At 45.4% G+C, this 57671-nt stretch carries 45 protein-coding genes and 1 tRNA gene (1 of these 46 only partly in view); 16 read left to right on the top strand and 30 right to left on the bottom strand.

All coding sequences use genetic code 11. The features are described 5' to 3' along the window. Positions 1-102 precede the first annotated feature (102 nt). On the top strand, positions 103-1011 hold the full coding sequence (locus ACOV1R_RS06425) for a proline-specific peptidase family protein (RefSeq protein WP_003644004.1): 909 nt from the start codon (positions 103-105) through the stop codon (positions 1009-1011). Positions 1012-1132: 121 nt separating this feature from the next. Here the strand turns inward: ACOV1R_RS06425 and ACOV1R_RS06420 are convergent, their stop codons facing one another. From ACOV1R_RS06420 to ACOV1R_RS06405, 4 genes are all read right to left on the bottom strand, one after another. Continuing rightward, positions 1133-2893, bottom strand: a complete 1761-nt coding sequence (locus ACOV1R_RS06420) for a thiamine pyrophosphate-binding protein (RefSeq protein ID WP_003645796.1) — start codon at positions 2891-2893, stop codon at positions 1133-1135. Positions 2894-3224: 331 nt separating this feature from the next. Further along, a complete protein-coding gene (locus ACOV1R_RS06415; protein WP_021357244.1) occupies positions 3225-4073 on the bottom strand; it encodes an FAD synthetase family protein in 849 nt (282 codons plus the stop codon). A 140-nt stretch (positions 4074-4213) separates the two neighbouring features. Beyond that, positions 4214-5953 carry a pyruvate oxidase gene (spxB, locus tag ACOV1R_RS06410; protein WP_003641101.1) on the bottom strand — a complete coding sequence of 580 codons (1740 nt, stop codon included), beginning with the start codon at positions 5951-5953 and terminating at the stop codon, positions 4214-4216. A 616-nt stretch (positions 5954-6569) separates the two neighbouring features. After that, positions 6570-7877 carry an NCS2 family permease gene (locus ACOV1R_RS06405; protein ID WP_003644001.1) on the bottom strand — a complete coding sequence of 436 codons (1308 nt, stop codon included), beginning with the start codon at positions 7875-7877 and terminating at the stop codon, positions 6570-6572. A 279-nt stretch (positions 7878-8156) separates the two neighbouring features. Between ACOV1R_RS06405 and ACOV1R_RS06400 the strand changes: the two genes are divergently transcribed. Further along, the gene (locus ACOV1R_RS06400) at positions 8157-8318 is read left to right on the top strand and encodes a hypothetical protein (RefSeq protein WP_003641099.1); all 162 of its coding nucleotides are present in this window, start codon (positions 8157-8159) and stop codon (positions 8316-8318) included. A gap of 214 nt (positions 8319-8532) precedes the next feature. On the opposite strand, the gene ACOV1R_RS06395 is transcribed toward ACOV1R_RS06400, so the two are convergent. Continuing rightward, positions 8533-9018, bottom strand: coding sequence for a MarR family winged helix-turn-helix transcriptional regulator (locus tag ACOV1R_RS06395; protein ID WP_003641098.1), 486 nt, complete (start codon positions 9016-9018; stop codon positions 8533-8535). A gap of 156 nt (positions 9019-9174) precedes the next feature. Here ACOV1R_RS06395 and ACOV1R_RS06390 point away from each other — a divergent pair, with 156 nt between their 5' ends. From ACOV1R_RS06390 to ACOV1R_RS06365, 6 genes are all read left to right on the top strand, one after another. Then, on the top strand, positions 9175-9984 hold the full coding sequence (locus ACOV1R_RS06390) for a LicD family protein (protein WP_003641097.1): 810 nt from the start codon (positions 9175-9177) through the stop codon (positions 9982-9984). A 324-nt stretch (positions 9985-10308) separates the two neighbouring features. After that, the gene (locus ACOV1R_RS06385; RefSeq protein WP_003641096.1) at positions 10309-11838 is read left to right on the top strand and encodes an HD domain-containing protein; all 1530 of its coding nucleotides are present in this window, start codon (positions 10309-10311) and stop codon (positions 11836-11838) included. After that, the gene (locus ACOV1R_RS06380) at positions 11839-13995 is read left to right on the top strand and encodes an RNA degradosome polyphosphate kinase (RefSeq protein ID WP_003641095.1); all 2157 of its coding nucleotides are present in this window, start codon (positions 11839-11841) and stop codon (positions 13993-13995) included. 2 nt (positions 13996-13997) lie between these two features. Beyond that, positions 13998-14951, top strand: coding sequence for an exopolyphosphatase (ppx, locus tag ACOV1R_RS06375; protein WP_003641094.1), 954 nt, complete (start codon positions 13998-14000; stop codon positions 14949-14951). Positions 14952-15120: 169 nt separating this feature from the next. Next, the gene (locus ACOV1R_RS06370) at positions 15121-16554 is read left to right on the top strand and encodes an MFS transporter (RefSeq protein ID WP_128485075.1); all 1434 of its coding nucleotides are present in this window, start codon (positions 15121-15123) and stop codon (positions 16552-16554) included. A 115-nt stretch (positions 16555-16669) separates the two neighbouring features. Next, the gene (locus ACOV1R_RS06365) at positions 16670-17182 is read left to right on the top strand and encodes a VanZ family protein (protein ID WP_003641092.1); all 513 of its coding nucleotides are present in this window, start codon (positions 16670-16672) and stop codon (positions 17180-17182) included. A gap of 167 nt (positions 17183-17349) precedes the next feature. Here the strand turns inward: ACOV1R_RS06365 and ACOV1R_RS06360 are convergent, their stop codons facing one another. From ACOV1R_RS06360 to ACOV1R_RS06345, 4 genes are all read right to left on the bottom strand, one after another. Further along, positions 17350-17580, bottom strand: coding sequence for a hypothetical protein (locus ACOV1R_RS06360; RefSeq protein WP_003643998.1), 231 nt, complete (start codon positions 17578-17580; stop codon positions 17350-17352). Positions 17581-17847: 267 nt separating this feature from the next. Further along, the gene (locus tag ACOV1R_RS06355; protein ID WP_003641090.1) at positions 17848-18270 is read right to left on the bottom strand and encodes a Spx/MgsR family RNA polymerase-binding regulatory protein; all 423 of its coding nucleotides are present in this window, start codon (positions 18268-18270) and stop codon (positions 17848-17850) included. Between the two features lie 224 nt (positions 18271-18494). Continuing rightward, a tRNA-Asn gene (locus ACOV1R_RS06350) sits at positions 18495-18566 on the bottom strand. Between the two features lie 97 nt (positions 18567-18663). Next, a complete protein-coding gene (locus ACOV1R_RS06345; RefSeq protein WP_003645801.1) occupies positions 18664-19446 on the bottom strand; it encodes a hypothetical protein in 783 nt (260 codons plus the stop codon). A gap of 304 nt (positions 19447-19750) precedes the next feature. On the opposite strand from ACOV1R_RS06345, the gene glpK reads away from it, so the two are divergent. After that, a complete protein-coding gene (glpK, locus tag ACOV1R_RS06340; protein ID WP_128485076.1) occupies positions 19751-21277 on the top strand; it encodes a glycerol kinase GlpK in 1527 nt (508 codons plus the stop codon). Positions 21278-21758: 481 nt separating this feature from the next. On the opposite strand, the gene ACOV1R_RS06335 is transcribed toward glpK, so the two are convergent. The 4 genes from ACOV1R_RS06335 to ACOV1R_RS06320 form a co-directional block, all read right to left on the bottom strand. Continuing rightward, a complete protein-coding gene (locus ACOV1R_RS06335; RefSeq protein ID WP_128485077.1) occupies positions 21759-22958 on the bottom strand; it encodes an MFS transporter in 1200 nt (399 codons plus the stop codon). A 293-nt stretch (positions 22959-23251) separates the two neighbouring features. Next, complete coding sequence (locus ACOV1R_RS06330) at positions 23252-24004, bottom strand: nitroreductase family protein (RefSeq protein WP_003645805.1); 753 nt, start codon at positions 24002-24004, stop codon at positions 23252-23254. Continuing rightward, positions 24005-24430 (bottom strand): hypothetical protein, encoded by a 426-nt coding sequence (locus ACOV1R_RS06325; RefSeq protein WP_003641081.1) that lies wholly within the window; start codon positions 24428-24430, stop codon positions 24005-24007. Between the two features lie 245 nt (positions 24431-24675). Continuing rightward, positions 24676-24984 (bottom strand): hypothetical protein, encoded by a 309-nt coding sequence (locus ACOV1R_RS06320; protein WP_011101169.1) that lies wholly within the window; start codon positions 24982-24984, stop codon positions 24676-24678. A gap of 706 nt (positions 24985-25690) precedes the next feature. Between ACOV1R_RS06320 and ACOV1R_RS06315 the strand changes: the two genes are divergently transcribed. Next, positions 25691-26740 (top strand): aldose epimerase family protein, encoded by a 1050-nt coding sequence (locus ACOV1R_RS06315; RefSeq protein ID WP_054518991.1) that lies wholly within the window; start codon positions 25691-25693, stop codon positions 26738-26740. Positions 26741-27074: 334 nt separating this feature from the next. Next, entirely contained in the window at positions 27075-27662 is a 588-nt protein-coding gene (locus tag ACOV1R_RS06310; RefSeq protein ID WP_003645807.1) for a TetR/AcrR family transcriptional regulator, read from the top strand. Between the two features lie 77 nt (positions 27663-27739). On the opposite strand, the gene ACOV1R_RS06305 is transcribed toward ACOV1R_RS06310, so the two are convergent. The 6 genes from ACOV1R_RS06305 to cdaA all read right to left on the bottom strand — a co-directional run bounded on the left by ACOV1R_RS06305 (position 27740) and on the right by cdaA (position 35090). Next, on the bottom strand, positions 27740-28555 hold the full coding sequence (locus ACOV1R_RS06305; RefSeq protein ID WP_021356942.1) for a Cof-type HAD-IIB family hydrolase: 816 nt from the start codon (positions 28553-28555) through the stop codon (positions 27740-27742). Between the two features lie 130 nt (positions 28556-28685). After that, complete coding sequence (locus ACOV1R_RS06300) at positions 28686-29351, bottom strand: EAL domain-containing protein (RefSeq protein WP_225914131.1); 666 nt, start codon at positions 29349-29351, stop codon at positions 28686-28688. A 199-nt stretch (positions 29352-29550) separates the two neighbouring features. Continuing rightward, complete coding sequence (gene glmS, locus ACOV1R_RS06295; RefSeq protein WP_003641075.1) at positions 29551-31368, bottom strand: glutamine--fructose-6-phosphate transaminase (isomerizing); 1818 nt, start codon at positions 31366-31368, stop codon at positions 29551-29553. A 518-nt stretch (positions 31369-31886) separates the two neighbouring features. Further along, positions 31887-33242, bottom strand: coding sequence for a phosphoglucosamine mutase (glmM, locus tag ACOV1R_RS06290; RefSeq protein WP_003643988.1), 1356 nt, complete (start codon positions 33240-33242; stop codon positions 31887-31889). A gap of 31 nt (positions 33243-33273) precedes the next feature. Then, positions 33274-34251, bottom strand: coding sequence for a CdaR family protein (locus ACOV1R_RS06285; RefSeq protein WP_003641072.1), 978 nt, complete (start codon positions 34249-34251; stop codon positions 33274-33276). Further along, positions 34248-35090: a diadenylate cyclase CdaA gene (cdaA, locus tag ACOV1R_RS06280; protein WP_021356940.1), complete on the bottom strand. Its 843-nt coding sequence runs from the start codon at positions 35088-35090 to the stop codon at positions 34248-34250. The genes ACOV1R_RS06285 and cdaA overlap by 4 nt, the downstream gene beginning before the upstream one ends. A 184-nt stretch (positions 35091-35274) precedes the next feature. Between cdaA and ACOV1R_RS06275 the strand changes: the two genes are divergently transcribed. Next, on the top strand, positions 35275-35940 hold the full coding sequence (locus ACOV1R_RS06275; RefSeq protein ID WP_015825221.1) for a DUF1361 domain-containing protein: 666 nt from the start codon (positions 35275-35277) through the stop codon (positions 35938-35940). A 75-nt stretch (positions 35941-36015) separates the two neighbouring features. Here ACOV1R_RS06275 and ACOV1R_RS06270 read toward each other — a convergent pair whose 3' ends face one another. The 4 genes from ACOV1R_RS06270 to ACOV1R_RS06255 form a co-directional block, all read right to left on the bottom strand. Next, positions 36016-36528 (bottom strand): MarR family transcriptional regulator, encoded by a 513-nt coding sequence (locus tag ACOV1R_RS06270; RefSeq protein WP_003641069.1) that lies wholly within the window; start codon positions 36526-36528, stop codon positions 36016-36018. Between the two features lie 138 nt (positions 36529-36666). Continuing rightward, entirely contained in the window at positions 36667-38796 is a 2130-nt protein-coding gene (locus ACOV1R_RS06265) for a cation:proton antiporter (RefSeq protein ID WP_003643985.1), read from the bottom strand. 33 nt (positions 38797-38829) lie between these two features. After that, positions 38830-39738 carry a UDP-N-acetylmuramate dehydrogenase gene (gene murB, locus ACOV1R_RS06260; RefSeq protein ID WP_053267134.1) on the bottom strand — a complete coding sequence of 303 codons (909 nt, stop codon included), beginning with the start codon at positions 39736-39738 and terminating at the stop codon, positions 38830-38832. Between the two features lie 171 nt (positions 39739-39909). Beyond that, positions 39910-40812 (bottom strand): Gfo/Idh/MocA family protein, encoded by a 903-nt coding sequence (locus ACOV1R_RS06255; RefSeq protein WP_128485079.1) that lies wholly within the window; start codon positions 40810-40812, stop codon positions 39910-39912. Between the two features lie 321 nt (positions 40813-41133). On the opposite strand from ACOV1R_RS06255, the gene ACOV1R_RS06250 reads away from it, so the two are divergent. After that, on the top strand, positions 41134-41898 hold the full coding sequence (locus ACOV1R_RS06250; RefSeq protein ID WP_021356695.1) for an exodeoxyribonuclease III: 765 nt from the start codon (positions 41134-41136) through the stop codon (positions 41896-41898). Between the two features lie 62 nt (positions 41899-41960). Continuing rightward, positions 41961-42497: a 3'-5' exonuclease gene (locus ACOV1R_RS06245; protein ID WP_003645814.1), complete on the top strand. Its 537-nt coding sequence runs from the start codon at positions 41961-41963 to the stop codon at positions 42495-42497. A gap of 223 nt (positions 42498-42720) precedes the next feature. On the opposite strand, the gene ACOV1R_RS06240 is transcribed toward ACOV1R_RS06245, so the two are convergent. From ACOV1R_RS06240 to ACOV1R_RS06225, 4 genes are all read right to left on the bottom strand, one after another. Continuing rightward, positions 42721-43236, bottom strand: a complete 516-nt coding sequence (locus ACOV1R_RS06240) for a GNAT family N-acetyltransferase (RefSeq protein WP_003641062.1) — start codon at positions 43234-43236, stop codon at positions 42721-42723. Positions 43237-43241: 5 nt separating this feature from the next. Further along, positions 43242-43703, bottom strand: a complete 462-nt coding sequence (gene tsaE, locus ACOV1R_RS06235) for a tRNA (adenosine(37)-N6)-threonylcarbamoyltransferase complex ATPase subunit type 1 TsaE (RefSeq protein WP_003643982.1) — start codon at positions 43701-43703, stop codon at positions 43242-43244. Between the two features lie 109 nt (positions 43704-43812). After that, positions 43813-44790 carry a phosphate acetyltransferase gene (gene pta / locus ACOV1R_RS06230; RefSeq protein ID WP_021357040.1) on the bottom strand — a complete coding sequence of 326 codons (978 nt, stop codon included), beginning with the start codon at positions 44788-44790 and terminating at the stop codon, positions 43813-43815. Positions 44791-44813: 23 nt separating this feature from the next. Further along, on the bottom strand, positions 44814-45506 hold the full coding sequence (locus ACOV1R_RS06225; RefSeq protein WP_015825217.1) for a uracil-DNA glycosylase: 693 nt from the start codon (positions 45504-45506) through the stop codon (positions 44814-44816). 115 nt (positions 45507-45621) lie between these two features. On the opposite strand from ACOV1R_RS06225, the gene ACOV1R_RS06220 reads away from it, so the two are divergent. Together ACOV1R_RS06220 and ACOV1R_RS06215 are read left to right on the top strand one after the other, a co-directional pair. Continuing rightward, positions 45622-46491: a Cof-type HAD-IIB family hydrolase gene (locus tag ACOV1R_RS06220; protein ID WP_003641058.1), complete on the top strand. Its 870-nt coding sequence runs from the start codon at positions 45622-45624 to the stop codon at positions 46489-46491. A gap of 23 nt (positions 46492-46514) precedes the next feature. Then, complete coding sequence (locus tag ACOV1R_RS06215; protein ID WP_003641057.1) at positions 46515-47078, top strand: LURP-one-related/scramblase family protein; 564 nt, start codon at positions 46515-46517, stop codon at positions 47076-47078. 273 nt (positions 47079-47351) lie between these two features. On the opposite strand, the gene ACOV1R_RS06210 is transcribed toward ACOV1R_RS06215, so the two are convergent. The 3 genes from ACOV1R_RS06210 to ACOV1R_RS06200 all read right to left on the bottom strand — a co-directional run. Continuing rightward, complete coding sequence (locus ACOV1R_RS06210) at positions 47352-48086, bottom strand: amino acid ABC transporter ATP-binding protein (RefSeq protein WP_003641056.1); 735 nt, start codon at positions 48084-48086, stop codon at positions 47352-47354. A 2-nt stretch (positions 48087-48088) separates the two neighbouring features. Further along, complete coding sequence (locus tag ACOV1R_RS06205) at positions 48089-49525, bottom strand: amino acid ABC transporter substrate-binding protein/permease (RefSeq protein WP_003643977.1); 1437 nt, start codon at positions 49523-49525, stop codon at positions 48089-48091. A gap of 392 nt (positions 49526-49917) precedes the next feature. Beyond that, positions 49918-57671, bottom strand: partial view of a bacterial Ig-like domain-containing protein gene (locus ACOV1R_RS06200; RefSeq protein WP_097558036.1) — the 3' portion only. The gene runs 226 nt beyond the window's last position; 7754 of the gene's 7980 nt are visible here — the last part of the coding sequence; its start codon lies off the right edge, out of view; its stop codon occupies positions 49918-49920.

The following is a 57671-nucleotide window of genomic DNA, read 5'->3' as shown; positions in this document are numbered from 1 at the left end:
TATCTACTTAATGCAATTCTTTATGATTGCCTAGTCTCTTTGACCCTGCTTAGTTAACAGTGGTAAGATAACAATTAAAATATGAAGAAATTAGGTGATCATTTGAAACAAGGAACGACAATCATTACGCTGGATAATGGCTACCATTTATGGACGAATACTCAGGGCAAAGGCGACATTCAATTATTATGTCTACACGGTGGCCCTGGTGGCAATCACGAATACTGGGAAAACTTTGGTGAGGAACTGGCAGATTTAGGCGTCCAAGTTTCAATGTACGACCAATTAGGATCCTGGTATTCGGATCAACCCGACTACTCAGATCCTGAAATTGCTAAGAAATATCTCACCTACGACTACTTCTTAGATGAAGTTGAAGAAGTCCGACAAAAACTAGGACTCGATAACTTCTACTTGATTGGTCAGTCTTGGGGCGGTGCCCTCACAATGATGTACGCGCTCAAGTATGGTCAACACTTAAAAGGCGCCATTATTTCAAGTATGGTCGATAACATCGAGGAATACGTTGTCAACGTTAACAAGTGTCGTGAAGAAGCCCTACCGGCTGACGCTGTTGCTTACATGAAGCAAAAGGAAGCGGAAGGCAACTGGAATGATCCCCAATATCAGAAGTACGTGGACGTTCTGAACGCTGGCTATGTTGACCGCAAACAACCCACTTCAATTCGCCATTTGATCAACACCACTGCCACTCCTGTATACAACGCCTTTCAAGGTGATAATGAATTCGTTATCACTGGGAAGTTAAAGGAATGGGATATTCGCGATCAGATTCACAACATTAAAGTGCCGACCCTGTTAACTTTCGGTGAACACGAAACAATGCCATTAGCTTCGGCCCGCCGCATGGCTCGTGATATTCCTAACTCACGCTTAGTAACGACGCCAAATGGTGGTCATCACCACATGATCGACAACGCCCCCGTCTACTTTGACCATTTGAAACAATTCATTCGTGACGTGGAAGATGGCAGCTTTAATCAAAAATAAATCCTAACTGAACAACTAAGAAGCCGCCAGTATCAGGTCATACCCGATACTGGCGGCTTTTTAATAATATTAGGTTAACTGAAGCTTTGCCCAGTGGTCTAACTAGCCCTTCAGGCTTTAACTATAGCTGATCACCCTGTGCTCGTAGTAAGGCGCCTAATGATGGCTGTTCCTTAATATCAATGTGGTTGGCTTTGGCATAAGCGTCAACTTCTGCTTGACCATATAATTCAGGATCTAGTGGCATGTAAGCTGTGCCAATTGGATCATCATTCTTGATGACCGCGTTCACAACGATTGGCCGCTTGTTGCCCTTCGCTTGGAGCGCCTTGATTTGGTCAAAGACGGTTTCGACCTCTTGATTATTTTGAACAGTAAAACCAATCCCACCAAGGCCATCTGCAACTTTGGCCCAGTCGGCATCCGTTAGATCAACACCATACAAGTGTTGCTTCGTATCAACTTGCTCACGATAGATGAAACCAAACCGTTGATTACTGAAAATCACGTTAATAACGGGCAAGCCGTAACGTGCTTCCGTGATAATATCTGGCGCTACCATCGCAAAGCCACCATCGCCTGAGAAACTCCACGCTTGGCTGTCTGGAACACTTAAGGCACCAGCCATCCCAGCAGGTAGTCCAAATCCCATGGTTGCGAAGAGGCCAGATAAGGCAAAGCGTTGCTCCTGATCCATTGGGAGCCCCCGGACAGCCCACTCGGAGACGTTACCGGTGTCGACCCCGTAGGTATCACGAGGGCCGACCATACTAGCAACTTTGTGCATGACCGCTTCCGGCGCTAGTCCATCATGGTCGTCAGCAGCCAATTGTTGGAGCCACTTATCCCAATTACGTTTATTTTGCCGGTTAGTCGTTAACCACGCTGTTTCAGGTAACGTTTCGCCAGTTGCAATCATCGCTTGCAAATAAGCTTGGGCGTCACTGATGACGGCGTAATCGATTGGGACCATCTTGCCGATATCAAAACTGTTATTGTTGACCTGAATAATCTTAATCCCCTTAGGCCAAAAACTAGCAAATGGAAATTCAGATCCCAGGAACAAAATCAAATCAGCGTGTTGGAGTGCTTCGAACCCCGATTTGGAACCCAACCGGCCAAACGTGCCAATTGCATTCGGGTGGTTCGTTGGAATAACCCCCGTCGCTGGGACGGTGTTCATGACTGGGATATTAAATTGTTCACTAAACTTGACCAGGTCTGCCTTAGCACCAAGAAGACCCCGACCAGCGTAAACTAATGGATGCTTAGCTGCTTTTAGCATCTTTAACGTTGCCGTAATAGCCTGAGGATCGACCCGTTGTTCAAACGTATCTGAAACGGTGTTAGGCGTCGATACCGGCTGATAATCGATTTCTTCCGCTGAGAGATTTTCAGGAATGATAACGACTGCCGGTCCCTTTTGCCGGTATGCTTCACGAATCGCTTGGTTAATGACATATGGTAATTGTCCGGCCGTCGTGACAGTGCGGTTATACACCGCCACGTCACTAAACATTGGAGTCTCATCCATTTCTTGGAAGTAATTCGTGTTCATCGTCGCTTGTGGCACCTGTCCGACAAGTGCTAATACAGGAACGTGATCCATCTTGGCATCATACAAACCGTTGAATAAGTGCGTTGCACCAGGACCCGCAGAACCAAATGAAACGCCGATTTTGCCTGTAAACTTGGCATCTGCCGAGGCTGCTAAGGCCCCCACTTCTTCATGCCGTACTTGAATATAATCAATATCGGCCTTTTCAAGGTACAAACCTTCAACGGTATGATTGATTGAACCGCCGGGAATCCCGTAGATGTGGTCCACACCCCACGCCTCTAAAACCTTAACTAAAGCTTGTCCTGCAATCATCTTTGTCATCACTATTCATCCCTTCGACTTAGAACCAATTTGTCTGCTTGGTTCAATTCATTTAACAAACGTATTATAAATCGCTTTCAATTATAAATGCAATTAATATGCTTACTTTTCGTAAGTGAAATTACAAGTACACAAAATGAGGCACCATTCAGCGCCAATTTTGTGTTTATCCGATTATTTCATGTGAAACTATCTATGGACTAGAAAAATAGGATCAAGCACACACCCGATACTCAGTTTTATCAAATATCGCTAACGATCTAGCACGAACAACTTACCGACGTGACGACAATCAAAAACCACCCCATCAAACAGATCAGGGTGGTCTACATTAAGCTTTACTATATTGTGATTGTTGATGCTGGGCTGAGACAGAACTGACCACTTGCAAAGCACGCTGCTGCCACTGAACGTCCACATCTAATACCGTGATTTCCGGTGGCAACTGGTATGGCGAAATAATTTTTAATGTCGTGGTGACTCGCAGAATGACTGCCTGTCGATAATTAGCGCTAACTAACCAACAATGATAATCACCGGCCGCTGGTAACTGCTGTTGCCGATTTGCAAGTTGGATCGTTCTAGTCAACGGATCGAATGTCGCCTGTGTCGCGTAAGTGTACCCCAATAAATCATTAGCTTGTTCAATCTGCCCCCGAGCAATCAGCCCCCGGATCCGAGTAGAACTGACTTTAAGCTGCTGATTAGCCAAGCGATCCACCGTGACCGTTTCAAAGTACGGGGCGCCCAATTCCGCGAGTTCGCGCATCCCATTTGCGCCACCCTGCCCGAACGTATAGTCAAACCCCGCCACAACGACTTGCGCATTCAACCCGACAAGGTAATCCTTAATAAACGCAGTCGGTGTCAAGCCAGCAAATTGGTGGTTAAAATCCGTAATATATAGTCGGTCCACCTGTAGCGCCGCCATATGTTGGCTTTTTTGCGCGACGGTATTCAGATACCGAAAAGTGGTCTGGGACTTAAACAGTTGTGACGCGTGTCGATTGAACGTCATCACAGCGAGTGGTAAATCACGCTGCTTCGCAATTCGTTTCGCTGTTTGAATCACGCGTTGGTGGCCCTGATGCACACCATCAAAGAAACCTAAAGCTAATACCAGTGGCGGTTGTGGTGCCAGCATCTTTAATCGATGGGCATCTAAATTGATTACTTGCATCTGTGCGACCTCCCGAACGTTCACGTAGTGTTCTCTACAGCTTGGTATGTTGTCACCGCCACAATGGCAAGCGACACTTAATACTATGTACCAAAAGAGCCGCGATAATCGCGTCCTCTTTCGTTAATTATCTATCCAAATTAGTTTGTTTGAGCTTGTTTTAAGAAGTAGCTGAACGGCTTCAACGCTTGAGCATCATACTTCTTGACAAATTCAGCAATCTTGTCTTTATCTTGCCATGCGTCATCGAGATACATATGTTCCGTTGTAAATGGCATTGCATGCGTTAACTTCACATCAATGACAACTGGCTTATCCGTCTTCTTAGCGTCTTCAAGGGCTTGCTTGAATTCAGCCTTGGTCCGAACGGTATAACCAACGGCACCATAGCCTTCGCCAACCTTGGCCCAATCAGTATCTGGCAAATCGACACCAGAGAGTGGTTGATGGCTATCATCAGTCTGTTCAGCTTCAATAAAGCCTAAGGTCTCATTACTGAAGACAATGTTGATAATGTGCAAGTTATACTTAACTTGTGCCAAGATTTCTTCTGACAGCATTGCGAAAGCGCCGTCACCGCTCAAACTGTAGACGTCCCGATCTGGGTAGTTGACTTTAGCAGCCAGTGCAGCAGGAACCCCAAAGCCCATTGTTGCATAAATCCCAGAAGTTGCCCATTTCTGGTCATCGTGCATTCGGATCAAGCGTTCAAAGTTAATATTAACATTGCCGACATCGATAGCCCAAACAGCTTTGTCACTAGCTTCTTGGTTCAAGACATCAAAGATTGGTTCGGGGCGAACTGGTGATTCAGTGCTATCGTTGAAGCTGGCTTGCCATTTGTCCCAGTTCTTTTTATCAGCAACCGCAGCGTCATAAAAGGCTGAATCATCGCGCGCTTCACCAGCTGCATTGATCGCCGCTAAAGCTTTTTTCGCATCCGCCTGAATAGCAACGTTCGTATGGTGGCGCTTACCAAATTTTTCACTATCAATATCGATTTGAATGACCTTAGCCTTCTTATTAAATAAGAAGATACTGAATGGAACATTGTTACCAACCCAGAGAATTAGATCCGTACTAAAGCCAATCTCGGCACCCGGCTTAGGTGCGACCCGTCCCGTGGAACCTAAGTAAGCGGGATAGTCGTCTTCAATGATCCCCTTCGCTAATACTGAAGAGACAAGTGGCATCTTAAACTTTTCAGAAGCAGCTTTTAATTCTTCAGCCGCGTCCTTAGCGCCAACGCCAAAGTAAATCATTGGTGACTTAGCAGCTTTGATTAATTTAACCGCATCAGCAACTGATTCAGCGGTTGGTGCAGGATAGTTAACAGTGTGCACGCTAGCGTTCGTTTCAAAGTTGTCTTCAATTTCAGCCCAACCAAAGTCCTTAGGGATCGTTAAGACAGCTACACCATTGTGAGCATACGCTTGACGAATGGCTTCATCAGTCATCATCGGTAAACTCTCAGCAGTCATCGCAGTCCGATTCCAAACAGCGACATCGTCAAAAATCGGTTCTTCATTCATTGCTTGGAAGAAGTCCATGTTCATCCGCTTAGTAGGAACTTGTGCAACGATTGCTAACATTGGAATACCATCTTCCTTAGCATCGTACAATCCGTTCAGTAAGTGGACAGCACCAGGGCCAGCGGAACCAAAGCAGACGCCGATCTTTCCAGTTAGCTTATAATCAGCGGAAGCGGCAATCGCACCAGCTTCTTCGTGACGTACTTGGATGTACTTCAACGTTTCCCGTTGATTATAGATGGCGTTCATCGTTGAATCGAACGACCCACCGGGCAAACCATAAATATGTTTTACGCCCCACTTCTGAATTACTTTTAATACGGCATCTGAACCACTAATTTTAGCCATTAGTAATGTCCTCCTCTGATATATTTTAATTATCAACTTTACGACTTTATTGTAATCACGAATTTTTAAAATGTAAACGCTTTTATCGATAGATTTTATCTATCATTGAAAATTTCGCGAAACTTTCTATGGTTTACAAGCGTTAACGACGGGCTTTGGAGCGTTTTTAATTTTTACAAAAAAACGTATTTTTTTGTATTTTTATATTTTGTATTATTTTCGACACCGGTATACCACCTTAACCACCGTACTAATTGTGTATTTGTCTTATTAAATCGAATTGGTACGGGTACATCCCCACTCGTTACGCTTGCCCCGCTTAGCAAATCTCGGCCGATTGACTGCTCATGAGCTAGTTTCAAGATAGTTTTTGATGACGACGCTTACATTTCAATGTTTATCCTAACTTTCTGATTATTTCACCTTCCCCTTCTATCACTTGAATAACTCTAGTATAGTCACCTCCAGAGCAAACCAACTTGATGCTCATCAAGTTTTAGCCCATTTCACGTCAAAAAAGACTACCAACGTCATGTGCGTCAGTAGTCCGTTTAGAATTAAGTCATTTAAATTATCTGTAACTGGCCAATAACGTCGAGCTGACCATCTTTAACTGTCAGACATTTAATATCCACAAGAAGATAATGAAGATGAAGAACAGCACGTACATTAATGGATGAACTTCCTTGGCATGCTTAGTTGCGACCATCGTAATGACGTATGCAATGAAGCCTAAGGCAATCCCATCAGAAATACTATAAGTCAACGGCATCCCGATAACAGTTAGAAATGCGGGTACGGCAATTTCAAACCGTTCCCAACTGATCTGTTTTAAAGATTCTGCCATCAACACACCCACAATAATCAATGCAGGTGCAGTAACTTGATCCGTCACGACGTTTAATAACGGTGAGAAAAATAATCCAAGAATGAATAGCGCACCAGTAACAACTGCACTCATCCCAGAGCGACCACCGACCGCAATTCCGGCCGAAGATTCAACATAAGCTGAGGTTGGTGAGGTTCCCAACACTGACCCAACTAACATCGAAGTTGAATCGGCCATCAGCGCTTTACCAACCCGCGGCATTTTATTATTTTTCATGAATCCAGCCTGTTCTGCCAATCCAACTAGCGTTCCGGCCGTATCGAAGAATGTCACTAATAAGAACGTCAAAACAACAATAATCAATTGTAACGAATTAATATCACCAATATGACCAAGCGCCACACCAAACGTTGGTTTCAACGAAGGTGCTGCCGAAACAATTGTGGATGGCATCTTAATCAAGCCAGTTGCTAGCCCTAAAATGGAGGTTAAAACCATCCCGATAAAAATCCCACCGGGAACTTTGCGACTCATCAAAATCAACGTGACGATCAATCCAAAAATAGTTAACCAGGTCGTTCCAACTGTCAATGATCCCAGACCAACAACCGTTGATTTGTTGGCAACAATTAAGCCACCACCATGAAGACCAATAAAAGCAATGAAGAACCCGATCCCCGCCGAAATTGCTAACTTCATATCCCGCGGAATCGCATCAATAATCATTTCCCGGAGCTTAAAAATCGTAATCAAGATAAAAATCACGGCTGCAACGAACACCCCAGCCAGAGCAGTTTGCCATTTAATGCCCATTCCGATAACTACGGAATAAGTAAAGAACGCGTTAACGCCTAATCCTGGTGCAATTGCTATCGGGTACTTAGCAACTAACCCCATCAATAAACAGCCTAACGCTGACGCTAAGGCCGTCGCGGTGAAGACGGCGCCCTTATCCATCCCCGAAGCCCCGAGGACGCTCGGATTAACAAATAGGATGTATGCCATCGAAACAAACGTGGTCAAGCCAGCCAGCACTTCGGTTCGCATTGACGTTTTCAATTCTGAAAAATTAAAATATGCCGCAATTTTATTCATGATTCCCTCCAAATATTCGTCTAAATTATAATTGCACAATTGTAAACGTTCGTGTTTTAGCGTTCTTTTAACGTATTTAATCGTATCATTTTGTTTATTTAAAAGCAATAACCGAACGCTAAATAATTTTGAATCTGTTTAATTGCGATTTTCAATTTTAATGAGCCTGCGGTAGAATGAAATTGATAAAGCGTGTTCATTGCCTTAAAACCGCTCTTGGTCCTCACGACCCTCAGGCAAACAACGCGTCACGATTCTCCATACAAAGGTGTGATTTAAATGGCTGGTTCCAAAATTACGGCAATCTTCTTTTTAATCCTCTACGCTGTCCTACTCTACTTGGTCTTCACAATGCAGAACATGTTAGCCATGTACTTAATGGCTATTGGGATGTTTCTTGAAGCTTGCGAAGGGGTTTACCATAACTTTTTCAAGCATTGAGCGCTACACGTATCACAGTGAAGCAAGTACGCCCATTTGAGTGCTTACTTTCTATGAAACGACCCTACTTTAGTACAAGTGTTTTTATTCAATGGGTATTCGTAACAAAACAGACTTCTTAAGAATTGTGACAATTCCTAAGAAGTCTGTTTTTGACTAGCGACCAAAATAGTTGCTCATCAATACTAATTTAGTGGTTAGTCCCATGTACATCCTAGTGTAGAACGGGGTGTGACTGTGGCTCACCGAGGTCCGTGACCTGCTGGCTAAAGGTCCCCATCATCTTGAGCACTTGATCAATCTGTGGTGCGCCCAACTGGTTGACCCAGTGATCAAAGTGCTGGGTAATGGCTTGGTCGACAATCCGTTCGACTTGTTGTCCCCGTTCTGTTAAATGTAAGTAGAGCCGCCGCCGATCACGCGGATCTGGCACCTGAAAAACATAGTGTTGCATTAACAATGATTTGACTTGCCGTGAAATCGCGCTTCGCGTTACTTGTCGCTGAATTGCAATATCATTGAGTGTCACTTCATCAGTCGTGGCAATGCGCCGCAATATTAAAAATTGTTCAAATGACAGTTTATTTTGACTTAAAGGCCAAGCTACTAAGTCCATCATAATTTTGGTTGTATTTTGATATGCTTCAAAATAATCATTGAGAAGTTTGCTTAATTCGTCACTGTTCATCGCGATCACCATCACTTCATTAACTTTTGACCAAATATAACACGCCTTTAACTGTTTTGCATGAAATTACCCGTAAATTCCAACGTTAAGCATCCTCCCTAACAATTTTGTGCAACAAAGTGTATGATGAAAGTAGTTGAAACGCTTACGTAAAAAGGAGACGAGACCATGCCCCTGACACCCTTACACCAAGTTGAATTGCGCTTGATGCGTACCGTCATCGCAATCTGTGAGGCTGAAAATATCGATTACTTTTTGATCGGTGGTTCTTTACTCGGTGCTATTCGTCATCACGGATTTATTCCGTGGGACGATGACATCGACATTGGAATGCGCCGTCATGACTACCAGCGCTTTATCGCCGTCGCCAACCACCATCTTGATCCAAACAAGTTTTTCCTACAAACCGGTGCCTCAGATCCGGACTATGCACTCAGTTATATGAAGCTATTAGACGTAAATACTTACATTGAAGAACGCAACAACGTCAATAATGCGTTTAAAGGCGTGTTCGTTGACATCTTTCCGTTTGATAAGATTCCAGATGACGAAGCCCTACGTCGTTCACAGATGTTACATTACAAATTAGCAGACGCTGCGATCCTGCTCAAATTGAATTACCGCTTTGTCAAAACACCACTGCGCAACTTGATTACGAAACACACACCTCAGCAATTAGCTGAAGTCAATCGCTATAAGCTGGAACGTGAGGAATACATGCGCCTGTACGAGCAGTCAGACTCCCGAACTTACAAAAATCTGGCGTCTCAATACGATTACGAAAAGGAAATTATGACCTATCAGGAATTGACCGAGCTAACGACCGTTCCATTCGAAGATATCCAAGTGAAGATTCCCAGTGCGTATGACACCATTTTGACCCGGATGTATGGTGATTACATGCAGCTGCCACCAGCTGATAAACGAGTTGAAAAACATCTGAACAAACTAATTATCGATAATCACGAAATCTTATAATATCAACTAGCGTGGTTCAGGCATACTCGTTACGGCTGAACCACGCCTTTTTGGTATCTTGGATCAAACGTGCCAAGTTAGGTTAGCGTTCGCTACCGCTGAAACCGGGGTAATCACCACATCAACCACCTAACTAGTAAGATTCATACAAAGTTAATGATGGCCTTAATTACGCTTAACTTTCGTATAAAAACTAAAAGTAATCGCTAACTGTTTCACTACTAAAATACTAATTTAACTAACCCCAACCTGTGTTAAACTTAAATTAAATACATGACTTTAACCTTATTGGGGGTCAGGAAATCATAAAAATGGGGGATCGCCATGGCAGCAAAATTATTTGGAATTATGATGATTAACGTTCAGAGTATTGAATTGTCGATTGTCAATTTACGCACATTACGCCAAGTAGAACGAGTTCGTTCCGACGTTTCACTTGGTGAGGATATTTATGATCAGCATACGATCGATTATGATTCAGTGGAACAAGCCGCGCAGGCACTGAGTGGTTTTGTTCAGATTATGAATGATTACGGCGTTAAGGACTACCATTTATGGGGGTCGTGGTCCTTGTCATCCGCTAACAATGCCGACTATATTCAAGACCAATTACTTGTCCGGACTGGGCTCAAGATCGACTGGTTATCTAGTAGTCAGGAAACCTACCTGCGTTCAGTCGCAGTTGCGGTACACTTTCCACGATTCAAGCAAATGATCACGAAGCCGACCTACTTATTAGGAATCAACTCTGGTAGTGTCGGTATTTCGCACTACGATCAGAGTAACTTTGTCTTCTCCCGTAGCCTCCGTTTAGGACCAGTTCGAATCGCGGAAGTTCTTGAAGATTTGCAATCGAGCGTGCCTAACTATGTCGAAGTTTTGGATGATTATATTTCGAGTCAAATCGTTGACTTTGGTCGCTTCTTGCCTGGGCGAAGAGATCAGCCTAGTAACGTCGTCATGCTCGGCGTCGCGCCGTTTGCCACCCTCTTTCGCCAACAACAATCAAAAGCTGGCGTGGAGGAACTCAGCAAAGCAGATTTTCAAGCTTTATATGAGGACGTGTTGAACGCTTCTGACCAGTATTTAATGGATAAATACGAAGTTGATGAAGAAGACGTGCGCCTAATCGTGCCCGAATTACTACTTATTAACGAGTTACTACAACTCACTAATGCTGAGAAAATCTGGCTTGGCAACGTGACCGTGCTGGATGGGTTAATTATTCAAGAAGCCATTAAGTTGGGCTATAAGAAATATAACTTTAATGATCAAATCGTAACAGCAGCTAAGAACATTGCGGACAGGTACAACGTTGAACCTAAGCATCGCGACTTGGTCACCAAATTCTCACTGCACCTATTCGACCAGCTTAAACCGCTACACCACTTAGGCAAACGCGAGCGCTTACTCTTACAAGTCGCCGCCATCGTGCACGACGTTGGGAGCTACATTGACCCGCACCAACATTACTTACATTCGGACTATATCTTGCAGGCCACTGAACTCATGGGATTAACCGATACCGAAAAACGAATGGTCGCCCTGATTTCACGCTACCATAGCGCGCAAACACCATCAAAAGACATTCGCCATTTTGGACACTTACAAGTCGAACAACGCTTATTAGTCTCCAAACTATCCGCCATCTTGAGAATTGCGGACGCTTTGGATGACGGTCGCAAACAAAAAATTGATAAAATTTCCGTTTCAATTCGCAATCCACGGGTCATCATTACTTGCTTTGCTCATGATGACCTCTTCTTAGAAAATTGGGTATTCGCACAAAAAGCGGAATTCTTTAAAGAAGTCTTTGGTTTAACACCAGTGATTAAACTACGGGGGGTACGTTAAATGAATTATTATAAAGAAAGTTATTATACAAACCGTGAACTCAGCTGGCTTGATTTTAACTATCGTGTCCTTGATGAAGCACGTGATAAGGATAACCCCTTGCTAGAACGTGTCCGTTTTCTCGGGATCACACAGAGTAATCTTGACGAATTCTTCACGGTCCGGGTCGCATCATTACGTAAATTGATGTCAGTCAATTACACTAAACCGGATCCCGCGGGACTGACCGCTGCTGATCAAGTCAGTGCAATCAGTGATAAAGCCCACGAGATGGTCAAGCGTCAATACAATACATTAAACCGCTCGCTTTTGCCATTGCTGGAACAGCACGCGATTCATCTCTTGTCGATGGCTGATCTAAACGAGGAACAACACGCCTTTGTTAAGAACTACTTTGATGATGAGCTGTACCCGGCTTTAACACCGATGGCAGACGACTCTTCACGCCCATTCCCGTTCATTGGGAATAATACACTCAACATCGCCTTACGGATTTATAAAAATGGGGATAAGAAGGACCGCAAGTTTGCCACCGTTCAAGTGCCGGACGTCTTTCCTCGCGTGGTCGTTTTGCCAGGCGCACCGAACCAGTTTATTCTGATTGAGGAAATTATCAAAGCCTTTGTCGGCTCACTATTTATCAACTACACGGTCAAGGAAACGAGCTGTTACCGCGTCATGCGGGATTTGGACTTAGATGTCGCCGAAGAGGATACCTCGGACTTATTAAAGGAAGTTCAAAAACAATTAAAGATGCGTGAACGCGGTAAGGTCATGCGCTTAGAAGTCGAAAAGAGTATGAGCAAGCATCAACGCACGCGACTCGCTAAAGCCCTTGGGATTAACGAAAGTGCGTTATACGTCATCAACGGTCCCCTCAACTTGACCTTCTTATCCAAGCTGGTGAAAGCTGTGCAGGGCCACGAAGACTTGAATTATCCAAAATACCACGCCTACTATCCCGCGAAGTACCGCGAACGATCCATCTTTGATCTTATCAAGGATCACGACATTTTAATGCAATATCCGTACGATGATTTCAAACCCGTTGTGGACTTTATCCATGAAGCTGCAGAAGATGAGGACGTGTTAGCCATTAAGATGACGCTGTATCGCGTATCAGCTGATTCACCGATTATCAAGTATCTCGGGCAGGCTGCCCAAAACGGCAAACAAGTAACCGTTCTCGTTGAAGTTAAGGCCCGTTTTGATGAAGAAAATAACGTTCACTGGGCGAAAAAGCTTGAAGAAATGGGTTGTCACGTGATCTACGGTCTGATCGGGCTTAAGACACACTGTAAGCTTGCCCTCGTTGTTCGGCGAGAAAACGAAGGTATCAAGCGCTACATGCACATGGGAACTGGGAATTATAACGATGTCACCGCCCATTTCTACACGGACATGGGGCTCTTCACCGCTGATACAGACATGGGAATCGATGCTTCCAACATCTTTAACATGTTATCTGGCTATTCTGAACCACCGTATTTCCACAAATTGCACATCTCACCAGATGGCATCCGCGACTTTATCAACGAAAAGCTAGACGATGAGATTGCCATTGCCAAAGCTGGTCAGCCCGCAGTTGTCAAAATGAAGATGAACTCGTTATCCGATCCGCAGATTATTAGCAAACTCTACGAAGCTTCTCACGCCGGTGTTAAGATCCAACTGATCATTCGGGGAATTTGTTGTTTACGAACAGGCATCAAGGGCATCTCGGATAACATCGAGGTCCACTCGATCATTGGTCGCCTTCTGGAGCACAGTCGTATATACTACTTTAGCAACGACGGTGAACCACAAATTTACTTATCCAGTGCGGATATGATGACCCGTAACCTAAATCGCCGGGTCGAATTATTGTTCCCACTGCTCCAACCTGAAATCAGTCACCGTGCGATGACAATTTTTGAAACGATGTGGGCTGACACGGTCAAAACGCGCATTTTGCAACCAGATAATACGTACGCCCGTGTGGATGGGCGCGGCTTAGAGGTTTTGGACTCCCAGGCCGAATTCATTCGCGAAGCCGAGCAAGCAGTCAAGGCTGATCACGGCGATACTACGCCCACTAGCAACGCGCACCAGTTCATTCCGATGATGAGTCCCAAGAATGAGCCGGATGCTTCAGATCTTGATAGAGAGGATGATTAGCGATGGAAAACTTTGCGGTCATTGACTTAGGTTCCAATTCATGTCGAATGACAATTACACAGATTCAAGAAGACGGTAGTTATGCGGTCACTCACCGACTCAAGGAAATGGTGCGTTTATCCGAGAATGAAAACGCCACGGATACGCCGACCCTTCAAGCCGAGGCCATTGACCGCACGATTGCAGCGCTAAAGTCGTTTGCTGCCGTCTACAAAGACTTACCTAACTTAACTATCAAGGCCGTGGCGACCGCCGCAACGCGAAAGGCCAGCAACCAAAAGAAATTTCTCAAACGCGTTAAAAATGATGTTGGCCTAGATATCGAAGTGATTCCTGGAACAACCGAGGCCTATTACGATTACTTAGGGGTAGTCAATACGCTTCCAACGACTAACTGCGTCATGGTCGATACTGGTGGCGGTAGCTGCGAACTCGTCCTTATCGTAAACGGCCAGGCCAAGGACCTAATCAGTCTGCCAATCGGCGCGGTCAGTTTATCCGAAAAGTTCGGCCTCAACGACCAAGTTACCGCTAGTCAATTATTTAAAACGATGACTTTCGTTGATAAAATTTTTAATAGCGTCTGGTGGTTGCGAAACGGTCTCAACTTACCACTCGTCTGTTTGGGTGGTAGCAACCGAACGTTAGCCAAAATTAACCGGCGCAAATGCAATATCCTCAACTTTGAAGATATTCACGGTTATCGGCTACGTGACAACGCCATCTATGACACATTCAATACTGTCATTAGCCAGGATGCAGCTGGTCGCGCGGCTATTCCTGGATTAGCAAAGGACCGGGCTGATATTATTGTTGGTGGGATGATTCCTGCCATTAGTCTGATGCGCTTTTTAGATTCTGACCGGATGATTTTCTCTCAAAATGGACTGCGTGAAGGCATCCTATTCGAGCACCTGACTGCTTTAGCTGAACAAAGCGCTAAAGTCAGCGAATAAAAAAATCGGACTGACATTTTTATCAGTAGTATGCTAGGATTAAATCATTAATAAATTCATCAAGGTCGTCTTTGATGCTTGTATATCTTTACAACGGAATCTCCGTTGGTCAAGAAAAGCGTCGTTTCACATACGAAACGAGCTGGCCTTGATCAATGGAGGTTTTATTTTGTCTACAACAACACCTGTCATCCCAACCCAAACGAAGGTTGCAATTTTTGGCACCGCCAGTCTGGCTTTTTGCGGTATTTTAGTTGAAACATCAATGAACGTTACCTTTCCGACCTTGATGCACCAATTCCACACCACTCTAGCAACGGTTCAATGGGTCACCACTGCCTATTTACTCGCCGTAGCCGCTACCATGGTTATTACGGCGTTTATTCAACAACGCTTCCGTTGGCGGACAATTATTAACGTTGGCGGGGCTGGTTTCGTTCTTGGCGGTTTATTATGTACAGTCGCGCCACAGCTCTGGTTACTACTATTCGGTCGAATCATTCAAGCCATCGGAACTGGATTGGCATTACCATTAGTATTTGCGCAAATCATGACCCAGGTCCCTTTCACTGCTCAGGGTCGTTTTACGGGGACCGCTGGAATGTTGATCGCATTGGCCCCTTCACTCGGACCAACATATGGCGGCTTAGTGACACAACTATTATCCTGGCGCTTAATTTTCGGCATTACCCTACCGTTTGGTCTGATTGCTTGGCTGATAACGGCCAAAACTATTCGCCAAACGCAGGCACCACGGTCACGTCCGTTCCCCTTATGCCAATTCGGGCTAGTCGTCGCGACACTCATCCTGCTGATTTTTAGCGTCAATAACCTTAGTACACATGGCTTAAGCTTAGTATTCGTCTGGTTACCACTGTTATTAGCGGTACTCGCCGTACTGACTTTTACCCGTTCGGCAACCCGAACCACGCACCCACTAATCAACCTGGCCGTCTTCCAACAGGGTAACTTTACCCGGGCGCTTCCCATTTACTTCTTCATTCAATTCATTCAGATTGGACTGACCTTTCTGCTCCCTAATTTTGCACAACTCGCTTTGGGTAAAAATGCGTTAGTGTCGGGCTTAATGCTATTAGCAGGAAGCTTATGTTCAGCAATACTATCACCTTTGGCTGGTAAATTGATGGACCGTCGCGGCATTCGGCGACCATTCCAAATTGGTAGTGGCTTTTTACTGTTGGCAACACTAAGTCTCGCAGGGTTAGCCCAGCATCTCTCGGTCGGCTTGATCATTGGCTTATTTGTTGGCTTTCAAATTGGGTTCAGTTGCTTATTTAACAATGCCCTGACGTATGGTTTACAACAATTGCCGCCCCAACTAATGGACGATGGCAACGCGCTTTTCAACACCCTACAACAGTATTCTGGTTCGCTCGGTACCGCCATTATGGCCGTCTTGATTACATTGGGCACCCGCATGGCACCGAGTGCTTCGAGTACGATGCAAACCACCCTCGGCACCCAGATCGCACTCTGGTTCAGTCTAATTATCATTATGATTGTAGCTGCTTTAGCGCTGACTACGAAACCAATTGCGAATATGGCTGACGACCAACATCAATCACGGTCATCTAACCACTGATTTACTTGGGATTTGGTTAAGCCGTTAAAGGCTTCATTAAGCTTCACGTCTTCTTTACTTCTGACCACTGAGTTTACGGTAAGATACAGTTAATCCAAACCGAGGAGTGGTGTGCATGCGTTGGGAACCGTTCAGAATTATTTTAATAGTTGCAACACTAAGTTGTTTGGTGATTCTTGTCCACGTTCGCCAGCCACAAGCCCGGACGCGGCAGCTACTCGGCTTAGGTTACTTATTTGGCCTTAGTGTGATTTTGTTTACCCCGCTGTCATTCGACGGAACTGCCATCTACGTGATGCCAGCTGGTGTCGGCCAAGTGAACCTATCACGGTTGTATCTTCACGGGCTGGGCTTTATCGAAAATATCATTCTGACGATTCCCTTAGGCTGGGGAATTAAACGCCACTTTCATCACTACCCACTATTGGGCCTCGGATTAACGGGCTTGTTAGTGGGTGCCAGCATTGAAAGTCTGCAATATTTCATGTCACAACATTGGCTGATCAATCGCAGTAGCGATATCAACGACGTCATTGCCAACGCAACGGGTATCCTGATTGGCGGACTCGTGGCAGCTACCTTCCAATTTGTGGCCCAGCACCGCAAGACAAGCGTCACGGATTACTGATCACAACTGTATCCTGAAGCTTGCACCCCCTTGCTGGCTGCTTAATGCTCGACTGCGCCGTAAATCACGGCATGGCGCTCAACTTAAATTCACAAACGCAGTGACAAAAAGACGGTTGTTAGACCAATAATAGTCTAACAACCGTCTTTTGTGGCGTCTTCTCAATTTTAATGGTTAGTTGTGGACTTGTCCTCATGCGCGGCACGTTGCGCTTGCTGATCTTGATGCCAGCTAGTTGGACTCCATAATTGGCCTTCCATTGAACCCCGTAGACTCTCAATCTCAGCCTGTTGGTCATCGATGACCTTAATGATACTCTCCACAACAACTTGATTATCAGCCGTCTTCAAAGCGGCGAGTGCCTGGATCGCCCAGGCAGCCTGGTCTTGTTCACTCATTATGTTAAAATCTCCGTTTCCTTTAAGCCTTTTTACATTGTACACAAACCAACTGATTATACCAAGGAATCTGCTTACTCAGCAAAGGTAACGGGCGGTAATCGGCAAGTAAAATAACGCCCTACAACGCGATACGCTGTTAAGAAGACACGCAACCTAACGCGCCCTGGTGGCTGGCTGATATTGTTCTTTCGACAAAAAAACGCCCCATCAAGAATATCAACACAATTCTTGATGGGCCGCTTTCGTCTCAAACGCTAAATCCGATTAACCAACTGCTTGTTGATCATCGTCATAAAGTTTTTGTTGAATTTCACGTAATTCAGACTTACGTACCGAACGTGGCAAAAATGCCCGAATGTCCTCTTCGTTATAACCGATTTGTAACCGCCGACCATCATAAATGATTGGCCGCTTGAGTAATTGTGGTTTTTCAACTAATAGGTCCAATAACTGATTGAAGCCTAAGTCCGACAAATCAATGTGTAATGCTTTGAAAGCCTTAGAACGCGTTGAAACGATGTCCTCGAAGCCATTTTCAGTGAGCCGGAGGATTTGTTTCAATTCATCGCGATCCAGAGGATTAGCAATAATGTCGCGTTCATTAAATGGAATGTTATTCTCAACTAACCATGCTCGTGCACTACGACTAGACTTGCTGGACGTTGAATAATATAAGTTTACTGTCACGATGAATTCCTCCTAAGTTTCAGCAAGTGACTTTACACCACTTACTTTAATATAGTAAGTATACGGTTTTAGTCAAGAATAGTCAAGGTTTGTCAGAACTTTTTTAGTTAATTATTTCTAAAGTTCTGCCAGCCAATTACCCATCAAATGCCAGCGCTATTCTGTACTTGTGCCGACAAAAGCGGTACCTCACGAGATACCGCTACTTAACTAAACATGACCAACTGCCCGGGCTGGGATCGAACCAGCGACCTCTTGATTAACAGTCAATTATTCTACCGCTGAACTACCGGGCAATGATTATGTCTGTATTTATACACGCTTTTATGATAAAAAACAAGTCCTTTTTAAAAAAAGTCACACTAAATTCACATAATTAATATGATATCCGCCTCAAACAACGTACAAACCTAACCACGATACCACGGAAAAGTCCTGTTTTGAAAAGCGTTGTGCCAGTGTATTAGTGATTTCTAATTCACTCAATGTTGTTTTTAACTCATAGTAGTAATCCCCACGCTGATTATGCAGTGCCAGTTGCCAGTTGCCTAAATCATCCCAGCAAGTCGTATCGGGAGCGGCCTGTTGATGCTTAAACAACACGTGAAAAGTCGGCTTCCACGTCTCGTGATCGTCTCCTGTGATACGGATCAAGCGACACACTTCCCGGTGACAACGAATCGCTGTCCGAACACCAACGATAATACCTGCCACCATCACCCCAGCACCAAGTGCCAACCCAAGTAATAACAACCGGGTTAATAGTGGCGTTGCTTGCAATTGCGAGCTAATCACAATCGTCGCACTCATCATGAGCCAGACTACCAACACCCAGCCATTGAGCCAGTTCAAGGCGACATCGCGAGCATGTCGATACACTGCTAAGCGGTATTGTTGATCATTGTTGACCACTCGTTGTTTAGGGGCCACAGTTGAATAAACCACCGTCATATCATCATGAAACGTATAACTAGTAAGTGGTTGGAAGACCGTCGTCATAGCTTGTAACGTCGTCTGTGGCATGTATTCGGCAATCAACTGACGTGCTTGTGAGACTTCTTTAAACTGATAACTCAGACCGTGAATCGCCGTCAATTGATAGCCCCGCGCCGCCTGCCGATTGAGCCAAGCAACCTCGGCAGCAGAGCCTTTAAGAAAAAAGCGTCGTTTTTGCATACTAGGAATCCTCCATTTCACACCGATTTGAGTCCCCATTATATGCCGATTGGTCTACATTTCAAATATTCATTAATCTTAGTTCAACACCGTTACTAACCGTTGTACAAAAGTAATATTATCAAAACAAGCATGGTAACCCTTTCTTCATTCCAGCGGATTGGTATGGGTGTGATGATTAATTCTAGATACTTCGTGGGACGCCAGTTTATATATTAAGTTTTTGATATTTATTCACAAATCCACTCATCCATGCTAGCATCAAAGATGATGTTATTGATTACAATCTTCGGAGGAACAAGTTATGTCAGCCAAATATATCATGGCCATTGACGAGGGGACCACGAGTACCCGCACCATTATTTTTAATCACGCCGGTCAAAAAGTTGCCGACGCCCAAAAGGAGTTTCCACAATACTTTCCGCAACCGGGGTGGGTCGAACACGACGCTACTGAAATCTGGAACGCGGTTTCCTCAACGATCGCTAACGTCTTAATTGACGCTAATATTAAACCTAATCAAATCGAAGCCATCGGGATCACCAATCAACGTGAGACTACCGTTGTCTGGGACAAGCAAACCGGTCTACCCATTTATAACGCCATTGTTTGGCAGTCCCGGCAAACTGCACCGTTAGCTGAGCAACTCATCGCTGATGGTATGGGCGATCTGATTCACCGGCACACCGGCCTAGTGACCGACGCCTACTTCTCAGCAACGAAAATTCGCTGGATCTTAGACCACGTTGATGGTGCCCAAAAGCGCGCGGAACGCGGCGAACTTCTTTTCGGGACTATTGATACTTGGCTCGTCTGGAAATTGACTGGTGGCGAGACCCACGTCACCGACTACACCAACGCCAGTCGCACCATGTTATTCAACATTCACGACTTACAATGGGACCAAACGATTCTGAACCTACTGAACATTCCTGCTGCGATGCTCCCAGAAGTACGGTCCAACTCTGAGATCTATGGCACGACTAAGGACTACTTGCTTTATGGTAGCCAAATTCCAATCAGCGGGATGGCCGGCGACCAACAAGCCGCACTATTTGGTCAGATGGCCTTTGAACCTGGCATGGTCAAAAATACTTATGGAACCGGTGCCTTTACCGTCATGAATCTGGGCGAGCAACCGCAATTATCCGACCACAACCTTTTAACGACCATCGCTTACGGGCTTGATGGCAACATCAATTACGCGCTTGAAGGCTCCATCTTCGTAGCGGGTTCGGCCCTGCAATGGTTACGCGATGGCATGCAACTGCTCGAATCAGCACCAGAATCCGAAAGTCTTGCCCAACAGTCCCATAATCACAACGAAGTTTACGTAGTTCCCGCCTTCACCGGATTGGGCGCACCTTACTGGGATTCCGAGACCCGTGGAGCCGTCTTTGGCTTAACCCGCGGGACCACCCGGGCTGATTTTGTTAAAGCCACGCTACAGTCACTGGCCTACCAGTCCCGCGACGTCATTGATACGATGAAAAACGATGCCAACATCACCATGCCCACACTCATGGTCGACGGCGGGGCAGCCCGCAACAACTGGCTGATGCAATTTCAAGCCGACATCTCAAATGTCAAGATCATCCGGGCCGCTGACCTCGAAACGACCGCACTCGGTGCTGCATTCTTAGCCGGCCTAGCCGTGGGATACTGGCAAGATTTGGACGAACTCAAATCAATCCACCAAACCGGCAATGTCTTCCAACCCCGAATGGCCGCGCCCCAACGTGCGAACCTTTACCAAGGCTGGCAAGCCGCCGTCAAAGCAGCCCAACTATTCAAGCACACCCCAATCGACGCCCAATCAAGTACCAACTAAACTAAATTTCTAGTCAAAAACGCCGCGACTGAAGTCAGTCACGACGTTTTTAGTTCAGCACTATTTTCCTTGAATCCATCACTGCCATTCGAGCGGCTTCCCGAAACGTGTTCGGTGCCACTAAAGCCTGTGCTTGCCACGCCAACGGACTAATGCCAAAACCGCATTAATCCGTTGGCTAGGCAATGCTCGGCTTCAACTCGTGGCCCCGCACACTCTTGAGACTGGAGGGGCTGGGTGACAATGCTCAGTAGCCAAATTATTCTTAGTCGGAAGTGATTTCCTTCCGGCTTAGAATAAGATTCGTATTTGAGATGACGCGGGTTGGGCGTTAGCTCAAATCGATGTCGGCTTACGTTCCAGCAATTGTCACCCAGCCCCGGAGGTCGGAATAGGACGATCATTGCTGACGAACAGAAATCCACCTAATCGGCACGTTTTAATCATGATTGATGACAGATTAATGAATATCGCGTGGGGTTTATGATAATTGTAGTTCGTCTACTTTTTTGAAGGCGTGACTGGCTAGAAATAGCAGGAATATGCCGGCATAAAAGAGGGCAAATAGTAATAAAAATAGCCGTAAATCAAAGCGGTCAGCTAGGAAAGAAAACGCTAGCGAACCCAGCGGTAAGGTCACGGAAACCAGCGTATAAAAGCAGGTCATTACCTTCCCGAGTTGGTCTGAACCGACCGTCGCTTGAATCATCGGTGTCTCAAATACTTGCGTCAGTCCTTGAAAGACAAAGCTCAGTAAGTAAATGATGGCAAACAGCCAGAACTGGTTGTACGACACTACTGTCAAGATCATGAATAACGCGCGCCCAAAGTTGCCGATGAGGTAAGACTGCCGAACGGTCAACTTTTTTAACTGTCGGTAGACTACCGTCATCCCTAATAATATTCCAACGGCTGACATCGACTCCAAAATACCGTAGTAGATCGAGCCACCGAAATGCCGCCCAAATAAAACGACGTACGTATTCAAACCGCCAAAGAAGAAATTCATGACGACGCTCGCAAACGTCAATAAACGCAGCAGCGGATCAGTGCTGATAATTTTGAAACCAACCAAAATCTGGTTGAGATACAAGGACTTTTCCCGCGTGTGTTGCTGACGGGGTTCAGCGAGTTTGATCCGCCTAAAAGTGGCAACGGTAACGACAAACGTGGCTGCATCCATGATTAAAACACCGAGCACTGAGCAGAGGCTGATCAAAAATCCAGACAGCGCGTTGAACACGTAATCCGTTTCCTTGTAGGCAATTGACATGTCCGCTTGTGCTTGAACTAGCTGGTCTGGCTCAACGAGCAGCGGTACTAATGTATCTTGAATCGGATAAGCTAGTGATCCAAAAAGGGCCGCGACGAATACCAGCCCGACATAGATACCTGGCAACTTAATATGTAACGCAACTAATCCAATTAGCATGACCACGATCACTAACTGTGAAAATTCAACCGCGACTAATAATCGGCGTTTAGAATGTCGGTCGATACTGTCACCAAACAGAAACAACAACACGCCCGGTAAAACAATAGCCACATTCATGATGCCGATCCACAACGCACTGTTGGTCAATTGGAGAATGAACCAGTTCATGGCAATCATGTAGATGCTGTCACCAGCGTTACCCACTGCTCGCCCTAAGACAAGTTTTCTGAAGTTGGCATTGATCACATTATCCGCCCCTTTCAAGCCTTGCAACAATGTTACTATCACACATCAGAATAAGGATCGACTCAGCTTTCACTCGAATCTGCAACGCAGCCCGGGCCTGCTTAGTAAACATCGTCTCAGAATTAATTATATTATAATTAGTAAAAATAACAATATTTAATCTTATTTTAATGTTAAGATTCGTCCTCCCAGGTACCAAAAAATCTCCTCTGTCAGCTAATAGCGACATGGGAGCGTTACATTAACGGTTATTTTTCGTTCAGCCATTCTAATTATTAGTGTTATGGTAACGATTATTGGTCTAATTCCGGCAAAAAGCCCTGCTGCCTAGCGATTGTCAAAAACTCTCGCCGTTTGGCCGCTGAGTGGGTCGCTTCCTGCGTCATGTGCGCTAAGTGTTCCGTACGGGCGTGACTACTCCGATGTTGATAATACTGATTCAAAACGCCATCAAACCGGTCTAACTCCGCCTGATAACTCGCAGGCTCAGCATAGGTATCTTGAAACAACACAGCGGGCAACCCTAATCGAGGTTTCTTTTCAGGAACATCCGCTGGGTGCCCTAACTGCAACCCAAAGACGGGTAACGTCAAGTCCGGCAAGTGCAGTGCGTCAATCACCGCCTGCGTGTCGTTGTTAATTGATCCAAGTACAACGCTACCAAGACCCATGCTTTCAGCGACCATCACCATCGCCGCTGTAATCAGCGTGGCATCTTCAATACTACCAGCAAAGCGGTCAAATTCACTCAGTGCCCGGCGCGTCGTTGCACCCGGTGCTAGCTTGACGTTGCGATGTTGGTCCGCAACCACAACTAATAAACGGCCGTTTTCACCAACCGTTGGCATCGTCGTAATCGTGGCCAATTGTTGCCGTAGTGCAGGCTGAGTGATCTCAATCAAACTGTATGCCTGTAAATATTGGCTAGTCGGCATTTGTTGTGCCGTTGTGATGATTTGCGCGAATTGCGCATCACTAATTGGTTCAGTGGTAAATTGTCGCCGCGTTCGATGGTCCTGTAAGGTTTCAATCACACTCTTTGTCACTTAAAATCGCTCCTGTTCTTGTTGTAATTCCCGTGACCAGTCCGTTAATTGTGGCAACACGTCCAGGTTCAAGTTAAACACAATTCGTTGACACACTTGATCAAGCTGTACGCTCCGAAATAAGGGATAACGGGTCCTGCCCTGATCCTGGTGTATGATAACACTTAACGTAACCAGCTCATCTAACGCCGTTTCTAACAGTGTCATCGCACGCTGCGGAAAATATTCTCGCTGTAGTGCCGGCGCGTCCAATGAGCAGCCTGCCAACGCTTCAACATCTCGCCGAGTCAATAACAAACTTTCCGGATGTTCGCCAATTAATCGACTTAAAATCTGAACAGTCAATTGGGTCTCAAACGCGTTACGAAAACGAAAACGGGTCTGGAAATGACTTTGAATAAATTGTAGCAATGCCCCATTCTTCATTTAATAACGAGCCTCCTTAAACATGCTTATTGATAATAACACTGATACTAGCGTTTGTAAGTTATTTTCCCCCACCACGCACCCGCAATTAAATCACCACAATCAGTCAATTACATGATCCAAACAAAAAAGCTGAGCTTAGAGAATTGACATTCTGAAAGTTCAACTTTTGAGCCAACGCCTACTAAAAAACAACCGCCGTTTGATAAACTCACACTCCTGCGCTAGACTTTGGCTAACAGCTTTTAGCCAATATGATTTTCTTTCAAAATCAGATCGACCTCAGCTTGCATGTCAGGTGTTTTTGTCCATTCTTCCCAATGATCCATCGTTTCATCGGGAATCGTAAATGTTTCATTAATATATTGCTCATACTTGGCAACATGCGTGGAATGCGGAATGTTTAGTTGTAATATCCGCACTTGCTTAATAAAACCACGTTCAGCTGCTAACTCAGCGCGGCCATTCATCAACATGTTTCCGATCTCCATGTATGAGGTCCCATCATTACGTGTTATTTCTTGAATTAAGTCTAATACTTCATGGTTTTTCAACTGCAATCCCTCACTTCACATTTTAGTATAAGCGGGGTTGGCAGTCGTGTCAAAACTGACCAGTAATTGCCAGGTGATCAGGCTTGGTATGCCTAATCACCTGTACTTGATGAACACTAAACTAACTCAGTCAGCCCCAAAATGCTACCATCAGCCGAGCACTCCTTTTTCTGAGTAAACATCAATCTTCAAAAATTACAAGAGAGCCTTATCTTCATCTAGTCCGCCATAAATTCGCTAATTTCACTCAAAAAAACCACTATCCAAGCAGATAGTGGTCGGCATAAGAGAGAAAGAGAATTGATTAGAAGGTAATTAAATACCTTACAAACTAAGAATAAGCGATATTGTAAGCGTTGTCAACAGTTAGCCAAAATAAATAGATAAATTATTTCTATTTACTCATTAATCTTTTTCTAACACCCTCAGCCAGCCATGTTCGCCACTAAATTGCCGTCTTTACTTGCACAAAGTTAATTAATTCACCTTATTTAATAGATTGGTACCATTCACAATTACCAAGATTTAAAATAAACTTCTCAACCTAGATAATTTTAATTATTATCAACAATCAATTATAATTATTTACACCGGTTATTTAAATCGACCTCACTACCAACTAAACCTACCATTCTCGCATTGACACTTGCTGGGTTATTATTCGCATTCCCTTTAAGAATGAAATATACTAAAAGTAGGCGGTAACATGTCAGGCAGCTATGGGAGTGAGGGCATTATGAAAATAATCGAGCATCAGGGGAACGGGATTAATTATTATACATTAGTGAACAATCATCATATGAGCGTCACTATTATGGACTGGGGTGCCACAGTCACCGCGATCAAAACCCATGATAAAGATGGTAATTTTGCAAATATTGTCTTGGGATTTGACGACGGCGCCGACTACATCACCTATCAATCTTTTTTCGGTGCAACCATCGCTCGGGTTGCGGGGATCATCAAAAATGCCCGGTGGCGGCAGTATGACTTAACTCAAAATGCGGGCGAAAATCATCTAAACGGTGGTAATATGCCTCAAATTTCATTTGAACCATGGTTTTTAGAACGTAAACTGCACACTAGTGATCAAGTTGGACTCGTCATGCAATATATTACCTTGGACGGTGAGAACGGCTATCCCGGGACAATGACGATCACGGCTAATTTCGTATTAGATAACGACGGTAAATTTACTATTAGCTACACTGGTAAAAGTGATAAAACAACCTTATTCAACCCCAGCAACCATCCCCACTTCAATCTAAGTGGGGATGCGGAACGCCTCATTGACCACCATGTTCTTAAAATCAATGCAGACGAGTACGCCGCGTTAAACAAACACGGTATTCCAACTGGTAAGTTGCCATGGGTCACCGACACCCCATTTGATTTTCGTGACCCAGTCGAGGTTGGGCCCCAGGTTGCTAACATCAAGGGCGGGCTCCATCACGGCTTCGTCTTAAACGACACCCCATATCCACAAGTAGAATTACTAGATCGCATCAGTGGACGCAAAGTCACGATGCGAACGAACGCTCCGGCAGTCGTGGTTTCCAGTGCAACTAATTACCGTGATGATCGTTATCGACTCAATGGCGGTAAACCGATGCGTTCTCAACTTGGTCTTTCCCTGCAAGCACAAAAATTACCGGATGCTATTCACCACAAGGAATTTGGCAGTATCATTATCGAACCTAATATTCCTGTAACCTACCAAACGGCCTATCGTTTTTCTAATATTTACGATGTCTAACTACTCAAGAATGATTCAAATCGACCTCCCAGAATGCAAACTACTGGGAGCTTTTTTGACTCACTAATAATGCGTTACACCATACCATTGACTGAACGAAAATCTCCTAACCCATTTTAGTCGACGGACATGGCCTCATTACCATTTACCTACTAGGCGCATATGCTATTATGCACGTTGCGCGAGTTAATCTGTCATGACTCAGGACGAGTTAACTATCAAAATAAGTGCTATTATGATAATAATACCCACATGTGGCTTAACGACTAGTACATTTAGCGGCGGTTTAATAATGACCACCCCATCAAATGTAATTAATAAGGAGGATCAGATTATGCCAGCTACTGACTTACGTGTTCAGCGCACCCAGACTGCGCTGAAAGAGGCTTTTCGGACGCTTGCTTTAAAGTATCCGCGCTATCGTGATATTACTGTTAAGGAGCTCACAAGTGTCGCTAATATCAACCGCAAAACTTTCTATTTACATTTCGATTCCATTGACGATTTAGCGGAAACGTTCGTTCAAGAAGGTGCTGATAAGATTCTAGCACTCATTGACCCGCAAGATTTCAAGAAAAACATTAGCCAACCCGGCTTAATCTTTGATCGCTTAGTGACCTATTTTCGCCAATCTGAAGCTTTTCACCGAGTCATTTTGTTGAATGATGATTACAGTTTTTTGTCTCGGAAAATCCACGCTGCCGTGGTAGCAGGGCTTACAACGACGATTCAAACAAACTATCATTTATCTGCAATCGATGCTAAGGTCTGTTCAAGCTTTTTGATCCACAACAATTTAACCTTTTTCCGGCTCTATTTTAATGGTGATTTAGGACTATCTTTGGCTGAACTAAAGCAGCGTTTAGTTTCGCTCAACACTTATGGCATTCATCAATTCTTCTACCCTAATCAATCACTTTAATAGGACCCAAAAAGCTGAGCTATCGAATAACGATGTTCATTCGATAGCTCAGCTTTTTACTGACTAGTTATAGGCTTTTAATTATTTAACAACTCTTGTTCAATGGTTGCTAATACCCCATCATGTTCATTATCCAGGGCCGTCACGTGTTTTGCTGCGGCTTGAATGTCCGCCGGTGCGTTGCACATCGCATAACTGTGCGCTGCATATCGCAATAATGGGACATCATTCGCCCCATCACCGAAGGCCATCACATTAGCTGCAGTTAACCCAAGTTTAGTCGCCAAGAATTGAATTGCTGGTAATTTTCCGACCCGCTGATCAACCAAATCTACGACGCCATACCCACTATCATGCGCACGTAACTCGCCATCAAAATAATCATTAGCTCGTGCCACCAGATCAGCAGCCTGGTCCGGTGTCGTTGAGATACTGATTTTTTTAACGGTATCATCAACAGTGGCCAGATCCGCAACCAAGTGTAAATGATCATAAAACTGACGGGCCATCGCTACTAACTTATCAGGTGCTCCTAACTCAGTATACGACCCATGGCTACCAACTAAGATTACGTATGCGTCTTTGAATAGTGGCTGGTAACGATCAACAGTCACAAACTTTCGTTGCTGGTCTGCTGAAAGACTACCATCAAAGATCAAGCGGTCCTGGGCATAAATCGACGCCCCATTTTCAGCAACAACGATAAGATTATCCGCCATAACATCTTTAAATAACTGTCTAAGATGGGCATATTGGTTACCGGACGAAAGTACTAGGGAAACATTTATCGCCCGTAACTGCGCCAATACCCGTTTAAACCGTTCTTTGTCAAAACGCTGATCTTGATGCAATAATGTTCCATTCAAGTCAGTTGCAATTAAATTGATTGCCACAAGTAGCCACCCCATCTTTTATCATTTACTAACAAAATCGGCCTCGTCTCGTCATGTGATTCAGCCGATTAAACATCAACATGGCACTCAGTTACATTGCTACGAATACTATTGTAGCATACCATTATTGTCATGCCATAAATGTCGCGGGTAGTTGCGGTTTGGCAAAATAATATCCTTGCCCTCGCGTAATGCCTAGATGATTAGCCAGTTGAACATCAGCCGCTGATTCAATGCCTTCAAAGGTAAATAGCATTTGCTGTTCCTCCGCCTTATCAAACCAAAATTTGAGCGTCGAAACAATTGCATCCGTAGTTGGGGTCCCCAGCGGTCGCATATTTTGTAACGCGAATTTAACCGTATTCACATATGGCAACATCATTTTGATCTGTTGGAATAGGTTATCAGAACCAACATCATCAAAAGCAAGTAATATACCAGCTGCCCGGTACCCAACACTTAATTGCTGTAACTCACTTAGCTCAGGTGTCGCAACTAGCTCAACAGTTAGTTCTCGTGGTAACAAATGCGTCTGCACATAGTGACTAATTGCAGCTTGAAAGTCAGGATTAGCAAACTGACGCGCCGTTAAATTGATGGAAACATGATGGTTATTTAATTCCTGAATAGCGCAATCCAGCAATTGAATCAATTCTGTTGGCGCTATTTCAAAGGTCGCTGGTATTCGCCAAGTTTGTTGCCTCTCATCCCACTGTCGTAATAATAACTCATACAAGATTGTTCGGTTGATTCCAAGGTTATTAATTGGCTGTGCAAAATATTTATATTTCAGCATGACCATTCATCCCCAATAGTCTAATTATTTAGTTGTGTTATCGCAACCGCTTACTTTATCATACCAAAAGATCGTCAACTTTCACAATAGCCTTATGAATATTAGTAGTTAAAAATTATGCAAAAGCTTTGTGGGCAATCAAAAAACGCCACCGTAATCGAACGGTGACGTTTCTTGGTGCCCACACACTTACTTTAAATTATTCAACGGTCACACTCTTGGCAAGGTTCCGTGGTTTGTCCACATCTAAGCCCTTGTTTAAGCTCGTGTAGTAGGCCAATAACTGACCAGGAACAACACTAAGCAAAGCCGTTAATCGTTCATCAACCGTTGGCAAGATAACCGTGTCACCATCTTTAGCTAAACTATCGGTGACGATAGTAACTGTCTTAGCTCCCCGTGCAGCAACTTCTTGTAAGTTGGAGCGGGTCAACCCAGCGGTATTCTTTTGCGTAATAATCCCAATCACTGGGGTATCCTTTTCAATCAAAGCAATCGTACCGTGCTTTAATTCACCAGATGCGAAACCTTCAGCTTGAACGTAAGAGATTTCCTTGAGTTTCAAGGCCGTTTCTAATGAGACGGCGTAATCCAGTCCCCGACCAATATAAAAGGCGTTTGGCGTATTCAATAAGGCACTCTTAGCAATCTTTTCAAAAGTAGCCTTTTCATCAACTAAGCTTTGCATCCCATTAGCGACTAACGCCAACTGCTGTTTCACGTCGAAAGCTGTTGCAGCTGGTTGGTCAACGGCCACACCTAACGCTTTAGCCAAGATGGCTTGTAAGGCAATCTGTGCGGTATAGGCTTTGGTTGAAGCAACCGCAATTTCTGGGCCGGCATGCAATAACAACGTGTACGTTGCTTCGCGTGATAACGTTGAGTTTGGCACGTTCGTGATGGTCAAGCTTGGGAAATGTTGATCGTTCACATTCAATAACACTTCACGACTATCAGCAGTTTCACCAGACTGGGTCAAGAAGATGAAGAATGGATGTGCTGATAATAATGGTTGGTTGTATGCAAATTCTGACGAAACGTGCACTTCAGTTGGCACGTTAGCCAACGATTCAAATAACTTTGCACCAACCAGACCAGCATGATAACTAGTCCCAGCAGCCACAATGTATAGTCGATCGGCTGCTTTAAGAGCTGTTAACAAGTCATCATTGATGATTGGATCACCCGCATCATTAAGATAAACTTGGGATAGCTTCCGCATCACATTCGGTTGTTCATCGATTTCTTTTAACATGTAGAATGGATAAGTTCCCTTGTCAGCTTGAGCTGCGTCAATGTCGACATGGAATGGCTTCCGTTCAACTGGTTCACCGGCCTGGTTCGTGATTTTAATTTCATCAGGTTTAACGACCACGATTTCGCCATCATGTAATTCCAAGAAATCTTTCGTTTGGTCTAACATCGCTAAACTATCTGAGCAGACCACGTTGAAGCCTTCGCCGACCCCAATTAATAATGGACTCTTATTCTTTGCGACGTATAAGGTGTCAGGATCTTCCTTATCCATCAGTAAGAACCCATATGAAGAATGGCCGAGTAGCCCTAACGTCTTACGGAAAGCGGCCAACGTACTCAAGCCTTCCTTGGTGACAAACCGATCGACTAATTGAACAATGACTTCTGTATCTGTTTGAGACTTAAAAGTCACGTCACTTAAATAAGTCTGTTTTAAGTCTTCAAAGTTTTCGATCACGCCATTGTGAACTAAGTAGAAGCGGCCATCCGCAGAAACTTGAGGATGCGCATTGGCAACACTCGGTTCACCGTGAGTCGCCCAGCGAGTATGCCCAATCCCGGTCGAACCATGAACAGCTTCGCCTACTTCTTTACGTAAGTCATCGATCCGACCCTTTTCCTTAACTAAATAGTCATGACCATCTTGATCATTGACATAGATACCAGCTGAATCATAGCCCCGGTATTCCAACTTTTCCAATCCGTTCAATAAGATTGATACTGCACTATCTTTACCCGTTACACCAACAATTCCACACATAAATTAATCTTCCTTTACTGTTTGAATTGTTTCTAGCTGCGTGGTCAATATATCTGTCACCAACCTCACAGTCGGTTTTTGTAATTGACCTGTAGAGTGCAGTCCCTGACGTCACCCGTCGATTATCGATAAACGTCATCCTCGTCAACTTTAGATTCTAAAGTCCTGGCGCTATTCCGCTTTAACCAATTAACAATTGGTCTAGTCTAGCCTCCAATTGGTATATTTCCTAGAAACAAGTTAACTTTACCGTTACATCTAATAAAAGTCAACAATATATTATATTGGTATACGTGTTAGTTAGCGTGTATACCAATCTCAAACGCTTATAAATCAAGGGCATCACGAATTTTCGAATTTTTTGTAACTTTTTTGCGGTCAAATTGGTTTGGGAGGCACTGGGTCCCCTGACAGTCGCCAGTTAACCGCATTTAGCAATAACCGTTCGTTTCATGGCAACAAAAAAAGTCGCGACTCTAGGAGTAACGACTTTTTTGATGATCGGTCTGATCACTTAATTATTCAACGCCAACTTCAGCTTTGACCACATCGACGATCCGATCTACATAAGCGCTAACCAGTTCGTCGGTCTTCGCTTCTGCCATGACCCGCAATAAATCTTGGGTTCCAGAAGGCCGTACCAAGACGCGACCATCACCGGCCATTTCATCTTCAACGTCCTTGATAACTGCCTTGATCTTATCATTGTTCAAAGCGGCTTTCTTGTCTTGAACCTTAACATTCACTAACTTTTGTGGGTAAGTCGTCACTTCGGCGGCTAATTCAGAAAGCTTCTTACCCGTTTCCTTCATGACGTGCAATAACTGAATTCCAGTCAACATGCCATCACCCGTCGTATTAAAGTCTAAGAAGACCACGTGACCAGATTGTTCACCACCAAGGTTATAGCCGTCCTTCAACATCTCTTCGACAACGTAGCGGTCACCAACTTGGGTCTGCTTGCTGTGCAAACCAGCTGCTTCTAAGGCCTTGTATAAGCCCAGGTTACTCATGACCGTTGTGACGACCGTATCCTGCTTCAACTTGCCTCGTTCACTGAGGAATTTTCCACAGATGTACATAATCTTGTCACCGTCAATAATGTTTCCAAGTTCATCGACTGCGATACAACGGTCACCGTCTCCATCAAAGGCTAAACCAACTTGAGCGCCTTTTTCAACGACGAATTTAGATAATGCTTCGGGATGCGTTGAGCCGACCCCTTTGTTGATGTTCAAGCCATCTGGTGCCGTAGCCATCGTATCAAATTCCACGTTCAAATCCGCAAAAATCCGGGAAACTAAGTTACTGGTAGAACCATTGGCACCATCGACAGCCAAATGAATGCCACTTAAGTCATCTGGAATCGTTTGTTCCAAGAATTGTGAATATTTAAGATTACCCTCTGGAAAATCAGCAACTGTCCCCAGACCTTCTGCTGCTGGCCGTGGTAAAGTGTCTTTCGGTTGATCCAGTAATTCTTCGATTTCTTCTTCCTTGGCATCAGACAACTTGAAGCCGTCGCCACCGAAGAACTTGATCCCGTTATCTTCAACTGGATTGTGAGAAGCCGAGATCATGACACCCGCGTCAGCATCTTGGATCCGTACTAAGTAGGCCACTCCTGGCGTCGTAATTACACCGAGACGTAAAACTTCAATTCCGGCTGAAAGCAAGCCGGCAATCAAGGCTTCTTCCAGCATTTGGCCCGAAATCCGGGTATCGCGTGCAACTAAAACGCGTGGTTGCGTACTCTTGTTTTCCGCATGTTCCGTCAATACGTAGCCACCAGCACGACCTAAACGAAAAGCCATTTCAGGTGTTAAGCCTGAATTTGCAATTCCCCGAACACCATCAGTACCAAAATATTTCATTATAATTTACCTCATTTCAAAAGTGTCATGATTAATCATTTTTAACTGTAATTTTTACTTTGACCGACGTTGGGCTAACTGACGAGATCCCATCCTCATCGCTAGTCGAAACATCGACCGTCTTAGTCGTGGTTGAATCAACATTCGTCACATCAACATTGACTGGCAAAGACTTCAACTTCGCCAATGCCGCCTTCGTGCCAGTAACCGTCACTGACTTCGTGTCAGATGAGAATGAATAACTGGTGTCCGCCGCGGTCTTGCCACTGGCTTTCAAATCGATTGGCACATCTTTCGTCGTTGTCGCCTGCGTAATGGGAATATACACCGACGTGGTCGAAGGCGTCAAGACAACGTTCAAATTTTGACCGTTGGCATCTAATGCTTCAATGATAGCCTGCTGGTTCACGGATTTCTCTAAATTCTTGTTGGTATTAACGACCGCAACGACTTTCGCGACTTTGCTAACTTCGCTGACGGCGCCCGTAACTTTGACAGATGATGTTCCGAGCCGTGCCGATCCAACTTCATAACCATCTGCTACGTTGGCTTTATTGAAGTCTGCGCTGACCTTATAAGTAGCCGTTCGTCGTGGCTGAATATTAACATGAATGTACTTTTGACTAAGTCCATAACTCAATTCTTTATTCAAGCCATCGACTTCGACTTTGACACTGTGCCGCCCAACTGCCAACTTAGATAAATTAGCATAAACTTTAAAATTCTGCGTGTTAGCCGTAGTTGTGACTAAAGCAGACGGCCCTTCGATCGTAACTTTAATATTTTCGGGATAGCCCGTTACAAAATATTTCGTACTATTCACGTTCAGTTCTAAGGGCGCGCTAATGGTCACTTTACGGTTAGATGTCAATGTCGTTTTCGATGAACTATTCGTCAAAATACTGGCGTTATGCGTTGTCTTTAACGAATTAACGTAGGCGAAGAGCACCAACGCACACAGCAGTGCTAGTAGCCGCATTGACCAATTGCTATTCATAAATTTTTTCATTTTCGGGGACCTCCTCCGAAAACTCGTCCAAACCAATTTTGAAGCGCGTTTTGCTTGGTTGAATCCTCAGGCGTTAGTAAGACTTGGCGGAAATACCGTAAGTAATTTTCACGCGTCATCCCCCGCATCAGCTCATTGTCCTTAGTAATCGACACTTCACCGGTTTCTTCCGAAATGACGATGGTGAGGGCATCCGTTACCTCACTGATTCCGACCGCGGCACGGTGCCGAGTTCCTAACTCTTTAGGAATCAGATTGCTTTCAGATAATGGCAAGTACGCCGCCGCAACCTTGATTTGATTATCTTGAATAATAACGGCACCGTCATGTAACGGCGTATTTGGAATAAAGATATTAATTAATAATTCGCCGGTGATATCAGCATCTAATGCGATCCCAGTCTCGATATAATCCTCAAGACCCGTGTCCATCTTAATCGACACTAAAGCGCCAATCCGCCGTTTAGCCATATATTGGATGGCCTTATCCAGTTCGGCAATCATCCGCTCTTCATCTTCATTCTGACGCTTACCACGCGCAAACATGGAGCCACGCCCTAAATGCTCCAATCCTCGCCGAATTTCGGGCTGGAATATAATAACCATTGCAATGACTGCCCAGTTAATAATTTGATCCATAATCCACGATACCGTGTCCAGACCAATCAAAACACTCACAGCTTTAATAATCGCAATGACAACGATCCCGCGAAACAGTTGTACGGCTTTAGTGCCCCTTAGCAACACAATCAGCTCATAAATGACAAACCATACCGCAAGAATGTCAAGGAGTCGGACAAAGTTTTGTAAGGTCAACAAACCGCTCCAATTGAAAGTCATTAGTCTCCTCCTCATGAAAATCATTTACTTTCACATTATAGCACGGCAACCCGGTTCTCGCGGTGCGATTTCAGCAGAGCCTGCGCTTTTTAGCTAGATTTTGAATAAATATTAAGCTTGATGTTATTTAATATTGCTTGATTAATATTTCTGTTAGAATTAGTACCAGAAGGGAAGTGACTAAATGACTAAGTTACAGCGGTGGTTTGTGCGACTCGCATTCTGGGGATTTTTCATCTTCGCAGCAGTCGACTTGCACGGCGCGTTCCATTTTCTATTACTTAATTCAATTTTGGCTTATGTCCCGATCGAGCTGAGTTTTTGGCTGACACCCCGACGTAGCCCGCTATTATTTTGGCTGATTGCGGTCATTTGGTTGCTTTTCTATCCGAATGCACCGTACTTAATGACTGATTTATTCCACCTCAGCCTATTGAAGCCGTATGGCATCAACGGCCTCTTGCGCTTCGACTTACCGATGTGGCGGGATTTCGCTTACTTGGTTGGGCCAATGATGGTGTCTACAATCATTGGTACCTGGGGCGTTGACCGAATTGCCCAGCAACTGACCCAACGTTTACACTTCCAGCGACTCCCTGCTAGTCGTGGTATCATCTGTGCCGCACTCTTCCTATTTGCTAGTGTCGGTGTCTACGTTGGCCGATTCCTCCGACTGCACTCCATCTACTTACTAATTACGCCACAGTACATTGTGAAACAATTAGTTGAAATGTGGTCGCTAAAGATGCTCGCTTTTGTCTTGATGATGTGGTTACTTCAACTCCTCATCTACGCGGCTTGGCGATTCACGATGCCAACAGTTCCTCATCAAACACCGGATAAGTCCTAGCGTAATCAAAAACACCGTTTGAACTGATTTGATAATCGGTTCAAACGGTGTTTCTTATTATTAACTAAATATTAGCTAATTCTTCGTCTTAGGATCACTATATTCGGTATGCCGCCCCCGCTTATCATGCAACCCACTGAAGCCACTGAAACCCAGTTCGGTAGCCTTTTGTTCCGCATCGTTGATATAACGCAACGTATCGCTTGCCCGTTTTTCACCATAGACTTGGACCCATTGATGAAAACGTTCCTCGGAAGCCGTGGTGATTTCCTGTTCCACTTTATGACCAGCAGGTGTTAACGATAAGTACTTGATTCGGCGATCATGCGTATTCGTGGTCTGTTCAATGTACTTCAAATCTAATAACACGTTGATTTGACGTGCAATCGCACTCCGTGAAACCCGCTGCTCTTTCGCAATCTTGACCAACGTCAGCGGCTCCTCACTTGTTGCAATCATCCGCATAACCGTGTAGGCCTCAAACGTTATCTTATACGGCCGGGTCGGCACTGAAACGAAGTCCCCGACATATTTTAAAATATGCATATAAGTGTCCACGAAGCGTTCATGAATTTCTGATTCTGTCATAATGATGTTTCCCCCTGTAAGGCTGCCCTTATTCGTCCGCTTAAGTAATGATTAATTTGCAAACCTAACCATTCACCGTCAATACTACTCTAACATCATTATAACCTAGAACTACTGATTTACAATCTAAAAAGTTAACTAATCTTCATCGGCCTCAATATCATTGAGCATCAATAAGTTCTCCGAGTAATTAATGAACTGCCGTAACTTTGCCGCGGTGCGTAAACTAATTTGTCCACTCTCTAACAAATGCTGTACACCCGCACGTTCGGCACCAAGACTCTTGATGCGTAGTCCATGCAGCTGTTGTTCATAATCATCACGTGATAACGTGTGATCATTTTTCGCATTCTCGATGCGATTCCGGTAATGAACGATCAAGTGATACAGAGCCTGGCGATCAAACTGTTGCTCATCAACGTTGGCCTGTTTGAGATACTGCGACAACGCTTTAATAGCAGCTTTAGAAGCTTCACGCTGAATATCCAACAACGCCACTCGTAATTCTTCGCTATCGCCAGGTGCTAACCATAGTCGAATCCCTTGCATTGCACGCGTCAACAACAACCGTAATGAGCGCAGTGTCGGAAGCCCCTGTCGATGTGTCGCCTGTAAGAAACGTTGTTCGCGCCGATCGACACGCCGCAAGTAGACCTGTCCAGCTAACTTACTAGTTTGTTTATTGGCAATCATTTCTCTAACTGCTGCCCGTTCACCATTCAGTGCCACTAAGCGAAGTTCCAATTCATCTGTCAGCATCGGCGCCAACTCATCCGCAGTCTGCGACGCCACTTCTAGACGCCGAATCTGAAACTGCTGGTCCAGGATCAAATCATAGGCCGCACGTTGGTTAGCTGGCCGCCGATGTTCTTCAATATTTTGAATCGCTAACTGTAAGATATAAATGCGGGCTTGCTTGTATGTTAACTGTGGTAATTGCCCACTGCTATCATCACCGTCATCCGTTCCGTCTGCCAAGACCGCGTCGTCTTCATCCGGACTGGATCCCCGAGTAACAAAGGGGAGTGATTTGGCCGCCATCAATGGCAAAATAGCCGCAGCAGCAACTAAACTTACAATGATGACTCCAGCTGCAATGAACAGTACGAGCGCACGTTCCGGAAAGGCTTTGCCCGAGGCCACCACGGTTGGAATCGTGAAGACCCCAGCCATCGTAATGGCCCCCCGCACACCTGATAAACCGGACAATGCTGCAATTCTGAGACTAGGTTTGGCCTTCTTGTGATGTCGTAACCAGTTGAACAACATGTAAGCGTATGTCCAAGCAACCCGAATCAGTAACAAAATCCCCCAGACGATTAAAACGTCAAAGACCGCATGAAACGTATTTGTATGCGCGCCTTTAATGGTTGCTTGCGTTGCTGCCGGCAATTCAATACCAAGAATCAGGAAGACGATCCCATTCAATAAGTAAACAACCACGTTCCAGACCCGTTCCGTCACTAATCGTAATTCCGGCGCATCTTCACTTTCATGTGAATTTTGCAAGTGCGATAATACCCCGGCCGCAACAACGGCGACAACACCGGACGCGTGGAACCATTCTTCAGCAATGAAATAAATTGCAAACGGCGTGAGAATCTGTAACACCACGTTGAACACGATATCGTTGATACCCTCTCGTCGTAACACGTCCCGAATGAGTTGAATGATCGTGATCAGCGCCAGCCCAACGGCCAAACCGACCAGACTAATATAGAAGAAATCCCCAACAGCTTCACCGAGTACAAACGTACCGGTAACCGCTGCTGCTAACGCATATTTGAACCCAATTAACCCACTCGCATCATTAATCAGGCTTTCGCCACTGACCAAGTGCAAAATTTCTTTAGGTAACTTGACCCCTTCCGAGATCGACTGCACGGCAATCGGATCAGTTGGCGATAAAATGGCCGCCAACGCGATTCCAACAGCGAGCGGAATCGTTGGGATCAATACGTGAATCAAAAAGCCACCGAGGATGGTGGTAATAAAGACGAGGACGATTGCATTCGCAAAAATTGCCCCGCGTAGTTCCCATAATTCCTGTTTTGGAAATTCTCTGCCATCGTTGTACAGCATGGGCGCAATAAAGACGAGCATAAACCAATCCGTTTGCAATTTTACCTGTACATTTAATAATAAAGCCACTCCTAGACCCAGCCCGACTTGAATTAAACTGACCGGGATTGCGACTAGATAGTGGCTCAATACATTCGACAGCAGCACTAAACATGCCAGTAAAATCACTAATTCGATAATCGGCATCTAGTGGTTGCCCCCTTTGTTAAATTGACATAACTAACCTTGAACGACGTCTTCACCAATGATTCGGACTTCCGTCTGAAGATGGACGCCAAACCGTTCAAATACAACTTTCTGGACGTAGTGAATCATATCCATATAATCGGTCGCTGTAGCGTGATCGACATTGATAATAAAACCCGCGTGTTTCTTAGAAACTTCAGCACCACCGATTCGATGGCCCTGTAAGCCAGCATCATGAATCAGTTTACCAGTAAAATACCCAGTTGGTCGCTTAAAAACACTCCCGCATGATGGCCATTCCAACGGTTGTTTGGCTGCTCGCAACGTATTCAATTCGTCCATCCGCGCTTGAATCTTGGTCTGATTACCTGGCTTGAGACCAAACGTCACCGATACGACAATATCATCATAGTCCTGGATCGTACTGTGCCGATAGCCAAAATCTAATTCGTCATGATCCAGGGTTTTAAGCTGACCCGCTGGCGTCAAAACCGTCACCGTTTCAACAACTTCACTCATTTCGCCGCCGTACGCACCGGCATTCATGAAAATCGCACCCCCGACACTACCGGGAATCCCAGCTGCGAATTCGAAACCAGTCAAGCTAGCCCCACAAGCAACCTTAGTCGTCGCAATAATTGCGGCACCCGCTTCAGCAACAACTTTGGTGCCACTCGCATGAATTTGCTTCATGCGGGTGAGAATGATCGTTAATCCACGGATACCACCATCTTTGACAATCAAATTACTGGCATTACCAATCACGGTTAGTGGTAAATTTTGCTCATTGGCAAACGTAATCAGAGCTTTCGTCTCGCTGATTGACTTTGGAAACGCAACGTAATCGGCGGGACCGCCTGTTTTAGTATTCGTATAATGACTTAGTGATTCATTTTTTTTAATTTCGATGGCTGGAAAAGTGGCCAAGACATCTTTGGTCATGGTGAAAAGTTCCTTTCGTGTTTCGATTTAATTCACTTACGTTAATAATCACTTTAACCGCATAGCGTTTTTAATTTAGGCCGACGTATCAAGCACCGCAGCATTGAAACGCTATTGAAACGATATAATCAGGTTGAAATTTGTAAGCCTATCAGTTAATTCTAGCACTTTTTAATCACTTAATAAATGACGGCACACCGCGTGACTGGTAATTGCGCCAGTTGGGGCGACTGGATTAGGCCCGTGCGTTGTTACCGCCGTCAGAAAAGCACGGATCAGCGGTGCAAATCCTCGCTTTTCCAATGTCGGTGTCCAATCCCGAAAAGCCGTCGTGGTAGTTGTTGCCGTCGTCATCACGGTTTTAGTACTTAAATCAGTCACAGACGCACGTTGCCCCGTCGTTTGGACTGTCACTTGTTCCAGGTTGACCCCACCGTACATATTCGTGATAACTTCTAATTGCTCATGAGCCGTCTGCACCGTCAAATAGCCTTGCGCCAAAGCGCCAGTTGCCGTCGTCGTCAACCGACCACTAGTGTGTTCAAGTGGTTCATCTAACAAGAATAGCCCCGTATCGACCATGTGGATCATCAGGTCGAAAACCGCCGTTTCAGGATCTTGACTACCCACTTCGCGAACCTTTTCAGCCACTAACATCCGTTTGTCAGGCAATGCCTTCAATTGCTGATTAAAAGGAGCAAAACGCCGATTAAACCCACAAGTCAATAACAGGTGCCGCGCCGCAGCCAAATCATACAAACTTTGGACCACCTGAAGATCAGTCGCGACTGGCTTATCGACATAAACGTGAATCCCAGCTAATAACAACTGCTTGATGATTGCTGCATGCGTGTCCGTGGGAGTATGCACAAATACGGCCGCCGGTTTAACTGCCATTAATTCCTCAAGGGTCGCATGGGTGTGTTGAAACCCATACATCGTCGCTAGTTGTGCTCGTTTTTCCGGATTACGCGTCGTTAGATGAAATTCATACTGGTCTTGCATCGCCGCCATGACGGGTAAATACGCCTTTTGAGCAATGTTACCTAAACCAATGACCCCAATTTTTAACATCGATATTCCTCCAATTTTATCATCAATCTTCTTTTAGCTACTACTGATTGCTCCGTGGCACACTGATTTAAATCATTCAGCGTCCAATTCATGCCAGTGATTGTTAGCTGGAAAAACGTGCCATCACTGAAAGCCAAAGATACCCGCTCGGACGCGCTGAAACTAGGCCAACCAAAGACACCAGCATGCTTTGTCACCCTATCGCACATCTATCCGCCGTGTCTGGCTTTAATCACGGCGCACTGATTCAATTGTCATTAAAATAACCAGTGGCTGCCGTGTTACAATATGAGTAAATTACTTGAAAGGTCTGAAACTCACGTGAAACTTATCTCTTGGAACGTTAATGGACTGCGTGCTGCTGTCAAACACGGCTTTGTCACGACTTTTAATGAGCTCGATGCCGACTTTTTCTGTGTACAAGAAACGAAATTACAGGCGGGCCAAATTGAACTGGACTTCCCAGGTTATTATCAATACTGGAACTATGCCGAGCGCAAGGGTTATTCGGGTACGGCGATTTTTACCAAACACAAGCCGCTCAATGTAACTTATGGTATCGGTGTACCAGAATTCGATGACGAAGGTCGCGTCATCACCCTTGAATATGCGGACTACTACGTCTTGACGTGTTACACTCCTAATTCAGGCGGTGAATTAAAACGTCTCGACTATCGGCAACAGTGGGAAGATGCTTTTCTCACATATATTAACAGTTTGAGTGCCAACAAGCCGTTGATCTTTTGTGGTGATCTTAACGTGGCCCACGAAAACATCGACTTGAAGAACTGGCGTAGCAATCACCATAGTGCCGGCTTCACTGACGAAGAACGGACCAAGTTTGACCGCCTCCTTGCAGCGGGCTATACCGACACATTCCGGCATTTCTATCCTGACCAAACCGACATTTACTCATGGTGGAGTTATCGTGGGCATGCACGTGACAACAATTCTGGTTGGCGAATTGACTACTTTATTACGTCACAGCAATTAGACAGTCAGCTCCTAAACGCCCGCATTCATAATGAAATTTTTGGTTCTGATCACTGTCCAGTGGAACTCGATATTATCCTTCCGAACCATTAACTTGAAAATTAACGAGATTCTTTGTACGATAATCCTATTCTTTAGAAACGGTGGTGGCAACTTTGAACTTTGTCGCAATGGACTTTGAAACGGCGAACGCGAAACGCGACAGTGCTTGTTCACTGGCGCTAACGGTTGTCCGTAATAACCAAATCAGCGATGAATTTTACACACTCATCAAACCGGAGAGCGATTTTTTCTGGCGGAACGTCCAAATTCATGGGATTCATGAAGCAGATGTCGCAGACGCGCCCAAGTTTCCAGACGTTTGGCAACACATTGCACCATTCTTCCAACGCGACCGCCTCGTAATTGCGCACAACGCGCCTTTTGATATTGGTGTGTTACGCAATACGCTTGCCCACTACGGCATCAGCGCGCCGGAGTACCTATCCATGGATACCGTCAAGACCAGTCAACGGTTCTATCCAGAATTGCCTAATCACAAGCTGGATACAGTCTGTCAAGCACTGGATATCGACCTGCAGCATCATCATAATGCACTAGATGACAGCCTAGCTTGCGCCAACATTTTACTCACCGAAGCGCAAGCTTTTGGAACTGAGCAACTCAAACCTTTCGTTCGCGTTCAGGGTTAAAATTAAATTTATGCAAGTCCAGCAATAAGATGCTGGACTTTTTTGTTTACGCATCGCTACCGATTATCAATACTCGTAGACAGCTTATCAATTCCCCCAACCGACTGGGAGATGAGCCAATCATTCACAAGCCGTCGCCGGTTAGGCCTGGTTCGTCAACGCTTAAATTCCGGCCCATCTACTATCAGAACCTGTTTGCCGTCAGTTCAGCGAATCCCGGATTTCAAACCCAGATTCCCATATCAATAGCTGGAACCCGTTTGCCGGTTGGGTCAACGACATCATAGCTCGTTGCCGTACAATTTTCGAACCCAAGATGCTGGTACAGCTTAACGGCACGCACATTTCGTAACTGGACCGTCAACACGAGGCGTTCCAATGAGCTATAGTTACGCGCCCAATCTAAGACTTCCTCAATCAAAGCAGTCCCCAGACCCATGCCCCAAAATTCTTTAAGTACCGCTACGCCAACTTCACCTTGCGCCGCACTAAAATCCGTACTAGCTTGCACGGTGCTCACACCAATCAACCGTGAATCTAATGTCGCAACGAAAATAATGTTGGTCGTTGTGCCATTGATACGCTCAATTTGCGCCTGTTCATCCGTTTCGCTCAAATCCTCAATGCCCTCATCAACAGTGAAAGTATTACTTTCACGTCCGAGCTGAGCGAGTAGCGCTAATAATTGTGCTGCATCCGCGACTTCAGCAGGCCGTACATCAACAACTTCTTCTGCCATGGTTGTCACTCCTTCAATTGATCAACCAGTCGTTGATAGTGTTCACCAATGGGCTTGAAGGTTATTACCCGCTGGTCATCGGCATCAGTGTCCCGGCTAATTGCAATTCGCAAGTAAGTCGTCGGTAAGAGGTCGGCAATAAACTGTGACCATTCCACAACACTAACGCCATCACCATCAAAGTATTCATCTAAGCCTAAATCTTCCGCACCGCCATCTTCCAAGCGGTAAACATCCATATGATAGAGCGGTAGTCGCCCCTGACGATATTCCCGGATGAGCGTAAAAGTCGGACTCTTAACGTTATTAGGAATGCCCAGGCTTTTTGCTAACCCCTTTGTAAAAGTTGTCTTACCAGCACCTAAATCACCATCTAGTAAGATTAAATCACCAGGTTGCACTAATTGGCCAAGTTTGGCCCCGATTGCCATGGTTGCTTCCGGCGACGTTACCGTGATTGATTCCATATTCTTCCAACTCCTCATCCAAATTAACTGTTCTTATTATAGAAAAAACGAAGGAAACTTCAAAGTACAAGCTCTGAAGTTTCCCTCGTTTAACAAACTAAGTGACCGTTTAAGCTAATCCTTGGGCTGCTGTAATAATCGCAACCTTATAAACGTCTTCTTCACTGCATCCACGTGACAAGTCGGAGACCGGCTTGTTCAGGCCTTGCAAGACAGGACCCACCGCTTCAAAATGACCAAATCGTTGCGCAATCTTATAGCCAATATTACCAGACTGAAGCTCTGGAAATACAAAGACATTGGCATGACCAGCTACTTTGGAACCAGGAGCCTTTTGCAAACCAACTTTTTCAACGAAGGCCGCGTCAAATTGAAGTTCACCATCGATAGCCAATTCCGGTTCAGCAGCTTGCGCCTTGGCCGTTGCTTCTTGCACTTTAGTGACCATTTCACCCTTAGCCGAACCCTTAGTTGAGAAGCTGAGCATCGCAACTTTCGGGTCAATATCGAAGACCTTAGCAGTAGCCGCACTCTGAGTGGCAATTTCCGCTAACGTATCGGCATCGGGATCAATATTGATGGCACAGTCAGCAAAGACGTAGCGTTCCTCACCCTTTTGCATGATAAATGCACCCGAGATTCGGTGTGAACCGGGCTTGGTCTTAATAATTTGTAACGCTGGCCGTACCGTATCACCAGTTGGATGGATTGCACCTGAAACCATCCCATCCGCTTTGCCCATATAAACGAGCATCGTGCCAAAGTAGTTTTCATCTTCCAGCATTTTAGCCGCTTGTTCTGGCGTATTCTTACCTTTCCGCCGTTCAACGAGGGCATCAAGCATTGTTTGCTTATCTTCAGCCGGGTATGTCGCAGGATCAAGGACTTGAACGCCTGTTAAATCCGCATTCAAATCGTTAGCCACAGCCTGAACTTTGTCCGTTGCACCTAAAACAATCGGCTTAACCAAGCCGTCTGCAGCTAATCGCGCTGCCGCACCGACAATTCGGGGTTCAGTTCCTTCAGGGAAAACAATTGTTTGATCTTTACCAGTAATTTTTTGTGCTAATGACTCAAATAAATCCATGTGATAACCCTCCAATAAATTAATTAATGCTCAAGATTGACGTGCTCTGGTAACTGCCAATTGATTGGCTGTTCGCCGAAGGATGTTAACGCAATGTTCGTTTTTGAAAATGGTTTGGACCCAAAGAATCCGCGATAAGCTGAAAGCGGACTCGGATGAGGTGCTTGTAGCACGACATTCGTCTGGGTATCAATCAGCTTAATCTTGGACCGAGCCGCCTTACCCCACAAGATAAAGACAACCGGCGTCGATCGTTCCGATAAACGCTGAATGGCAACGTCCGTAAGTCGTTCCCAGCCCTTACCAGCGTGTGAAAAGGCCACACCATTTTGAACAGTCAGCACGGAGTTCAATAACAAGACTCCCTGCTTGGCCCAACTTTCCAAGTAACCGTGGTTGACGGGCGTACACCCAACATCATTTTGCAATTCTTTATAGATATTGACTAGTGATGGGGGCACTGCCACGCCCGGTAACACTGAAAAACTCAGTCCGTGTGCCTGACCAGGACCATGATACGGATCCTGACCTAAAATAACGACCTTCGTGTCAGCAAATGGCGTCCATTCAAAGGCCTGAAAAATATTATACATATCTGGGTGAATATTTTTCGTTCGGTATTCATTTTTCAAAAATTCGTGTAATTGGTGGTAATACGGCTTCTCAAACTCTGGTTTTAAGACGTCCCACCAGTCCGTGTGAATAAACGCTTTCATCCTTAACACCTCTCGTTTTATTGTATCATAACCAAAACCACTAATGATAATAATTCTGTATTCAGACGTAAACATGTTAGAATGTAATTATTAAAACAACTAAGGATGTGACAACATGATTTCGATTATCGCCTCTGATATGGACGGAACGTTACTCAACAATGAAATGGTCGTTTCCGATTTTAACGCTAATGCCATCCGTCAAGCACAACAGCAAGGCGTGCACTTTATCGTCTCCACCGGCCGCCGATTTTCTGAAGCTCAGCCACTACTGGCCGCTCAAGGCATCACGGCACCCTTGATTACGTTAAACGGTGCCGAAGTATACGACGCTTCTGGCAAAATGCTCGACATGGTGCCCATAACCAATAGCGTGGCCCGCACCGTTTTTCACACGCTAACCTCACAAGGTTACTATTTTGAAGTCGTAGGCAACGATGGTATTTACTCTAACAGTAAAGCCAAGCGAATCGAACAAATTGCACATCTCCTAACTAACCTGAATCCAGATACAACGTTCAAAATTGCGGTATCGCTCGCGTCAGCCCGCTTAGAACTTATGGACATCAATTACGTGGACAACTATAACGAGTTATTGGATGATCCGACTAAGCATGTCATGAAGATTATCGCTTTCAGCGAAGAAGGGCCCGCTAAGCTAAAACCCCTTAGTGATGAAATTCTGGCAAAACATTCGTCCCTCAAAATCACATCTTCATCCGCATCAAATATCGAAATCAATAATATTAATGCGCAAAAAGGGATTGCAGTCGAGCGCTATGCGAATATGCTGAATACCCCAATGAGCGATGTCATGGCGATTGGTGATAATAATAATGACGTCTCCATGCTCGAATTAGCTGGCGTAAGTTACGCTATGGGTAATGCCAGTCCCGAAGTCAAACAGTTGGCCCGCTATATCACTGATACAAATGTCAACGATGGTGTCGGCAAAGCAATCTTAGAAGTGCTTGCCAAACAATAGTTTCCGGAAAACGGAGGTTGAAGATGCGTAAATTATATTTCAGCCGCAATAGCTTCGCCCAAGGTGCCCGGATTGTTCGCGATGCGCACAACCAATCTCACTATCTCTTAGTTGGTCGGTGGGGGCGGCGCCAAGACGCGCTCAGTTTATACGCGATCCAAGGTGAGCTACTTGCCGAAATTCGACAAACAACCCTCGGATTGTTGCCAAAATTCGATTTATACTATAACCGTCAAAACGTCGGTTCTATTAGTAAAACGCTGGGCTTCTGGCATGAAATGCTCTATGTTCGCAAGCTTCGCTGGATTATCATGGGAAGCTTGAGTGCCGAAAACTACCGCGTTTATCATGGTACTGAATTAATCATGACGATGCGACCAGTTGTCACCACTAACGGTGAAGCATTTGAATTAGCAATTACTGATCAATCCACAGAACCACTGTGTATTTGCATTGCGGCGATCCTGGATCACTGGCAAAAGCCGACCAACCGCGCGCGGACACCAGTTGCGAAAAAGGGACTCAATGTTAGCTTTGGTGAAAGTAATTATACATTGACACCCCGTAATAAGGTGCCCCAACACTAAATAGGACTAGCCATAAAACAACGGCCACCCCTGTTTCGGGATGACCGTTGTTTTTAGTTAAGTTGGCATAACTAGTTTGCCAGCTTAACACCCTATCAAAGTTGACGTGCCGCTCAAGTTGCCCATATCACGGTATTCACTAGTTAATCGTCCTCAGAGCAACACCGCTTCATCTGCTATGCAAGCACGTTACTACAGAATAGGCGCGCCAAGAATTAAACCAATTCTTAGCGCGCCTATTTGACGGGTTATTTTATTATGACCAGCCGATACTTAAACGTTGATCACTTTTTGTAAGAAATCTTGTAACCGGGGACTTTGTGGGTGTTCGAATACATCCTCAGGCTTCCCCGTTTCTTGAATCAACCCATCCGCCATAAAGACGACCCGGTCGGCCACTTCCTTGGCAAAGCCCATTTCGTGCGTGACCACAATCATCGTCATACCATCTGCGGCTAATTTCTTCATAACATCCAACACATCCCCGACCATTTCGGGATCCAGTGCTGAAGTTGGTTCATCAAACAACATGATTTTCGGATGCATGGCTAGCGCTCGAGCGATGGCCACCCGCTGCTTTTGCCCACCAGACAAGGACTTAGGCATGGCATCCGCCTTATCGGACAAGCCGACCGTAGCAAGTAAGTCACGCGCCGTTTTCTCAGCTTCCTGTTGACTTTCCTTTTTGAGTTGAGTCGGTGCTAAGGTAATATTTTGTAACACTGATAGGTGTGGAAATAAGTTAAAGTGTTGGAACACCATCCCAATATTTTCACGGACCAAATTAATGTTAGTCCCCTTGTCAGAAAGATCGTAACCGCTAATGACAACTTGCCCTTGTGTTGGAACTTCCAAGTCATTTAAGCAGCGTAAAAACGTACTCTTACCAGAACCAGATGGTCCAATCATGCAGACTACTTCGTTATCTTGAACTTCAAGGTTTAACCCTTTCAAGACTTCGTTATCGCCGTAGCTTTTATGCAAATCTTTGACAATTACTTTCGCCATGCTTAGTTAATCCTCCTTTGAACCCAGTTAGATAACCATGTTAATAACGTAATGATAATCAGATAAATAATCGCAATCATTAACCAAATCTTAAAGCCTTCGAAGTTCCGGGCAATAATCAACGTCCCAGTTTGGGTTAATTCAACGATCCCAATAACGGATAGAATTGACGTATCCTTCAGCGTGATAATAAATTGGTTAATGAACGACGGAATCATGATTCGAATTCCTTGGGGCATAATAACCTTGCGCATGGCCGTCCAGTATGGCAACCCGAGTGAACGGGCCGCCTCCATTTGACCATCGTCGACCGCGGCAAAGCCCCCCTTAACAAAGGCTCCGGTATAGGCCCCTTCGTTAAGCATCAACGTAATCATCCCAGCAACGAACGCGGGAATCTTAAAGCCGTGCCCAATCAGGTCTGGGAACCCAATGTAAATAAAGAAGGCCAACACCATCAATGGCATCCCACGGAAAATATAAATAATCGTACTGGAGATGGCCGGACCAAGTTTACCCGGCATAACGCCTAAGACCCCAAGAATCAGTCCGAGGATCGTCGCTAAAATAATTGAAATAACCGTTAATTCCAAGGTCATCCATAACCCTGAGCCAATCGTATCCAAGTTTTGGGTGAACAAGCCAATAAAGGTCCGACTGCTTGCGTCTTCACCCGTTAAGGATGCTTCACTAGACTTCAAGTACTTGTTAATGATCTTTTTGTAAGTACCATCCGCTTTAATCGCTTTGAGACCCGCGTTAAATTTCTTTAACAGTTCCGCGTTTTTACCTTTTTTAACCGCGAAACCATAGTCGCCGGCCTCGTGTTGCTTGGAAACAATCTTCAACGCGATGCCATTCTTGATTCCGTATGACATCACGGGATAGTCTTCAAAACAAGCAGCCGAGTTGCCGACCTTAACATCGTTATACATGTTATTCGAGTCATTGAAATACTTGATTTTGAAGCCGTACTTGCTCTGAATCGACTTCGCATAGGTTGCACCAGCTGTCCCCGTTTTAAGGGCCACGGTCTTACCTTTCAAATCTTTAAACGTTTTGACCTTGCTATCTTTAGCCACGGCCATGACCACCCCGGAAGTATAGTAAGCGTCTGAAAAATCAAACGTCTGCTTCCGTTCAGCCGTAATATTCATTCCGGCAATCACCCCGTCAACTTGGTTCGCACTAAGCTGCTGAACGGCGGCACCAAAACTAAGCGCTTTTAATTTATAATTGAAATTTTCTTTTTTGGCAATTGCCTTCAAAATATCGATATCAATTCCCTTATACTTACCACCCTTGACCTGAAATTCGAACGGCGCAAAGGTTGTATCCGTCGCAATCGTATACGTCTTAGCCTGGGCCTGGGTACCAATCGCAAACCAGCTTCCCAACGCTGCTAACAACATGACAACTGCAACTTGCCACTTTCTCATCGACGAGACCTCCTCAAATAGTTTACTGGAACGGTATGTCATAAAATATAACATAATTCATGTCTCGCGACCAATCCAATTTTTTATACTTTTTTAATTTAGCTTTAATGATGTCGCTATCATCGGCCATTTGCTTAATAAAATAAAGTAAATGGCCGTTTCTAACAAAGATTCTGATGAAAGCACCCCCTTTTTACATTTTAAAATTTTGTTCAAGCATTAATCACTACTTAACTGAATACTTGACACTAGATTCATCAACCCGCGCAACCAGCCGTTAAGTCCAAACAGCAGCAGTTAACAAAACGGACCAATTCAAAATGAATCGGTCCGTTGCAAGAAATCGCTATCAATTTTAGCTAATCGATGAACTTAACACGCCAATCGTACGCTTAATCCTCATGCGTATGCCGCCGACGTCCTAATCCCATTAACCCTAATAATCCCGTTAATCCGAGTACTACCGCGCCTTGTTGTGCTGAGCGGTCGCGCTCGCCCGTCTGTGGCAGTGTGTCAGCAGTCGTGTCAGTTACTCGTGTCACAGGTGTCGCTGCTGCTTTGGCTGCGCTAGTATGCTCATTGTTGGCCGGTAGAGCTGGCACAGCGGTCGTCTTGACCTTAGTCTGTGCACGAGTAGCCGCGGCCGGTTGTTGCTTTGTCGTAATCCGATCATCAACGCCCCAGTCGACGGTATGACCATCCGAATCGTTAGGTCGCTCACTCAGCTTCGGTGTTTCACTAGGATCAGCGATACCTGCATGATCATTGCCGTTAGGGTTAGATGTTTCGCCGTGATCATTGTTGTCAGGTACGGTCGTTCCACCATGATCATTGTTATCAGGGTCGGTCGTGTTAATGTGATCATCGTCAGGTAAGACGACGGTCACCACAGCCGTTTTAGTTAACTGATTACCGGCAACATCAGTATAGTGGTAAGTCAACGTGTACTGGCCAGCGCATTGTGTGTTGACCGTACCATCGGCCGCGATATCAGCTAATGTCAGCGCTTGGCCCTGGGCATCGGTTGCACGTTCGAAATTATCCTGAGCAGCCCAAGTGTTTCCGACGGTCAACTGACTATCACGCACTTGTAACTGGGTCTGACTAGCCAATATATCGATACTCGTCGTGACAGTAATCAGATTACCCGCACGGTCCATGTAACTTAGTGTCAGTGGGTAATTGCCGGCCCGCCGTAAGTTCAGGGTACCATCTACAGTCACCCGTTGGCGCTGCGCTGCTGTCAGCAACGTGCCATCCGCTGCCAAACTCGTTGACCAGTCAACACTATCATTCAGTGACCAGGTCGTCTTAGGGCCGGCAATCACGGTAACTGGCCGCGTACTGATTTTAGCCTGCGTGGCAACGGTTGTCACTTGGACCAACGCCGTTTGTTGTTGTCCCAGCGAGTCCGTGTAAACCAGTTGCACAGTTTGTGGCTGACCAATATGGGCAACCGTTAAATCTGGCATCGCCACGACTGTAATAGCGGCATTATTGACCGCAATCGGCTGGCCCATACCATCAGTAATCGTTCCAATACCCTGATGATAATCCCACTTGGCAGTCGGACCCGCGATGACCATTTGTGGCTGAGTCGTTAATGCTGCTTGGTCGACTGTCACCGTCGTAGTCGCAGTTTTTACGTTGCCCACCTCATCAGTATATGTCAGGGTGACTTGTTGTTTTCCGGCCTGTTGAGCATTGATGGTCGTCATCGTAACATTTTGATAATTCTGACTAGTCTGGCCCCAGGCGTCCGTTAAACCAGTGACTAGATCCACAACCGTTAATTTTCCGACAGCTGCAGGCCAAATCACCTGGTCAGCACTAGTCGTCATGTGCGCCCGTGAGGCGACTGTTGTGACCTCCGCCGTGGTGGTTTGGGTCAATCCTAATTCATCAGTGTAACTGAACGTAACGACTTGAGGCCGCCCCACCATGCCTGTGCTCAAATCTGGGCCTGTCAACACCTTAATATTAGCATCACCGACATTAATCACTTCGCCGGCAGCATTCGTCACGGTTTTAAAGTTCGTCTGATAATCCCAATGGGCAGTCGGCCCGGCAACCGGTCGAGCGGTTTGGGTCGTTAAGGCGGCTTGATCAACCGTCACTTGGGCAGTTGTTGTCACCTCGTTGCCGTAATCATCGGTATACGTTAGAGTCACCGTTTGGGCACCAGGCTGGCTGGCATCGACCGCACTCATCTTGACATTGGTCAAAGACGACACTTGAGTGCCATCCGCGCCGGTAATCGTTTGCAAAAAGTTGGCTGGCGTCAGTAGCCCCGCATCTTTGGCCCATACAATCTGTGCCGGACGTGGCACGAGTGCCGCCTGTGATGCCGTTAAGGTCAAAGTAGCTGACACAGTATGTGTCTGTTGTAGATCATCCGTGTACATCAAGGTAACCGTTTGCGGCTTATCGATCATTTTAGCCGTTAGTTGCGGGCCGGTTATGACCGTAATCTTAGCTTGATCAGGATTAAACTGGTGGCCTTGCGAATCCGTAACAGTCGCCAATTGTTGCCGATAATCCCAAGTCATACTTGGCCCCCAGATTTGAGTCCGGTTCTGACTATCAATCTTGGCCTGATCAACCGTTACTTTTACAACGGTACTTACTTCGTTACCAGCCGCATCCGTATAAGTTAATGAGACGGGTTGAACACCTGGCCAGGTCGCGTCTAGCTTAGACATCCGAACGATTTGATAATCAGTCACCGCTTGTCCAGAGGCGTCCGTTAAGCTCGTTACAAGGTCATTAGCCGTTAGCTTCGCCGCGGCATCCGGTTGCACGATAACTGCCGCCTTGGCCGTTAACATAGCTTGTGAGGCCTCAGCTGTCACCATTGCCGTGACCGACTGGGATTTCCCGAGCTCATCCGTATAAATCAGTGTGATCAGCTGTTGTTGCCCGACTGAATCAACATTCAGATCTGGCCTGTTCAACACTTTAATTGTCCCCGGTTGGACGGTAATAAGTTGCCCAGCTGCATTCGTCAACTGACTAATACCGGCTTCGTAACTCCACGTTGCCGTCGGGCCGGCAATTACCGTACTTGGTTTTGTCACTAGCTTTGCCTGGTCGACTGTCACATTGGCATACGCGACGGATTGATTACCCGCAACATCCGTGTAAGTCAACGTCAAACGTTGCTGCCCCGCTAACTTGGAATCCAGCACACTCATTTTGACATTGTCGTGATTTGTAATCAGATGACCTTCAGCATCGTATAAACGATCAACTAAGTCCGTTGCCGTCAGTTGTTTAGCTTGATCAGGCCAAATAATCTGGTCAGCAACAGCCGTGATCTTCGCCTTTGAAAGCGTCGTCGTTACAATCACGTCGGTCGTGTGAATTTTACCCAGACTGTCAGTATAGGTCAACGTAACCGTCTGTGGCTTGCCAGCCTTTGCCGGAGTTAAATCAGGCGTAGTAGCTGTAATGTCAGCAGTATCGACATCAATTGTCTTTCCGTTGGCATTGATGACTTGAATGACGCTGTCCCGGTAATCCCAAGTCGCCGTTGGGCCGGCAATTGGGTGTGTCGCTTGACCAGTGATTGTGGCTAAATCCACGATCACAGTCGTCGAATCAGTCATCTGATTGCCATACGCGTCTGTATACGTTAACGTCACGGTTTGTGGCCCGATAGCTTGAGGATCAAAACCACTCATCGTCACATCATCAAAATTATGAATTTGAACGCCATCCACATCGTACAGTGCCGACACTAGCGACGACGCAGTTACCATGTTCGCGTTTTCCGCTAAAATTACTTGCTTGGAAACGGCAGTAATGGACGCTTTTGAAGCCGTGGCTTCGACATTGGCAGTCTCTGTGTGCACTTGCCCTAAATCATCAGTATATTCGATCACGATTGGAGAAGTACCAGCCACACTTAAATCTGGACGCTGCACGACCGTAATCTTAGCATTGCTTAATGTTAGCGATTGTCCCTTAGAATCAGTGACGGCTTTGATGTTATCAGCATAGTTCCAAGTCGCCTTAGGTCCCGCCACTTGAGTGTGATTTTGAAGCGTTAGCGTTGCGAAATCCACGGTTACAGTCGTCGAAACAGTCGTTTGATTGCCATACGCGTCCGTATACGCTAACGTTACTGTTTGTGGTCCGATAGCTTTAGCATTAAAGCCACTCATCGTCACATCATCAGAATTATAAATTTGAACGCCATCCGCATCGTACAGTGTTGACACTAGTGACGACGCAGTTACCATGTTCGCTTTTTCTGCCAAAATCACCTGCTTAGAAACGGCAGTAATGGCCGCTTTTGAAGCCGTCACTTCAACATTGGCAGTCTCTGTGTGCGCTTGCCCTAAATCATCAGTATATTCAAGTACAATTTTATAAGTTCCAGCCACACTTAAATCTGGACATTGCACGACCGTAATCTTGGCATCGCTTAATGTTAGCGACTGGCCCTTAGAATCAGTGATGGCTTTGATGTTATCAGCATAATTCCAAGTCGCCTTAGGTCCCGCCACTTGAGTGTGATTCTGAAGCGTTAGCGTTGCGAAATCCACGGTTACAGTCGTCGAATCAGTTGTTTGGTTACCATACGCATCCGAATACGTCAGTGTCACGGTTTGTGGCCCGATAGCTTTAGTATCGAAACCACTCATTGTCACATCGTCAAAATTCGTAGCTTTGTTTCCTGCCGCATCAATTAACTCACTGACCAGGTCAGTTGCCGTCAGCTTTTTTGCGTCATCAGGTATGATAATCTGGTCAGCAACAGCCGTGATCTTCGCCTTTGAAAGCGTCGTCGTTACAATCACGTCGGTCGTGTGAACTTTACCCAGACTGTCAGTATAGGTCAAGGTAACCGTTTGTGGCTTGCCAGTCTTTGCCGGAGTTAAGTCAGGCGTCGTGGCTGTAATGTCAGCATCGCCGACATCAATTATCTTTCCGTTGGCATCGATAACTTGAGTGACGCTGTCACGGTAATCCCAAGTCGCGGTTGGACCGGCAATTGGGTGTGTCGCTTGACCAGTGATTGTGGCGACATCCACGGTGACTGTCGTCGAATCAGTCGTTTGGTTACCATACGCATCCGTATACATCAGTGTCACAGTTTGTGGCCCGATAGCTTTAGCATCAAAACCACTCATCGTCACATCGTCAAAATTCGTGGCTTTATTTCCCGCCGCATCAATTAACTCACTGACCAGGTCGGTTGCCGTCAGCTTTTTTGTGTCATCAGGTATGATGATCTGGTCGCTGACAGCCGTAATCTTCGCCTTCGAAGCCACCGTGTTGACAACCGCAGTGACTAAGTGTTCTTTGCCCAACTCATCCGTATAACTGAGTGTCACCGTTTGGTCATGGCCGACCATCGCAACACTTAAATCAGGTTCAGTAACGACTTTAATATCAGCGGTTGCGAGATTATCAAGCAACTTTCCATTTGCATCCTTGACCCATTCCAAACCAGCTAGATAGTCCCATTTAGCTTTAGGCCCCGCAATTGGATTCGTTAGCTTGGTCTTCAAATCTGATTGGTCAACCGTTACTTTGGCATAAGCTGTCACTAGATTGCCAGCTTCATCCGTATAAGTAATAGTAACGGTCTGCGCGCCACCCTTGCTCGTGTCAATTGAACTCATTGTGACATCTGTTAGGTCGGTGCTAGTATCGACAGGGTTCCCGTTGGCAGCCGTGATTGTCACCAAATCGGCGACTTTTAATTGAGCAACCTCACTGGGCCAAATCGTTAACGGCGCCTTGGTTGTAACTTGTGCCTGAGAAGCAACGACTGTTACTTGAGTTGGGACGCTGATGACATTGCCCAACGCATCCGTATACGTGAGTGTGACAGTTTGCGACCCAATTTGCGTTAAATCAGGTTGCTGATCAACCACAATGTTAAGTCCGTCTAAACTAACCGGGTTCCCATCAAAATCAGTGACACTCGTGACATACTGGCGATAGTCCCAACTTGAGTTTTCGGGTCCTTTAATGATGGTACTATTACGCATTGTTAAGTCGGCCTTAGTTGCGACCATCGTCACCGTGGTGGTTGTCGTGTGGACCATGCCAGTAGCATCATCCGTATACGCCAGCGTAACCGTTTGTGCGCCAGCTTTACTCGTATCCAAGCCTGTAACCGTAGCCGTCGCGAGTTCGTCGGCACTTAGCTTATCGCCGGCCGCATTGCGGGAGTTGTCCGTGTCGATTAAATCATTAATCGTATACGTTGGCTTAGCACCCATTTTGATCGTCAACGGTTTACCAACTAGTTTGCCTTGATTTGCCGCTACCGCAACCGTACTAGTTTGCTGCCATACTTTGCCATACGCATCCGTATACTGCAAGTCAACTTGATAGGTACCGGTAGTTTGAGTGTCGACCGTCGTTACAGCAGTATCGCCGTTCACGCTAATAACTTTGACGACTGTGTCAGCGGTCGCATAAATATCAGTCCCATTCACATCTTTTAGTGTTGCAACACTATCGGTAACTCGCCACGTCGTCTTCGGCCCGGCAATTAATCCGGTTACATTTTTGGACGTGAAATCAGCATAGGATGGGCTAGTTTCCCAGACCCAAGTGATTGTATCGGCTGGATTATCGACGCCATTATACAAAGCCATTAACTCACTCGACGTATACGTCTGGGTGGCATCAGCTTGATTGACCCATTTACCGGTATAGCCAGTTCCAGTTGGAATGTCTGGCAATGAACTACCGACTAAATATGTTTTTGACCCAACCGTTAATGCGTTTAGGTTCATGGGCAACGGATTCCCGCTACTATCTTGATTCAAAAACATATCATGATCTGCAGGTTCCTTATTCATATCAGCTTCAGTGACTGCTGCAAAGTTAGACATGTCCAAACTCGCAATGTTGATTGCCTTTAATCCAGGGGCTCCCTCAAACATAAACTTAGTACTAGTTAACGTACTGCCCGTCTGCCAGCCCGTTATATCAAGATCAGTGAGATTGGTATCATTTAAAAACATCGATGACAACGCTGTAACATTCAACAAGTTCCAGCCATGTAAATCCGCCGTTGTTAAACTCTTATCTCCATTGAATAACCCATCTATATCCGTGACCATCCGCACATTCCAAGTACTTAGATCAATACTGGTCAAGGCCGTGTTAAATGAAAACATTCTTTTTAAGCTCACTGGTTGAACCGTATTCAACTGCCACTGACTTAAATCATAAGATTGAACTCGCGAGTCACTGGCGAACATAGAGTCAAAGGACGTACCAGAACTGACATTCCAATGCGCTAATCCTGAGAAGTCAGCAATCTTAGTTCCCATAAACATCATTGAAAAGTCAGTGACTTTCGAAGTATCCAGATTTTCAAGGCCATCAATACTGGCCAAATTTGGATTATACCAGAACATATAACTAGTATCAGTCCCCGCATTAATTGGACCATCAATCACTACTTTCGTTAACTCACTGCCAAAATCCCCCGGTACGTCGCTGACATCACCCACTCCGGTCCAATCACCAGCATGAATCGTCAACACACCATCATCTGTGTACTGCCAGGCACTTGTTCCCAGAGTCCCAGTTGAGACAACAATTGCGGGTGTGGCGGCTCGCGCTAATAGTGCCCGATTTAACTGGACTTTATCGTTAGTCGTCGTAATTGTATTAGTTGTGGCAGTTACAGCTATCGGACTAGTTTCTGAATCCACAACTTTTTCAGTTTCATTAGAATCTTTCGAGTCTGAGTCACCAATACTGGCCATTGTGCTAGTACTTGGCGATGCGACACTTGAACGATTAGTTTGTAGTGATTCATCAGCCACCACCGTGTCCGTCACATTAGATTGAATGCCACTCTCAGAGCCCGTTCCTTGATCATTTTGATAATCAGAATTTTGTGTTGTGACTTTCTGTGAACTCGATGCGACACTTACTGAGCTGTTTGACGTTTGGTCCAAACTGTCGCCAGAACCAGTTTTAGCCTGACTGCTTGCTGATGCCGAATCAGAGGTACTGAGATTACTGGTTGCGTTTTCATTTTCTCCTACTGCCGTAACCGATTGTTCAGCCTTTGAGTCAGTAGTGGTGCCACTAACCGCCTGTTTTTTTTGAGCACTAGTATTTGTTGTTGCCGCATTAATCGCCGTCGCACTAGACTGAGTCG

This window comes from Lactiplantibacillus sp. YT640 (assembly GCF_049745435.1).
Classification (GTDB): domain Bacteria; phylum Bacillota; class Bacilli; order Lactobacillales; family Lactobacillaceae; genus Lactiplantibacillus; species Lactiplantibacillus plantarum.
The sequence above is the reverse complement of the archived record's forward strand: the minus strand, read 5'-3'. Positions and strand labels throughout refer to the sequence as shown.

Excerpts from the sequence above, each read along its gene's own strand:
- ACOV1R_RS06270 (WP_003641069.1), bottom strand. The coding sequence starts at position 36,528 with ATGACAGAATCAGAAATTCATGAACGCTTCGTGGACACTTATATGCAT.
- tsaE (WP_003643982.1), bottom strand. The coding sequence starts at position 43,703 with ATGGAATCAATCACGGTAACGTCGCCGGAAGCAACCATGGCAATCGGG.
- ACOV1R_RS06315 (WP_054518991.1), top strand. The coding sequence starts at position 25,691 with ATGTCAGGCAGCTATGGGAGTGAGGGCATTATGAAAATAATCGAGCAT.
- ACOV1R_RS06385 (WP_003641096.1), top strand. The coding sequence starts at position 10,309 with ATGGCAGCAAAATTATTTGGAATTATGATGATTAACGTTCAGAGTATT.
- glpK (WP_128485076.1), top strand. The coding sequence starts at position 19,751 with ATGTCAGCCAAATATATCATGGCCATTGACGAGGGGACCACGAGTACC.
- ACOV1R_RS06405 (WP_003644001.1), bottom strand. The coding sequence starts at position 7,877 with ATGAATAAAATTGCGGCATATTTTAATTTTTCAGAATTGAAAACGTCA.
- cdaA (WP_021356940.1), bottom strand. The coding sequence starts at position 35,090 with ATGACTTTCAATTGGAGCGGTTTGTTGACCTTACAAAACTTTGTCCGA.
- ACOV1R_RS06210 (WP_003641056.1), bottom strand. The coding sequence starts at position 48,086 with ATGGCGAAAGTAATTGTCAAAGATTTGCATAAAAGCTACGGCGATAAC.
- ACOV1R_RS06310 (WP_003645807.1), top strand. The coding sequence starts at position 27,075 with ATGCCAGCTACTGACTTACGTGTTCAGCGCACCCAGACTGCGCTGAAA.
- ACOV1R_RS06360 (WP_003643998.1), bottom strand. The coding sequence starts at position 17,580 with ATGAGTGAACAAGACCAGGCTGCCTGGGCGATCCAGGCACTCGCCGCT.
- ACOV1R_RS06265 (WP_003643985.1), bottom strand. The coding sequence starts at position 38,796 with ATGCCGATTATCGAATTAGTGATTTTACTGGCATGTTTAGTGCTGCTG.
- ppx (WP_003641094.1), top strand. The coding sequence starts at position 13,998 with ATGGAAAACTTTGCGGTCATTGACTTAGGTTCCAATTCATGTCGAATG.
- ACOV1R_RS06415 (WP_021357244.1), bottom strand. The coding sequence starts at position 4,073 with ATGCAAGTAATCAATTTAGATGCCCATCGATTAAAGATGCTGGCACCA.
- ACOV1R_RS06255 (WP_128485079.1), bottom strand. The coding sequence starts at position 40,812 with ATGTTAAAAATTGGGGTCATTGGTTTAGGTAACATTGCTCAAAAGGCG.
- ACOV1R_RS06300 (WP_225914131.1), bottom strand. The coding sequence starts at position 29,351 with ATGCTGAAATATAAATATTTTGCACAGCCAATTAATAACCTTGGAATC.
- ACOV1R_RS06220 (WP_003641058.1), top strand. The coding sequence starts at position 45,622 with ATGATTTCGATTATCGCCTCTGATATGGACGGAACGTTACTCAACAAT.
- ACOV1R_RS06205 (WP_003643977.1), bottom strand. The coding sequence starts at position 49,525 with ATGAGAAAGTGGCAAGTTGCAGTTGTCATGTTGTTAGCAGCGTTGGGA.
- murB (WP_053267134.1), bottom strand. The coding sequence starts at position 39,738 with ATGACCAAAGATGTCTTGGCCACTTTTCCAGCCATCGAAATTAAAAAA.
- glmS (WP_003641075.1), bottom strand. The coding sequence starts at position 31,368 with ATGTGTGGAATTGTTGGTGTAACGGGTAAAGATAGTGCAGTATCAATC.
- ACOV1R_RS06395 (WP_003641098.1), bottom strand. The coding sequence starts at position 9,018 with ATGGTGATCGCGATGAACAGTGACGAATTAAGCAAACTTCTCAATGAT.
- ACOV1R_RS06240 (WP_003641062.1), bottom strand. The coding sequence starts at position 43,236 with ATGGCAGAAGAAGTTGTTGATGTACGGCCTGCTGAAGTCGCGGATGCA.
- ACOV1R_RS06365 (WP_003641092.1), top strand. The coding sequence starts at position 16,670 with ATGCGTTGGGAACCGTTCAGAATTATTTTAATAGTTGCAACACTAAGT.
- ACOV1R_RS06285 (WP_003641072.1), bottom strand. The coding sequence starts at position 34,251 with ATGAAAAAATTTATGAATAGCAATTGGTCAATGCGGCTACTAGCACTG.
- ACOV1R_RS06400 (WP_003641099.1), top strand. The coding sequence starts at position 8,157 with ATGGCTGGTTCCAAAATTACGGCAATCTTCTTTTTAATCCTCTACGCT.
- ACOV1R_RS06345 (WP_003645801.1), bottom strand. The coding sequence starts at position 19,446 with ATGCAAAAACGACGCTTTTTTCTTAAAGGCTCTGCTGCCGAGGTTGCT.
- ACOV1R_RS06325 (WP_003641081.1), bottom strand. The coding sequence starts at position 24,430 with ATGAAGAATGGGGCATTGCTACAATTTATTCAAAGTCATTTCCAGACC.
- pta (WP_021357040.1), bottom strand. The coding sequence starts at position 44,790 with ATGGATTTATTTGAGTCATTAGCACAAAAAATTACTGGTAAAGATCAA.
- ACOV1R_RS06275 (WP_015825221.1), top strand. The coding sequence starts at position 35,275 with ATGACTAAGTTACAGCGGTGGTTTGTGCGACTCGCATTCTGGGGATTT.
- ACOV1R_RS06225 (WP_015825217.1), bottom strand. The coding sequence starts at position 45,506 with ATGAAAGCGTTTATTCACACGGACTGGTGGGACGTCTTAAAACCAGAG.
- ACOV1R_RS06390 (WP_003641097.1), top strand. The coding sequence starts at position 9,175 with ATGCCCCTGACACCCTTACACCAAGTTGAATTGCGCTTGATGCGTACC.
- ACOV1R_RS06215 (WP_003641057.1), top strand. The coding sequence starts at position 46,515 with ATGCGTAAATTATATTTCAGCCGCAATAGCTTCGCCCAAGGTGCCCGG.
- ACOV1R_RS06380 (WP_003641095.1), top strand. The coding sequence starts at position 11,839 with ATGAATTATTATAAAGAAAGTTATTATACAAACCGTGAACTCAGCTGG.
- ACOV1R_RS06420 (WP_003645796.1), bottom strand. The coding sequence starts at position 2,893 with ATGACAAAGATGATTGCAGGACAAGCTTTAGTTAAGGTTTTAGAGGCG.
- glmM (WP_003643988.1), bottom strand. The coding sequence starts at position 33,242 with ATGAAATATTTTGGTACTGATGGTGTTCGGGGAATTGCAAATTCAGGC.
- spxB (WP_003641101.1), bottom strand. The coding sequence starts at position 5,953 with ATGGCTAAAATTAGTGGTTCAGATGCCGTATTAAAAGTAATTCAGAAG.